This is a genomic window from Planococcus shenhongbingii (assembly GCF_030413635.1).
GTDB classification, from domain to species: domain Bacteria; phylum Bacillota; class Bacilli; order Bacillales_A; family Planococcaceae; genus Planococcus; species Planococcus shenhongbingii.
In genome coordinates this window covers 1,091,861-1,149,531 of record NZ_CP129235.1, presented here as the reverse complement: position 1 = coordinate 1,149,531, position 57,671 = coordinate 1,091,861, and the positions used below count along the sequence as shown (strand labels likewise).

The 57,671-nt window shown below is 45.0% G+C and carries 50 protein-coding genes, 19 tRNA genes and 3 rRNA genes (2 of these 72 running past the window's edge); 16 read left to right on the top strand and 56 right to left on the bottom strand.

Translation table 11 applies throughout. From position 1 onward, the window contains the following. The 4 genes from QWY16_RS05685 to QWY16_RS05670 form a co-directional block, all read right to left on the bottom strand. Window positions 1–490, bottom strand: partial view of a response regulator gene (locus QWY16_RS05685; protein WP_300991963.1) — the 5' portion only. Its footprint begins 146 nt before the window's first position; 490 of the gene's 636 nt are visible here — the first part of the coding sequence; the start codon lies at window positions 488–490; its stop codon lies beyond the left edge, outside the window. 19 nt (window positions 491–509) lie between these two features. After that, entirely contained in the window at window positions 510–1,625 is a 1,116-nt protein-coding gene (locus QWY16_RS05680; protein WP_300991962.1) for a GAF domain-containing sensor histidine kinase, read from the bottom strand. A 139-nt stretch (window positions 1,626–1,764) separates the two neighbouring features. Beyond that, the gene (locus QWY16_RS05675; protein WP_300991960.1) at window positions 1,765–3,465 is read right to left on the bottom strand and encodes a phospho-sugar mutase; all 1,701 of its coding nucleotides are present in this window, start codon (window positions 3,463–3,465) and stop codon (window positions 1,765–1,767) included. Between the two features lie 77 nt (window positions 3,466–3,542). Beyond that, window positions 3,543–5,087, bottom strand: a complete 1,545-nt coding sequence (locus tag QWY16_RS05670) for a carbon-nitrogen hydrolase family protein (protein WP_300991959.1) — start codon at window positions 5,085–5,087, stop codon at window positions 3,543–3,545. A 131-nt stretch (window positions 5,088–5,218) separates the two neighbouring features. On the opposite strand from QWY16_RS05670, the gene QWY16_RS05665 reads away from it, so the two are divergent. Genes QWY16_RS05665 through QWY16_RS05655 form a run of 3 tightly spaced genes read left to right on the top strand, consistent with a single transcriptional unit; the run spans window position 5,219 to window position 7,016 of the window. Continuing rightward, a complete protein-coding gene (locus tag QWY16_RS05665) occupies window positions 5,219–5,644 on the top strand; it encodes a disulfide formation protein C (RefSeq protein ID WP_300991958.1) in 426 nt (141 codons plus the stop codon). 1 nt (window position 5,645) lies between these two features. After that, a complete protein-coding gene (locus QWY16_RS05660) occupies window positions 5,646–6,116 on the top strand; it encodes a thioredoxin family protein (RefSeq protein ID WP_300991956.1) in 471 nt (156 codons plus the stop codon). A 54-nt stretch (window positions 6,117–6,170) separates the two neighbouring features. After that, a complete protein-coding gene (locus tag QWY16_RS05655; RefSeq protein WP_300991954.1) occupies window positions 6,171–7,016 on the top strand; it encodes an RluA family pseudouridine synthase in 846 nt (281 codons plus the stop codon). A 45-nt stretch (window positions 7,017–7,061) separates the two neighbouring features. On the opposite strand, the gene QWY16_RS05650 is transcribed toward QWY16_RS05655, so the two are convergent. Together QWY16_RS05650 and QWY16_RS05645 are read right to left on the bottom strand one after the other, a co-directional pair. Further along, window positions 7,062–7,562, bottom strand: coding sequence for a DinB family protein (locus QWY16_RS05650; RefSeq protein WP_300991953.1), 501 nt, complete (start codon window positions 7,560–7,562; stop codon window positions 7,062–7,064). 116 nt (window positions 7,563–7,678) lie between these two features. After that, entirely contained in the window at window positions 7,679–8,509 is an 831-nt protein-coding gene (locus QWY16_RS05645; protein ID WP_300991952.1) for an aldo/keto reductase, read from the bottom strand. Window positions 8,510–8,663: 154 nt separating this feature from the next. Between QWY16_RS05645 and QWY16_RS05640 the strand changes: the two genes are divergently transcribed. Then, window positions 8,664–9,965, top strand: coding sequence for an NCS2 family permease (locus tag QWY16_RS05640; protein WP_300991950.1), 1,302 nt, complete (start codon window positions 8,664–8,666; stop codon window positions 9,963–9,965). Between the two features lie 37 nt (window positions 9,966–10,002). Here the strand turns inward: QWY16_RS05640 and QWY16_RS05635 are convergent, their stop codons facing one another. The 3 genes from QWY16_RS05635 to queG form a co-directional block, all read right to left on the bottom strand. Next, window positions 10,003–10,305 carry a hypothetical protein gene (locus tag QWY16_RS05635; protein ID WP_300993310.1) on the bottom strand — a complete coding sequence of 101 codons (303 nt, stop codon included), beginning with the start codon at window positions 10,303–10,305 and terminating at the stop codon, window positions 10,003–10,005. 837 nt (window positions 10,306–11,142) lie between these two features. Further along, complete coding sequence (gene trmL, locus QWY16_RS05630; RefSeq protein ID WP_300991949.1) at window positions 11,143–11,616, bottom strand: tRNA (uridine(34)/cytosine(34)/5-carboxymethylaminomethyluridine(34)-2'-O)-methyltransferase TrmL; 474 nt, start codon at window positions 11,614–11,616, stop codon at window positions 11,143–11,145. Between the two features lie 9 nt (window positions 11,617–11,625). Then, entirely contained in the window at window positions 11,626–12,771 is a 1,146-nt protein-coding gene (queG, locus tag QWY16_RS05625) for a tRNA epoxyqueuosine(34) reductase QueG (protein ID WP_300991947.1), read from the bottom strand. A gap of 67 nt (window positions 12,772–12,838) precedes the next feature. Here queG and QWY16_RS05620 point away from each other — a divergent pair, with 67 nt between their 5' ends. Both QWY16_RS05620 and QWY16_RS05615 read left to right on the top strand, forming a co-directional pair. Beyond that, window positions 12,839–13,501, top strand: a complete 663-nt coding sequence (locus QWY16_RS05620) for a B3/B4 domain-containing protein (RefSeq protein ID WP_300991945.1) — start codon at window positions 12,839–12,841, stop codon at window positions 13,499–13,501. A 79-nt stretch (window positions 13,502–13,580) separates the two neighbouring features. Continuing rightward, complete coding sequence (locus tag QWY16_RS05615; RefSeq protein WP_300991944.1) at window positions 13,581–14,624, top strand: C45 family autoproteolytic acyltransferase/hydrolase; 1,044 nt, start codon at window positions 13,581–13,583, stop codon at window positions 14,622–14,624. Between the two features lie 148 nt (window positions 14,625–14,772). Here the strand turns inward: QWY16_RS05615 and QWY16_RS05610 are convergent, their stop codons facing one another. Then, window positions 14,773–15,831 (bottom strand): C45 family autoproteolytic acyltransferase/hydrolase, encoded by a 1,059-nt coding sequence (locus QWY16_RS05610; RefSeq protein WP_300991943.1) that lies wholly within the window; start codon window positions 15,829–15,831, stop codon window positions 14,773–14,775. Window positions 15,832–15,938: 107 nt separating this feature from the next. Between QWY16_RS05610 and QWY16_RS05605 the strand changes: the two genes are divergently transcribed. Further along, a complete protein-coding gene (locus QWY16_RS05605; protein ID WP_300991942.1) occupies window positions 15,939–16,898 on the top strand; it encodes an AAA family ATPase in 960 nt (319 codons plus the stop codon). A gap of 107 nt (window positions 16,899–17,005) precedes the next feature. Here the strand turns inward: QWY16_RS05605 and solA are convergent, their stop codons facing one another. The 3 genes from solA to QWY16_RS05590 all read right to left on the bottom strand — a co-directional run bounded on the left by solA (window position 17,006) and on the right by QWY16_RS05590 (window position 21,396). Beyond that, the gene (gene solA, locus QWY16_RS05600) at window positions 17,006–18,133 is read right to left on the bottom strand and encodes an N-methyl-L-tryptophan oxidase (protein ID WP_300991940.1); all 1,128 of its coding nucleotides are present in this window, start codon (window positions 18,131–18,133) and stop codon (window positions 17,006–17,008) included. Window positions 18,134–18,219: 86 nt separating this feature from the next. Then, window positions 18,220–18,600: a VOC family protein gene (locus QWY16_RS05595; RefSeq protein ID WP_300991939.1), complete on the bottom strand. Its 381-nt coding sequence runs from the start codon at window positions 18,598–18,600 to the stop codon at window positions 18,220–18,222. 132 nt (window positions 18,601–18,732) lie between these two features. Further along, complete coding sequence (locus tag QWY16_RS05590) at window positions 18,733–21,396, bottom strand: cation-transporting P-type ATPase (RefSeq protein WP_300991937.1); 2,664 nt, start codon at window positions 21,394–21,396, stop codon at window positions 18,733–18,735. 387 nt (window positions 21,397–21,783) lie between these two features. On the opposite strand from QWY16_RS05590, the gene QWY16_RS05585 reads away from it, so the two are divergent. After that, window positions 21,784–22,314, top strand: coding sequence for a hypothetical protein (locus QWY16_RS05585; RefSeq protein ID WP_300991936.1), 531 nt, complete (start codon window positions 21,784–21,786; stop codon window positions 22,312–22,314). Between the two features lie 618 nt (window positions 22,315–22,932). Here QWY16_RS05585 and QWY16_RS05580 read toward each other — a convergent pair. The 26 genes from QWY16_RS05580 to QWY16_RS05455 all read right to left on the bottom strand — a co-directional run bounded on the left by QWY16_RS05580 (window position 22,933) and on the right by QWY16_RS05455 (window position 34,654). After that, window positions 22,933–23,016 (bottom strand) — tRNA-Leu (locus tag QWY16_RS05580). A 114-nt stretch (window positions 23,017–23,130) separates the two neighbouring features. Further along, window positions 23,131–24,129, bottom strand: a complete 999-nt coding sequence (locus QWY16_RS05575) for an inorganic phosphate transporter (protein ID WP_300991935.1) — start codon at window positions 24,127–24,129, stop codon at window positions 23,131–23,133. A gap of 15 nt (window positions 24,130–24,144) precedes the next feature. Next, window positions 24,145–24,762: a DUF47 domain-containing protein gene (locus QWY16_RS05570; protein ID WP_300991933.1), complete on the bottom strand. Its 618-nt coding sequence runs from the start codon at window positions 24,760–24,762 to the stop codon at window positions 24,145–24,147. A 178-nt stretch (window positions 24,763–24,940) separates the two neighbouring features. Next, window positions 24,941–26,185 (bottom strand): metal-dependent hydrolase family protein, encoded by a 1,245-nt coding sequence (locus tag QWY16_RS05565; protein ID WP_300991931.1) that lies wholly within the window; start codon window positions 26,183–26,185, stop codon window positions 24,941–24,943. A 165-nt stretch (window positions 26,186–26,350) separates the two neighbouring features. Continuing rightward, window positions 26,351–26,434 (bottom strand) — tRNA-Leu (locus QWY16_RS05560). A gap of 9 nt (window positions 26,435–26,443) precedes the next feature. Next, window positions 26,444–26,517, bottom strand: a tRNA-Cys gene (locus QWY16_RS05555). A gap of 8 nt (window positions 26,518–26,525) precedes the next feature. Beyond that, window positions 26,526–26,600 (bottom strand) — tRNA-Gly (locus QWY16_RS05550). A 5-nt stretch (window positions 26,601–26,605) separates the two neighbouring features. Continuing rightward, a tRNA-Gln gene (locus tag QWY16_RS05545) sits at window positions 26,606–26,677 on the bottom strand. Window positions 26,678–26,686: 9 nt separating this feature from the next. Further along, window positions 26,687–26,762, bottom strand: a tRNA-His gene (locus QWY16_RS05540). Window positions 26,763–26,806: 44 nt separating this feature from the next. Next, a tRNA-His gene (locus tag QWY16_RS05535) sits at window positions 26,807–26,882 on the bottom strand. 19 nt (window positions 26,883–26,901) lie between these two features. After that, window positions 26,902–26,975, bottom strand: a tRNA-Trp gene (locus QWY16_RS05530). Between the two features lie 7 nt (window positions 26,976–26,982). Continuing rightward, window positions 26,983–27,066, bottom strand: a tRNA-Tyr gene (locus QWY16_RS05525). Between the two features lie 3 nt (window positions 27,067–27,069). Beyond that, window positions 27,070–27,145, bottom strand: a tRNA-Thr gene (locus QWY16_RS05520). Window positions 27,146–27,162: 17 nt separating this feature from the next. After that, window positions 27,163–27,238 (bottom strand) — tRNA-Phe (locus QWY16_RS05515). Window positions 27,239–27,255: 17 nt separating this feature from the next. Further along, a tRNA-Asp gene (locus QWY16_RS05510) sits at window positions 27,256–27,331 on the bottom strand. A gap of 4 nt (window positions 27,332–27,335) precedes the next feature. Next, window positions 27,336–27,412 (bottom strand) — tRNA-Met (locus QWY16_RS05505). A gap of 223 nt (window positions 27,413–27,635) precedes the next feature. Next, window positions 27,636–27,711: transfer RNA gene (locus tag QWY16_RS05500), tRNA-Val, on the bottom strand. Window positions 27,712–27,726: 15 nt separating this feature from the next. Continuing rightward, window positions 27,727–27,801, bottom strand: a tRNA-Glu gene (locus QWY16_RS05495). 21 nt (window positions 27,802–27,822) lie between these two features. Next, window positions 27,823–27,912: transfer RNA gene (locus QWY16_RS05490), tRNA-Ser, on the bottom strand. Between the two features lie 7 nt (window positions 27,913–27,919). After that, window positions 27,920–27,994 (bottom strand) — tRNA-Asn (locus QWY16_RS05485). Between the two features lie 13 nt (window positions 27,995–28,007). Continuing rightward, a 5S ribosomal RNA gene (gene rrf / locus QWY16_RS05480) occupies window positions 28,008–28,123 on the bottom strand. A gap of 120 nt (window positions 28,124–28,243) precedes the next feature. Further along, a 23S ribosomal RNA gene (locus QWY16_RS05475) occupies window positions 28,244–31,177 on the bottom strand. Window positions 31,178–31,303: 126 nt separating this feature from the next. Then, window positions 31,304–31,379: transfer RNA gene (locus QWY16_RS05470), tRNA-Ala, on the bottom strand. A gap of 9 nt (window positions 31,380–31,388) precedes the next feature. After that, a tRNA-Ile gene (locus QWY16_RS05465) sits at window positions 31,389–31,465 on the bottom strand. A gap of 103 nt (window positions 31,466–31,568) precedes the next feature. After that, window positions 31,569–33,121: ribosomal RNA gene (locus QWY16_RS05460) — 16S ribosomal RNA — on the bottom strand. Together the 16S, 23S and 5S rRNA genes with 18 tRNA genes alongside form the textbook arrangement of a ribosomal RNA operon. Before the next feature lie 666 nt (window positions 33,122–33,787). Next, window positions 33,788–34,654 carry a nucleotidyltransferase-like protein gene (locus QWY16_RS05455; RefSeq protein WP_300991929.1) on the bottom strand — a complete coding sequence of 289 codons (867 nt, stop codon included), beginning with the start codon at window positions 34,652–34,654 and terminating at the stop codon, window positions 33,788–33,790. A 219-nt stretch (window positions 34,655–34,873) separates the two neighbouring features. Between QWY16_RS05455 and QWY16_RS05450 the strand changes: the two genes are divergently transcribed. Then, window positions 34,874–35,227 carry a YgzB family protein gene (locus QWY16_RS05450; protein ID WP_300991927.1) on the top strand — a complete coding sequence of 118 codons (354 nt, stop codon included), beginning with the start codon at window positions 34,874–34,876 and terminating at the stop codon, window positions 35,225–35,227. Window positions 35,228–35,326: 99 nt separating this feature from the next. On the opposite strand, the gene perR is transcribed toward QWY16_RS05450, so the two are convergent. The 4 genes from perR to bcp form a co-directional block, all read right to left on the bottom strand. Beyond that, the gene (gene perR, locus QWY16_RS05445; protein ID WP_300991925.1) at window positions 35,327–35,770 is read right to left on the bottom strand and encodes a peroxide-responsive transcriptional repressor PerR; all 444 of its coding nucleotides are present in this window, start codon (window positions 35,768–35,770) and stop codon (window positions 35,327–35,329) included. A gap of 120 nt (window positions 35,771–35,890) precedes the next feature. Next, window positions 35,891–36,442: a cob(I)yrinic acid a,c-diamide adenosyltransferase gene (locus tag QWY16_RS05440; protein ID WP_300991924.1), complete on the bottom strand. Its 552-nt coding sequence runs from the start codon at window positions 36,440–36,442 to the stop codon at window positions 35,891–35,893. Between the two features lie 2 nt (window positions 36,443–36,444). Next, entirely contained in the window at window positions 36,445–37,386 is a 942-nt protein-coding gene (locus QWY16_RS05435) for a D-2-hydroxyacid dehydrogenase (RefSeq protein ID WP_300991923.1), read from the bottom strand. Window positions 37,387–37,401: 15 nt separating this feature from the next. After that, window positions 37,402–37,878, bottom strand: coding sequence for a thioredoxin-dependent thiol peroxidase (gene bcp, locus QWY16_RS05430; RefSeq protein WP_300993307.1), 477 nt, complete (start codon window positions 37,876–37,878; stop codon window positions 37,402–37,404). A 121-nt stretch (window positions 37,879–37,999) separates the two neighbouring features. On the opposite strand from bcp, the gene QWY16_RS05425 reads away from it, so the two are divergent. Together QWY16_RS05425 and QWY16_RS05420 are read left to right on the top strand one after the other, a co-directional pair. Then, window positions 38,000–39,286, top strand: coding sequence for a glutamate-1-semialdehyde 2,1-aminomutase (locus QWY16_RS05425; RefSeq protein ID WP_300991922.1), 1,287 nt, complete (start codon window positions 38,000–38,002; stop codon window positions 39,284–39,286). A gap of 41 nt (window positions 39,287–39,327) precedes the next feature. Further along, window positions 39,328–40,413 (top strand): FUSC family protein, encoded by a 1,086-nt coding sequence (locus QWY16_RS05420; RefSeq protein ID WP_300991921.1) that lies wholly within the window; start codon window positions 39,328–39,330, stop codon window positions 40,411–40,413. A gap of 44 nt (window positions 40,414–40,457) precedes the next feature. On the opposite strand, the gene nikC is transcribed toward QWY16_RS05420, so the two are convergent. The 9 genes from nikC to mutY all read right to left on the bottom strand — a co-directional run bounded on the left by nikC (window position 40,458) and on the right by mutY (window position 50,566). After that, the gene (gene nikC / locus QWY16_RS05415) at window positions 40,458–41,309 is read right to left on the bottom strand and encodes a nickel transporter permease (RefSeq protein WP_300993305.1); all 852 of its coding nucleotides are present in this window, start codon (window positions 41,307–41,309) and stop codon (window positions 40,458–40,460) included. Between the two features lie 53 nt (window positions 41,310–41,362). Beyond that, window positions 41,363–42,367, bottom strand: coding sequence for an ABC transporter permease (locus tag QWY16_RS05410; RefSeq protein ID WP_300993303.1), 1,005 nt, complete (start codon window positions 42,365–42,367; stop codon window positions 41,363–41,365). Window positions 42,368–42,508: 141 nt separating this feature from the next. Next, window positions 42,509–44,131: an ABC transporter substrate-binding protein gene (locus QWY16_RS05405; protein WP_300991920.1), complete on the bottom strand. Its 1,623-nt coding sequence runs from the start codon at window positions 44,129–44,131 to the stop codon at window positions 42,509–42,511. A gap of 29 nt (window positions 44,132–44,160) precedes the next feature. Continuing rightward, window positions 44,161–45,144 carry an ABC transporter ATP-binding protein gene (locus QWY16_RS05400; RefSeq protein WP_300991913.1) on the bottom strand — a complete coding sequence of 328 codons (984 nt, stop codon included), beginning with the start codon at window positions 45,142–45,144 and terminating at the stop codon, window positions 44,161–44,163. Next, complete coding sequence (locus QWY16_RS05395) at window positions 45,119–46,138, bottom strand: ABC transporter ATP-binding protein (protein ID WP_300991912.1); 1,020 nt, start codon at window positions 46,136–46,138, stop codon at window positions 45,119–45,121. The genes QWY16_RS05400 and QWY16_RS05395 overlap by 26 nt, the downstream gene beginning before the upstream one ends. Before the next feature lie 147 nt (window positions 46,139–46,285). Further along, window positions 46,286–48,031 carry an ABC transporter ATP-binding protein gene (locus QWY16_RS05390; protein WP_300991911.1) on the bottom strand — a complete coding sequence of 582 codons (1,746 nt, stop codon included), beginning with the start codon at window positions 48,029–48,031 and terminating at the stop codon, window positions 46,286–46,288. A 58-nt stretch (window positions 48,032–48,089) separates the two neighbouring features. Further along, window positions 48,090–48,635: a nucleoside tri-diphosphate phosphatase gene (gene ntdP / locus QWY16_RS05385; protein ID WP_300991909.1), complete on the bottom strand. Its 546-nt coding sequence runs from the start codon at window positions 48,633–48,635 to the stop codon at window positions 48,090–48,092. 102 nt (window positions 48,636–48,737) lie between these two features. After that, window positions 48,738–49,484: an enoyl-[acyl-carrier-protein] reductase FabL gene (gene fabL, locus QWY16_RS05380; protein ID WP_300991907.1), complete on the bottom strand. Its 747-nt coding sequence runs from the start codon at window positions 49,482–49,484 to the stop codon at window positions 48,738–48,740. A gap of 2 nt (window positions 49,485–49,486) precedes the next feature. Next, window positions 49,487–50,566, bottom strand: coding sequence for an A/G-specific adenine glycosylase (gene mutY, locus QWY16_RS05375; protein ID WP_300991905.1), 1,080 nt, complete (start codon window positions 50,564–50,566; stop codon window positions 49,487–49,489). A 105-nt stretch (window positions 50,567–50,671) separates the two neighbouring features. On the opposite strand from mutY, the gene QWY16_RS05370 reads away from it, so the two are divergent. After that, the gene (locus QWY16_RS05370; RefSeq protein WP_300991904.1) at window positions 50,672–51,652 is read left to right on the top strand and encodes a metal-dependent hydrolase; all 981 of its coding nucleotides are present in this window, start codon (window positions 50,672–50,674) and stop codon (window positions 51,650–51,652) included. Between the two features lie 91 nt (window positions 51,653–51,743). Here QWY16_RS05370 and QWY16_RS05365 read toward each other — a convergent pair whose 3' ends face one another. From QWY16_RS05365 to recX, 3 genes are read right to left on the bottom strand one after another with little or no spacing between them, the layout of a single operon-like run. Beyond that, a complete protein-coding gene (locus QWY16_RS05365) occupies window positions 51,744–52,004 on the bottom strand; it encodes a YfhJ family protein (protein WP_300991903.1) in 261 nt (86 codons plus the stop codon). A gap of 4 nt (window positions 52,005–52,008) precedes the next feature. After that, window positions 52,009–52,341, bottom strand: coding sequence for a YfhH family protein (locus QWY16_RS05360; RefSeq protein WP_300991902.1), 333 nt, complete (start codon window positions 52,339–52,341; stop codon window positions 52,009–52,011). Beyond that, window positions 52,334–53,140: a recombination regulator RecX gene (recX, locus tag QWY16_RS05355; protein ID WP_300991901.1), complete on the bottom strand. Its 807-nt coding sequence runs from the start codon at window positions 53,138–53,140 to the stop codon at window positions 52,334–52,336. Before recX ends, QWY16_RS05360 begins: the two co-directional genes overlap by 8 nt. Before the next feature lie 92 nt (window positions 53,141–53,232). Here recX and QWY16_RS05350 point away from each other — a divergent pair, with 92 nt between their 5' ends. Both QWY16_RS05350 and rlmD read left to right on the top strand, forming a co-directional pair. Further along, entirely contained in the window at window positions 53,233–54,132 is a 900-nt protein-coding gene (locus QWY16_RS05350; protein ID WP_300991899.1) for a TIGR01777 family oxidoreductase, read from the top strand. Between the two features lie 41 nt (window positions 54,133–54,173). Further along, window positions 54,174–55,538: a 23S rRNA (uracil(1939)-C(5))-methyltransferase RlmD gene (gene rlmD / locus QWY16_RS05345; protein WP_300991897.1), complete on the top strand. Its 1,365-nt coding sequence runs from the start codon at window positions 54,174–54,176 to the stop codon at window positions 55,536–55,538. 99 nt (window positions 55,539–55,637) lie between these two features. Here the strand turns inward: rlmD and QWY16_RS05340 are convergent, their stop codons facing one another. After that, a complete protein-coding gene (locus QWY16_RS05340; RefSeq protein WP_300991895.1) occupies window positions 55,638–56,825 on the bottom strand; it encodes an MFS transporter in 1,188 nt (395 codons plus the stop codon). An 80-nt stretch (window positions 56,826–56,905) separates the two neighbouring features. Between QWY16_RS05340 and QWY16_RS05335 the strand changes: the two genes are divergently transcribed. Together QWY16_RS05335 and QWY16_RS05330 are read left to right on the top strand one after the other, a co-directional pair. Next, on the top strand, window positions 56,906–57,286 hold the full coding sequence (locus QWY16_RS05335) for an OsmC family protein (RefSeq protein ID WP_300991893.1): 381 nt from the start codon (window positions 56,906–56,908) through the stop codon (window positions 57,284–57,286). 331 nt (window positions 57,287–57,617) lie between these two features. After that, window positions 57,618–57,671, top strand: partial view of an SE1561 family protein gene (locus QWY16_RS05330; RefSeq protein ID WP_300991891.1) — the beginning only. Its footprint extends 141 nt past the window's final position; 54 of the gene's 195 nt are visible here — the first part of the coding sequence; it begins with the start codon at window positions 57,618–57,620; the stop codon falls past the right edge of the window.

The following is a 57,671-nucleotide window of genomic DNA, read 5'->3' as shown; positions in this document are numbered from 1 at the left end:
TGCTTTTGCCTTTTGTCAATTCCGCCAACACATCTTTTTCCCGCGGCGTCAATAAATTGACGGTATGCGGCGCAGCTTCGGCTGGCCCTTTCATCAGCTCTGAAGTCGCTTTCGGGTGCAGGATATTTTCTCCCCGCATCAAACTGCGCAGCGATGCCACCAGTTCATCCGGTTCAATATCTTTTAGCTGATAACCTGCAGCTCCTGCTTCGATGGCTGGCACTACATGATCTCGGTCAGAAAAGCTTGTCAGCATCAATACAATAATATGGGGATAACGTTCTTTAATTTCCCGGGTGGCTTCGATGCCGTCCATTTCCGGCATTACCAGATCCATCAGCACAATATCCGGCTGCAATTGCCCAGCCATGGCCACTGCTTCTTTTCCATTTACCGCTTCACCGACAACTTCGATGTCTTTTTGCGTCTTCAGAAAAAATAACAATCCGCGCCTAACTACATGGTGATCATCAGCAATCAGTACTTTCACCTTGCTACTCACTCCTTATTTAATACGGAATCCGAACGAGAATTTCTGTCCCTTTTCCTATTTTGCTTGACCAGTCGACTGTGCCGCCTTCAGCACTTGCACGGTCACGCATGCTTTGAATGCCGATTGATGGGATATACAGCCGCTCGTCAATCAAAAATCCACGGCCTTCATCTTTTATGACCAGCAAAACATCTGAAGAAGTTATAGACATATACAGTTGAACGTTGTTAACGCCTGCATGTTTCCTGATATTATTCAATGCTTCCTGCGAAATCCGGAATAGCGTCTCCTCTGTCCGGGAAGGCAGCTGGATGACCCCCGTCACTTTCAGCTCCATAGACAACCCAAGCATTTCAGCATACCCTTTAATCGCTTCAAGCAATCCGCTTTCCAGGCCTTTCGGACGCAATTGCCAAATAAGAGCCCGCATTTCATTCAACGCTTCCTGTGTCAAATGTTGGATGTCTCGGAAAGTGTCCTGAATTTCCGGGTCTTCAGACATTTCAATGCCGCCTCTGGCCGTCAGCGTGACAGAAAACAGCAGCTGGTTTACCGAATCATGCAGATCACGCGCCAACCGATTGCGTTCTTTTACAAGAGCCAACTCTTGCTCTTGTCTCGTTAAACCGATTCGCTTTATCGCTGAACCAATTTGGAAAGCCACTGACTCCAGAAGTGCCAATTCATCTTTTGAAAAGCCGATTCTTTCAGAAGCAGCGATATTGAGAAGCCCAAACTTTTCAGTTCCCGACTGCAGCGGCACCGTCGCATGGTGGGTGATGCCCCCGGAATCTCCCGAATTCGACACGATGGAATTTTCTATGCGTTGGCAAGCAATAATATTTGAAGCTTTTTCAAGCTCCCCGTCGCGAAAACGTTTGACGCACCAGCAGCCGCCTTTTTGCAGATGCCGGCAGCCGTTGTCTTTTAAAGCCGGAGGCAAATTTGCCTCCGCCACTAATCGATGCTTGCCTTGTCCATCGATGAAGAAAATCCACGCAGTCTCAAAATTGGAACCGTTCAACAGCTTCCAAACAGCCCCTTCAAGCATGCGGTCCATGTCGGTTTCCTCATTCAACAGTTCTGCAATTTCCTTTAATAATGTCACATTGGAATGATCATCCAACAACATTTTCCTCACCCCATCACCGTTAGTTCTACCATACACGTTTTCCGATGGCCTTTGCCTCGTACTTTTGAATGAAAAAGCTCCCTTCATGAGGGAGCTTTCCTGTTATCCTGCTTTACTCCTTACTGAGTGAAGCATCTCATTACCTGCTATTCACTTCATCAAGAAACGATTCTTTAATGAGCTCCAATTTTTCGTCGCTTTCCTGCTCCGTATCGGCAAAGACACCGAAATAATATTTCACTTTCGGTTCGGTGCCGCTCGGACGCAGGCAAACCCAGGAACCGTCTTTCAAGAAATACTTGATGACGTTCGCTTGCGGCAGTTCGATTTTTTCATCCGTGTTCAAATCCACGAAAATGCGGTTTTGTGTTTCATAATCTTCTATAGAAACTACTGGAATTCCAGCAATGGCCTGAAGCGGTTTTTCACGCATGCCTGCCAGCAAGTTCTGGATCTCCCGCGCGCCTTCTACGCCTTTTTTCGTTACCGAAACAAGCGATTCACGGTACCAGCCAAAACGGCCATATAACTCGATCAGCACATCATGCAGGCTTTGGCCTTGTGTTTTGTAATAAGCAGCAGCTTCTACAAGCAATAAGACGGCCTGTACGGCATCTTTGTCACGGGCAAAATCACGGATCAGGTAGCCATAACTTTCCTCATAGCCGAATAAAAATTCAAATTCTTTCGTGCTGTCATTTTCTTTCAGCTTTTCTCCGATAAATTTAAAACCAGTCAATACATCGACACAGTCGACGCCATAGGAATCGGCAATGACGCGGCCAAACTCCGAAGTGACAATGGTTTTAAAGATGCGGCCGTTTTCCGGCAACGTAGCTTTTTTCTGTTTTTGCCGCAGTACGTATTCAATCAGAATGGCTCCTGTTTGATTGCCCGACAGCAATTCGTAATGGCTGCCGCTCCAGACTGCGATTCCAACACGGTCCCCGTCCGGATCCACTGCTATCAATAAATCCGCTCCGTTATCTTTGCCGTAAACTTGCGCCATCTCAAAAGCCGATGCTTCTTCAGGGTTCGGTGATTTAACAGTCGGAAATTCACCGTCCGGTTCCATCTGTTCTTTTACATAGGTGATACCGTCATAGCCTGCAGCTTCAAGCAGCCGTTTAACAGTGGCTCCTGACGCTCCGTGAAGCGGAGTGAAAACCGCCGAAATGGGTGAAGCGGAATGTTCCTGGACCGTTAAAGCATTTGTGATATAAGCTTGGTCAAGTTTCTCGTCAATGGTCACAAGAAGGTCTTGCTGATAGGTGTCATTGACAATATTCAGTTCATCTTCCACTTTGCTGACGTATTCAATGACCCGGTCCGCGTCTTCCAAGTTCAGCTGTGCACCGTCTTCGCCATAAACTTTATAGCCATTGTATTCAGGCGGATTGTGGCTTGCTGTGATGACAATGCCCATGAAGGCGTTCAGATACCGGACACTGAATGACAACTGGGGCGTTGTCCGCGGTCCGCTGTATAAATACGTATGGATGCCATTTGCCGCAAATGTGCGGGCTGCTTCCTGCGCAAATTCCGGAGACATCCGGCGGCTGTCATAGGCAATGACCATCCCGCGCGCCATAGCCTGTTCGCCATTTTCTTTAATGTAATTCGCTATTCCTTGAGATGCTTTCCGGACTGTGTAGACATTCATGCGGTTCGTGCCCGGACCAATTTCGCCTCGCATGCCTCCTGTACCAAACACCAAATCTTGATAAAACGCGTCTTCTGCCAATTTTTCATCATCTTTTAGCAGCGTCAAACTCTCTTTTGTCTGTTCATCGAGCTTGTCATGTTCCAACCATCGTTTGATACGTTCCTGCCATGTCATATGCATCCCTCCATACCATATAGTTTACCAAAAATTCCAAAGAAAAACCGCTTCCTTTTTTGGAAGCGGCTTGGCGATCAATCTTTTTTATAATTTATGCTGTAAACGTCATGCCGGCGGTCTTTCAGCTGCTTGACGGTACCATTTTGGCGCTGGCGGCGAAGGATTTCAAGATCGACATCCCCGATCAGCACCATTTCAAGGTTTGCATTGGTTTCTCCAACAATGCCGTCGCGGGCAAATTCAAAATCAGACGGCGCAAAGATGCCGGACTGAGCGTATTGGATATCCATATTTTCCGTTTGCGGCAAGTTGCCGACCGTTCCGGAAATAACAGTATAAATCTGATTTTCCACAGCCCGGGCTTGTGCACAATAACGAACGCGCAAATAGCCTTGGCGGTCTTCTGTACAGAAAGGAGAAAAGATGATATTCGCACCCATATCTGTCGCAATACGCGCAAGTTCCGGGAACTCGATATCATAGCAAATCTGAATAGCGATTTTACCGCAATCCGTATCAAATACACGCACGGAGTCTCCAGCAGAAATTCCCCACCATTTCCGCTCATTCGGTGTGATGTGGATTTTGTATTGTTTATCAATGGAACCATCCCGGCGGAATAAATACGCGATATTGTAAATTTCATCGTTTTCTTCTTTTACAAAATGCGATCCGCCGATGATGTTGATGTTGTAGCGCACCGCAAGGTCCGTAAACAATTCAATATACTGCGGCGTGTATTCCGTCAATTTGCGGACTGCCTGACTAGGTGATGGCTCATTCAGGAATGACATCAATTGCGTTGTAAAAATCTCTGGGAATACCACGAAATCGGAATGTGCATCTGATGCTACATCCACGAAGTATTCTACTTGATTGGCAAGGTCGTCAAATGATTCAATGGCACGCATCAAGTACTGGACCACACAAATTCGCACTGGCAAGCTTGTTTTAAAATGCCGCTTGGAAATTGGTTTATAATCGACGTTGTTCCATTCCATTAATGTCGCGTACTTCCCGGATGCCAAATCATCCTGCAAATAATTCGGATTGATGCGCATCAATTGGAAACCGTTCATCAATTGGAATGTTAAAACTGGATCATAGATTTTATGGCGTGATACTGCATCCACGTATTCCCGCGGTGACATTTCATCCGCATGCTTATGGTAATTCGGAATGCGCCCTCCAAGAATGATGGATTTTAAATTCAATTCACGAGCCAGTTCTTTTCTCGCTTCATAGAGCCGCTGCCCTACTTGCATCCGGCGAAAATCCGGATGCACCATTACTTCAATTCCATACATATTGTAACCATCAGGGTTATGGTTCGTAATATAACCACCGTCAGTCACATCGTCCCATGTATGGCGATCGTCGTATTCATCAAAGTTGATCAATAAGCTTGAACAGGAACCAATGACTTTGCCATCCAATTCTGCTACAAGCTGACCTTGAGGGAAAATGCCTAAATGGCTTCGTAATTGTTCTTCTTTCCATGGGTCCATCCCAGGAAAACACAGACGCTGCATTTCCAGGATGGCATTAATATCAGAATAAGTCATTTCCCGAATGACCATGCTTTTTTCGAAATCGGATAAATCGAATTGTTCTGGCACTGCAGACACTCCTTCACAAAAGTTTCAAACTTTATTATATAGGATAAATGCGGAAGTTAATATTAATTTACTTGTTTGCATATAACAATTATACTTTTAAGGAAGTAAATTTTGAAATGAGGTACCAGCCAATGTCGAAGCGCCAAGAGAATATTTTGCTTTCAATGTGGGGAGTGGCACTTGTTGCTACAATGGGTTCACTGTATTTTTCTGAGATCCGGGGATATGAGCCATGCGAGTTGTGCTGGATTCAGCGGATATTCATGTACCCGCTCGTAATTATTATCGGCGTCGCCTATGTTCAGAAAAATGTTAGAATTGCACTTACCACACTTATATTTTCAGTGATTGGCGGATGCATCTCACTCTACCATTACGGAATCCAAAAACTGGACTTTCTGTCCGACTCTGCTCCGGCATGCGGACGCGTGCCCTGCACAGGCCAGTACATCAATTATTTCGGATTCATCACCATTCCATTTTTAGCCCTGATCGCTTTCATATTGATTGCCGGGATGAGCCTTTACTTATGGAAGTCTTTGAAGGAGGAAAAGTAAAATGAAGAAAATGTTAATCATCGGTGCGGTTGTGGTTCTGATTTTCGGGTTAATCATCTTTTTGACTAACCAATCGAACAATCAAAAACTGGCCGACAATCCATATGATAAAGAAGATTTAAACCAAGCGACAATCGATCAGTTGGATGATGAGAATTACCAGAACATCATTCTGCCTGATGCCTTGGATGAGCAGATTGCAAGCGGCGAGCCGACTACGGTTTACTTCTTCAGCCCGACTTGCTCGCATTGCCAGGCTACTACGCCAGTGTTAATGCCAATCGCTGAAGATATGGGCGTAGACGTCCAGCAGTACAATCTGTTAGAGTATGAGCAAGGCTGGCAGCAATATTTCATCGAAGCAACGCCAACACTCGTACATTATGAAGACGGCAAAGAAGTTGCTCGCTGGGTTGGATCTCAGCCGAAAGAAAACATTGAAGAATTCTTTAACCAAGTAGTTTTAAAATAATAGGCATAAGGGTCATGTGCTGTGCGCATGGCCCTTTTATATGGAGGAATAAACATGACATGGAGTTATGAAGTGCAAGACGACGGCATGACCGTTGAAGAGTTATTAAGAAAAGATTGGGGCCTCGGCAAAAAAGTCGTCCACGAAATGCGGATGGCGAAAAGCGTTAAGAATGATAAATTCCAGGAAATCATTTGGAAAGAACCGCTGCCAAAAGGAACTATGCTGCATTTTGACTTGCCGCCGGCGGATTCCCCTTACGAACCGAATCACGATATAGAACTACCGATTTTATTTGAAGATGACCATTTTATCATTGCCAGAAAACCAAAAGGCATGGCGACGCATCCGAACGAAATCGGGCAGACCGATACATTCATCAATGCCATCCTCGGCCATATCATTCGAGGCGGCGGAACTTACGGCGAGCACGTGCACCGGCTCGATCAAGGAACATCCGGCTTGCTGATGGTTGCCAAGCATCCGGTCGCTAAAAACGTCCTCGACCGCATGCTGGAACAAAAACAGCTGGTCCGGGATTATGAGGCAGTCGTGAAAGGCAAAGTCCATAATAAATCGGGCACAATCGACTTTCCGCTGGGCCGTGACCGCCACCACCCGACGCGCCGGCGTGTTTCCCCTACCGGCCAAAGTGCGGTGACTCATTATAAACTCTTAAAGCAGATGGAAGGCAAATCTTTGCTCCATCTGACTTTGGAAACCGGGCGCACGCACCAAATCCGTGCCCATTTGTCCCATATTGGACATCCAATCATCGGTGATGAGCTGTATGAAGGGCCATCAACGCAAGATGGTTCATATCACCTCCATGCGTTCCGCATGTCGTTCATCCATCCGTTCACCAATGAAAAAATCGTCGTTGAAGATACGGCACGCTGACAAGATAAAATGCTCCGGGAAATTTCCCGGTGCATTTTTATTTCGTTAATACCAGTCTTCTGCAATTGCCCACGATTCCTGCATTTTGCGGATGTAAATGATTTGTCCGATATGATAAGCGTTATGGGTACAAAGATTGGATAGAGCTTCCCACCAGACCGCTTCTTCCGGGAAACCCGGGATACTGCTATGGAGTTTTTCCTCACTTGTCTGCTTGATTGCTTGCTGCCACTTTCCCAAGCTTTGATCAAGGTCCGCTGCCAGTTCTCTCCAACTTTCTTCTGAGGAATCGATCAATCCTTTAAATGTGGAAGCATTGGTTTCTGGATAATCATCAGTCATCTCTCCACCGAACCGCTGAAACCAACGCTCGTTATAAAAAAGCAGATGGCTCGCGATTTGAGCGATGGTATGAGAATTTTCGTTTGGCTTCCAGCTTGCTTGTTCTTTTGTCAACCCTTCTATTGCTTTGCTTAAAGGTTTGAACCAACTGTCCGTATTGCGGCATACCGCAAGTTGGTCTAAAATAAATTCTTTTTTGCTCATAAGTGGCCTCTTTTCATTTTAATATGCAAAATATTCAGATTTATCATATCATAGTTCTACTCCGCCTTCTATCCAATATAAAAAGCCGCCAAAATTCTTGGCGGCAGTAGGTTGCATTATACAGTAATTTGATCAGGGTGCGTACCTGTACGCCAATCCTGGTTCAAGCCATCAATCATCTTCATCTCTTCCTCGGATAACATAAAGCCATAGACATCCGCATTCTCCTTGATGCGTGATGGAGTTACAGACTTCGGAATGACGATCAAATCACTTTGCAGATGCCAGCGGATCACGACTTGGGCAATCGTCTTGCCATGGGCTTCTCCAATTTTCGCCAACACTGGTTCGTCCAGTAAACGGCCACGTGCCAGCGGTGACCAGGAAGTTACAGCGATGTCATTGTCTGCACAGAATTGGCGCAGCGGCTCCTGTGTGAGCTGCGGATGCAATTCTATTTGGTTGACCATTGGTTTCATATTCGCTTTGGCCAAAATCTTCTCTAAATGGTGCTGCTGGTGATTGGATACTCCGATCGACCGCACCAATTTTTCATCATACAAACGCTGAATGGCACGGTAGGTTTCTTCGTATGTCTCTGGAATTGCCCAATGGGTCAAATACAAATCGAGATAATCAAAACCAAGCCGCTTAAGAGATGCTTCAAAAGCACGCAGCGTATTGTCATAACCTTGATCGGTGTTCCAGACTTTTGAAGTGATGAACAAGTCTTCGCGTTTAACGCGGGATGAACGGACAGCTTCCCCGACTTCTTCTTCGTTTTGATAAATCGCTGCAGTATCAATTGCCGGATAACCTGCTTCTATTGCCGCCAGCATGGCTTCCACTGCGGCTTCTTTGTCGGTCATTTTGTAAACACCAAGGCCGAAGCGCGGCATTTCTACTCCATTATGTAATGTTTTTGTCGATTTTATTGTTAAATCCATTTTCATCATCCTTTCATTTCCTATTGTACAAATATTCCTGCCATATTTCGACTTTGGGGATTATTTTTGATTAAACCTCTTGCTTTCTCACCTAAAAGCGAATAATATATTAAATGTTGTTTAAAACGTTCGTGTTTTGAAAGGGGCTTATTATATGTTTCATTTAAAAGAAAACGGCACTACTGTTAAAACCGAAGTTCTTGCCGGCATGACGACTTTTTTGACGATGGCCTATATCGTAATCGTTAATCCAGTTATTTTAAGTTCTGCAGGCGTTCCTTTTGACCAGGTTTTCCTGGCGACCATTATTGCTGCCGCAATCGGCACATTATGGATGGCATTATTCGCTAATTACCCAATTGCTATCGCTCCAGGAATGGGCTTGAATGCATATTTCACTTCATTGGTGCTTGCCTCTGATGGTGCCATTGATTACGTCACTGCTTTTTCAGCCGTGTTCGTTGCTGGTCTCATCTTTGTTGTATTATCAATGACTCGTTTGCGGAAAATATTGATTCAGGCAATTCCTGAAAACTTGAAGCATGCCATCACCGCTGGCATTGGGCTGTTCATCGCTTTTATCGGCATGCGGCTTAGTGGCTTCATTGTAGCCAATGAAGCGAACTTGGTAGGTTTGGGGGATTTGACCTCACCTCCGGTTGCGTTGACTTTGGTCGGATTGCTGATCACATTAATTTTTATGTCGCTAAACATCCATGGCGGGATTTTCTTCGGTATGATTGTAACGGGAATCATTGCTTTCTTTACGGGGCAGTTGAAATTCGAAGGTGCGCTGGTTCAGCTTCCTTCGCTTCCGGAAGGCATTATCGTCTGGAATCCGGTTGAAGCCTTCCAGATGGTCATCGAATTCGGTTTATACGGAGTCGTCTTCTCTTTCTTATTGGTCACTCTTTTTGATACAACCGGCACAATGATTGGCGTTGCTAAACAAGCAGGGCTGATGAAAAACAATGATATGCCACGCATGCGTCAAGCTTTACTGGCCGATTCTGTTGCAGCAACAGCCGGTGCGATGGTCGGAACGAGTCCGACAACCGCTTATGTAGAATCCTCTGCAGGTGTCGCCGCTGGCGGCCGGACAGGTTTGACTTCTTTGACTGTCGCCGTATTGTTTATCCTGGCCGCCTTTTTCGGGCCGCTGGTCTCTGCATTGTCAGGTGTTGCAGCGATTACCGCTCCTGCTTTGATCATTGTCGGCAGTTTGATGATCGGTGCGGTAAAACATATTGAATGGGAAGAATTCGATGAAGCCTTCCCGGCTTTCTTGATTGTCCTTGCGATGCCGCTTACTTCAAGTATCGCTACGGGTATCGCCCTTGGTTTCATCTCATATCCGCTGATGAAAATCTTCAAAGGAAAAGGAAAAACCGTTCACCCGATTTTATATGTATTTGCCGTGTTATTCACAATCCAAATCATCATTGCACCTCATTAAACAGAAAAAACCGCCATCAAGGCGGTTTTTTTATTTATTAGATTCTAGCTCTCGTTCCGGAAACGGCAGCTGAAATGATTAACACAAGTGCGGTCAGCAAGTGCATTGCCCAGCCGATCAGCGGAATCCATGCCAGTAAGCTAGTGATAATTCCGAGAATCGAACCGCTTTTCGGTGAGTATTCACGGAAACAGAAGAACAAGGTGATTGCGTGAAGAACAAACATTACACCAAGCGCTGCATAGCCTGTCGAAATGACAAGACTTCCGCCTATAAACGGAATCGCCAACGCCGCTTCTGCTAAACCGGTAATCCATAACAAAGCGATTGAAATTTTCATTTTCATCCTTTTCACCTCTTTTAAAAACTTATTTATCTTATATACGGCTAAAATCCGCTATGGTTTCGTTTTTTTAATAAAAACCTTAGAAAATTACGGACCATTGGACAGAAATTCTCCACATTTCAATTAGCAGTTATATTTCATTTTTCCCTCCATTACGCTATACTAAACACAGATGCAAATTTCAAGGAGGTCGTTACGTTTGAACTTGATCCTTATTCTGGGTATTTGTGTAGCGTTCTTGTCAGCTATCCTTACTGCTGGCTACGATGACAAACCAGGTACTTTCGAAAAGAAATAATGTAAAAGCAAAAGGACAGCCCAGCGGCTGTCCTTTTTTCATGCTGTCGAGAAACTCTTATTCTCTTTTTTCATTTCGCTCCAGGACGGACGCTTTTCGCGGGGGGCGGCCTGAGCCTCCTCGCTCGCTGGCGCTCCCTGCGGGGTCTCAGGACTCGCCCTATTCCCGCAGAAGTCGCCGCCTTCCGCTGCATTCAGCTCGCTTTCATCCCTTTTAGAGATGCTCGAAAAGAGTAACAGTTCAAGAAAACCTTCTCCTGTTTGTTCCTGCTCTCCAGATATGGAGCCAACCAGCGGAGACGCCTGCGGGATAGCGAGACCGCCGAGACCCTGCAACGCCCTTTCATGTCTCGAAGCTAGCGAAGCGATGCAGAGACAGGAGCGTAAGCGACGAAGCGGCTTGGCGCTCGCCCGCGGCAAGCGCAGCTGGTTGGCGAAATATCGGTTAAGGGAGGATCACTGATACAAATTTCAACTTTCTCAACAAGCTGACAAAAGGACAGCCCAGCGGCTGTCCTTTTGTCATGCTTCTTTTTAAGTTAATGCTGGAAAGTCCTGCTGGCGCAGTGCCTCGTACATTAGAATCGCTGCGGTATTGGACAAATTCAGCGAGCGGATATGTTCGTTCATAGGAATGCGCAGGCAATGATCCAGATTTTGTTCAATCAATTCTTTCGGCAGCCCTTTGGTTTCCTGGCCGAACACAAAGAAATGGTCCTTTTCACGATTTGAAAAATCGAACGTCGAATATGTTTTCTTCCCAAACTTCGTAATATAATAAAATTCTCCGCCGGGATAGTGATCGAATAGTTCTTGCAAAGAATCATGATACATGAGATCAACATGCTCCCAGTAATCCAATCCTGCCCGTTTCAGCATTTTGTCATCTGTTGAAAAACCGAGCGGACGGACCAAATGGAGCTTTACCCCTGTTCCTGCACATGAACGTGCAATATTTCCTGTATTTGCTGGAATCAGCGGTTGATATAAAACAATGTGTATAGCCAAATCTTTCACTTATCCTTTCATTTCTTCGGCGAAAAAAGCCAACCCTTTTTGAATTTCTGCTAATGCTTCTTCATCTTTCTCTGCGTGCTGCGCCTGCTTTAGCGCCTCCAGCCCTTCGGCCGTACCAATCTTGCCCAGTGCCCAAGCTGCTGTCCCGCGAATTACTGGCCGGTCATCTCCAGTTAGAAGTCCGATCAGCGCTGGTACAGCACTTTTTTCTTTAAAATGGGCCAGCGCCAGAATGGCATTGCGCTGAATCGGCTTTTTGCCTCTCCAGGAACCGGAGACATAGCCGAACTTCGCTTTGAATTCCCGGTTTGAAATGGTCAACAGCGGTTCCAACAGAGGTTTCGCAATTTCAGGATCCGGTTCGAATTCTTGATGGATCTGATTGGCTTTGCGCTTGTTTTTCGGACAGACCGTCTGGCATGTATCACAGCCATACAAACGATTGCCAATAACGCTGCGGAACTCATCCGGCAAAAAGCCTTTTGTCTGCGTTAAAAAAGAAATGCAGCGCTGGGCATTCAGCTGGCCGCCTTCAACAATGGCACCTGTCGGACAAACATCAATGCACAATCGGCAGTCGCCGCATTGGTCTTCTATCGGTTCATCAAAACGGAATGGAATATTGGTGATCATTTCACCCAAGTAAACATAAGAACCGAATTCCGGCGTAATAATGGACGTATTTTTGGCACTCCAGCCGATTCCCGCACGTTCCGCTACCGCACGGTCTGACAGCTCACCGGTGTCCACCATGGAACGCATGCGGGCTTCCGGGTAATGAGCGGCGATGAAAGCCTCCAGCAGCGTCAGACGCTCACGCAATGCCGCATGATAGTCTTTCCCCCATGACGACCGTGAAAAAATGCCTCGCCGAGCTCCTTTTACGCCTTGCGGTGCATCCTTCATCTTCGATGGGTAGGCAATCGCAATCGCAATAATACTAACGGCCTCATCCAGCAAAAGAGCGGGCCGTATCCGCTTTTCGATATCCGGTTCTTCGAATCCCGACTGGTAGTTTAACTGCTGCTGGCGAATCAGCCGGTGTCTTAAATTATAAAAAGGTTCCGCCGATGCAAAACCGATTTTATCAATTCCGATTTCCGAGGCATACGCAACAAGCTCTTTTTGAAATTGATCAAGATTCATGTTGTAACCTCTCATTCTTAATATATGATACGATATCCCTAATACATCATCTGAAAGGAAGATTGCAATGGAACTGTCAATCAATCCTAAAATTATTGAAATCTTACCTGACTTTAAAATAGGATTCATTCATTATAACAATATCACCGTTTCCGATTCACCTCAAATGTTAAAAGGCCGGCTTCAGCTTTTCCAGGAACAATTATATTTCGATCTCGAAGAAAAAGAGCTGACCGATTTTCCAGGCCTTCTGGAATGGCAGTTGATCTGGAAAGCTTTAGGCGCGGATCCAAGCCGTTACCGTCCTTCTGCAGAAGCGCTGTACCGCCGCATCAAAAAACAAAATTACTTGAAACCGATCCATTCTGCTGTTGATATGAACAGTTTCTTGTCGCTGCAATACGAAATTCCGCTGGGCTTATATGATGCCGACAATATTGAAGGCAATGTCGAAATTGCGCTTGGCACCTCCAGTGATCAATTTGAAGGGTTGAATAACCGAGTGAATACCTTAACGAATATTCTTGTTTCGAAAGACAAACAAGGTGCTTTTGGCAGCCCATATGTCGACTCCAAGCGGACGGCAGTGACGGAAGCTACTCGAAACGCATTACATATCTTTTATTTGCGGCCATCGATGGAGAAGGATGTGGCGCTGCAGCTGTTGACCGCTGCTTCTAATATGTTTATAGGGATTAATAGCGGAGAAGCCGAGATTCAAGTGGTTTGAAGTCCTAAGCATATTCTTTTCTATTTGAGGCAAGATGCAGTAGAATCTTGTTAATCTGAGAGAAAAAGAGGGTCTTCAAGTGAAACGAGTGCATAGTGATATTATCCAATTCCGGGGAAGCCATTATGATTTCGGATTTATGCAAGGGGAAGGGCTGAAAGATTCAATTCTTTTGCCGAACCGCCGCAAACAAAGAAATTCAACAAGCAAAAGCTTATTGATAAATGAACAGCAAACGAAGCAGTTGCTATTGGCTTTTGCACCCAGAGTTTGGGAAGAAATCAACGGATTGGCCGATAGCCTCAAATGGAATATGCATGATGCAATCCGGGAATTCGGCGGTTATTATTTGGAATATGTGCGCAGCGGCTGTTCCATTTTCACCGGTTCCGATTTTATGATCCGCAATTACGACAGTGCGCCGCAAGGCTATGAAGGCCGTTTTGCTCTATATCAGCCGACAGATGGCGGCTATGCAACAATCGGCCCGACGATGCAAATCACTGGGCGGACTGATGGGCTGAACGAAAAAGGCTTGTCGATGGGCTATAACTTCATCAACCGCAGAAACTCAGAAGACGGCTTTATCTGCAACATGATTGGTCGGCTGATTTTAGAGAATTGTGCTTCAATTGATGAAGCAATTGCTTTGCTGAATGAAATTCCCCACCGCCGTTCATTCAGCTATGTACTTCTTGACCGCAAAGGAAAATCAGTTGTTGTGGAAGCTTCACCACGCTCAGTGATGGTCCGTGAATCAGCGGTTTCCACCAATCATTTCGAATTGCTGACGGAAGAAAACCGCTATCAGACAGATGATTCCCGCCGACGCGAAGAGACCATGCTCGCATATCAGAATATGGCGGATGCCTACAGCGCTTTCCGCTTGCTCAATGATTCCGATCAAGGCGTCTTTTCCAAAAAATACTCTACTGCTTCAGGCACTTTGCATACCGCATCTTATTTCCCGCACAGCCTGGAAGTCGGATTTGCGATTGGTCCCGACCGGCTCCCTCTGATGTTTGATTTTGAACGCTGGCTTCAAGGTGAGCGGCTATTCGCCAAAAAAGTAAATGGAAAAATCGATACACACCTGCCATTTGTCCATATGGCTGAAATGTAAAAGGGGTTGTCCAATAAGTCTATTATTAGACTTATTGGACAACCCCTTGCTTCTAATAAAGCGTAGGTTAATACTATTGCTCCTGCATCGCTGCGCTAGCTTCGTCGCAAAGGAGTTGTCCCAAATTACTTTTGGGACAACTCCTTTTTCACTTATAAGCGTAGTTCTTTTCCATATGAGCAAAACCAATGTCCGTATCGATTTCTCCATAAATTTTATCAGCCGCCAGATTTTCCCCTTGAAGCCATTCCCCAAAGTCAAAAACAGCTGGTTCTTGATTGCCTCCGATTGAAAACCACATCTGCTTGTCCTTCGGCAAATAAACAGATGTATGGATTGTGCCGGCCCAGCTTTTATAATCGGATGAAAACACGCCTTTCTCCGGATCATTAAAGAGACGGTAAGTTTTATAGGCATCTGTCGTCTCTTCAGGCTGTGCCTCGATTGCTTCAAGCCGCTGATAAGAATCTTTTAAGTAATTGCGGTTTTCATGGGTCTGGATTTTAAAATGATTGGTGCAGACATTTGTTTTCCTTACTTCAACCGCTCTCGGACTGGCTTCAATGACGAACGTCTCGCCGCTGATATCCGTGACAACATAACTGAAGGAGCCGCGATGAGGAATTTCTTTCACTAACTCCACTGTTTCCTGCACCGTCGCGCATGTTTCCAAAATGATGCGGCCAATCATATAACAGACAAAACCATCGCCCGGCTTTTTGCGATGGGTAAAATTATAGCCCATTGCGAGGCCTTTTTCATTCATGCCATCCATGCGCCCTGTAATCCGCGATGTCGGTCCAATAATGGCATAACCGCCGTCGGTCGGCTGAAACAGGCTGAAACGTCCTTCGTAGGTTTGCGGATGGAAATCATAGTTGCGCACCATGAAGCCGTCCCCTGTAACAATCGAACAGCCTGAAGGCATCGCATCAATCCGATAGCCTCCAAAATCGCGCACAATCTCTTCCATCGGCAATTCCAGGCTGTCACGCAAACCCTTCAACTCTTGCCAAATCCCTGGAGCAAAACGTTCGAAAGCGTTTTTCGTTTCTTCTACATCGATTTGAAACCTCGGCCGTTTCACTTTCCACTGTTTTCTCCGGTTTTCAAGCGTGATCGAATCTTTTAAAAGCTGCCCCTGCTTCCACCCAAAATCATAATGAGTTCCTCTAAATTGTAGGATATCGCTATGTATCTGTTTCATGAATGCCCTCCTCTGTATGCACTATTGTAGAGTATTTATGATATTCAGTTATTATAACAATTAAGTACAGCGTGATGACAGAAATACGGTTTGAGAGGAGTGGGCACATGCCTCGCTTAAAAATGCTGATTGGCCTTCCGGGCAGCGGAAAGTCGACTTATGCAAGAAGAATGGTTAAAACTGAACCTGGCTGGGTGCATTTGTCATCAGATCAAATCGCCCATGGAAAATTTGAAATTGGGCAGCCCATCCATCATCGCGAAGTTTTTGAAGAAATGTATCAGCAGACTGTTTTTTCCCTTAAAGCTGGCCATGATGTTATTTACGATGCCACCAACTTAGCTTCTTCAAAAAGGAAGAATTTCCTGAACCGGATCCAAAAACTTGAAGCCCGAACAGAAGCGGTCATGTTCTGGACGCCTTACGAAATCCTGAAACAACGAAATCAGAAGCGAACTGACCGGGAGCGGGTGCCTGAAGCGATTCTCGAACGCTATATCCGTTCTTTTGAATTTCCAAGAAAAGATGAGAAGTTCAATAAAGTCAGCATCCTATCCGATTTCAAGACCTCCTTGGCGCTACAAAATATCCAGCCAATCCGGCACCTCATGCAGAAAGAAGCCGCTTCTTTTGAAGAAATCCTGGCATTGTATGCAACGTTCAAAGAAACCAAAGCCCTTAGCAACCAAGAAGAAATGAGCAAAATTATTAACTGCATGTATACACTGTTTAAACAAATCCACCTTGAAGCCTTGGACCCTAAAGAACGGGAACTTTTGTCGTGGGCGGCACTGCTCCATGACATCGGTAAACCTTACGTGCGAAAACATTTGCCTCTTGAAAAAGATAATTTTTATGGTCACGAACATGTTTCGATGTATCTTGCCTATCCAATCCTTTCTTCCCTTCAATACGCAGAGCCGTTTATCTTCGACGTGCTCCTGCTGATTGATGAACATAGATTGGCGTTGACGATGAAAAGCGGAAAAATAAGACGGAGAATCGGTGAAGAGAATTATGCACGGCTGCAGTTTCTATTGGAAAAGTTGGAAAATGCAATAGAGTAAAACTGGAGCACCATGTACCGGTTTATACTCTATTGGCTTAAATCCTGTTTTCAAAGTGAATGAATCCGTTTCTAAAAAACGGCTTGAATTTCATTAGTTCCATATGTTTAAAACCTGTTAATAGTGAACGGGCTAATATCCAGTGCAGATTGACGATTTCCAGTTGCCAATTCACTTAGAATTTCTCCAACTGCACTGCTGAATTTAAATCCATGGCCGGAGAAACCACAGGCAAGAATGACATGTTCATAATCAGGGTGCTTATCAATAATAAAATCCTCATCCGGTGTATTTGTATAAGTACATGGCTGACCCGAAACATGTTGCCCGACCTTTGACATATATCGATTAGCAAAACGGCTGACATCTTGTTGATCTTGTGGATGAGCTCCAAATTCCTCTGGCGGTTTGCGCATATCCCGCGGACGCCCTCCATCATGCCGCCCGATTTTAACGCCTGCTCCGTTGATGCTCGGAAAACCGTAATACATTTCTGTAGGCAGTTCAAAAGTGAAAGCTGGAAAACGATTAGCAGGATAAATGCTTTCGTCTGTTTCAAACCATGAAAATGTATTTCTTAGCTCCTGCAGCGGCAATTCTAAACCGATCAAGGGCAGCAGCTTTCTGGCTGCAGCACCTGGTGTGAGAATTAGCGAATCTGCTGTAAAACTCTCATCTGCTGTCGCCACCTGCACATGTTCATCAAAAATGGAAATTGAAGTGACAGCGGCATGAGCTTTTAAGACAGCCCCATGTTTTATTGCCTCTTTTTTGAATGCTCTTATGCAGTTTTCACTCATCAAGACACCGGAATCCAATTCATAGCAGCCAATATAGCCTTCTGGCACCTGAAAGCCTTCCCATCTTTGATTGATCTCCTCCGCTGATAATTGCTCAACGTTCAGCGAATATTTTTCTGCACTCTTGATGACATTTTGAATGAACCTGGAATCTGGTTGAGCAATATTTATGACTCCCGTATTTATAAATAGTTCTTCATCTGACAGTTCTTGAAGCTCATTCCATAATGCCTGGGCTCTTAAAGCCATCGCCACATAGCTTTCGCCTTCCCCATAAGCATGCCGAATGATGCGGGTTTCTCCATGATGCGACCCTTCTGTGTGCGGCGGGTCATAAGAGTCCAGCAAAAGGATCCGCTTCCCTTTTTTCGCCAAGTAATATCCGGCTGCCATACCCATTGAGCCAGCTCCTACTATGATTACGTCATAATCCATCTAATGACCTCCTGCAATTAATTTCTTCTATCAATACTATATATGCAAAAAAAGAGATTTTCTTTTGACAAAGTCCCTTCGGCTCCTTAATGATAATTTGAAATTTCGATAAGATTTCCATCAGGATCTCTTATGTAGACGGAGGTGATTGAAGCTGTTGCTCCCGTCCTTTTAACCGGCCCTTCTTCGATTTCGACTTGGCAATTTCTCAAATACAAAATAACTTCAGGGATAGATGTATCGGTTATCAAACAAAGATCAGCACTGCCAGGCATAGGAGTTTTAGCTTTCGGCTCAAATTCCTTTCCTGCTTCATGAAGATTGATTTTCTGATTTCCAAACTTTAACGCCTTTCTATTATCTCCAAATGCATTGATTTCCATCCCCAAAATACGATGATAAAACTCACAAGTGTCTTCAATGCTTGCTACTGTTAAAACCAAATGATCAAGCCGATTGATTTTCATTTTCCACATCCTCTTTTAAGTGTTCTTCACCAGGTATTATTGCTTCAACCTCTACTGCTTGCTTTCCTGTTAAAGCTGATAAAACAATAGGATAAAACTCTTTCAACTTATGTGGTTCAGATCTTTCAGTTCTTATGAGGATGGCTTAAAAAATTTGCGGACCACCCATTTTTCCAGTTCTACAGTTACAAACACACTGGTGCCGATAAGCAGAGGCCAAGTCCAATATTCCAGTGCAAGTGGTGCGGTACCCAATAATACATTCATAAAGGGAACGTACGTGACCGCCAGCTGGACAGCTATTAAAATGCCGGATACCAAAAAGGCGGCTTTATTCGAAAAGAAATCCCGGTTTAACGCAAAGCCCTTTTCACTTCTGCAATTGAATAAATAAAGCAATTGAGAAATCACCAGCGCTTGCAGCGCCATTGTATGAAGGATGGCTGCGCCATAGTTTTCCTCCCTCACTTCAGACAACATAAACAATATCCCGCCGCAGATTACAACAGAAACAAAAGCGATGCGAAAAAGGTAATAAGGGCTCAGCAGCTTCGTATCCGGCTTTCTGGGCGGCCTTTCCATTGCACCGGCCTCCAGCTTTTCAAAAGCGATTGCCATGGAAATCGTGACAGCTGAAATCATATTGACCCATAGAATCTGCACGGGAGTCAATGGCATCACTGTTCCGAACAAGATGCTGACAAAAATCAAAAAACCTTCCGCCACATTAGTCGGCAAGATAAACAAAATCGTTTTCTTCAAGTTGTCGTAAACACGCCTGCCTTCTTTAACCGCTTTGACAATCGTATTAAAATTATCATCCACCAAAACCATCTCCGCTGCCTCTTTTGATACTTCCGTCCCTTTAATGCCCATCGCCACACCAATATCCGCCCGTTTCAAAGCGGGGGCATCATTTACTCCATCTCCAGTCATCGCGCAAATATGTCCCTCCGCTTGAAGTGCCCTTACCAATTGGAATTTGTTGTCCGGGCTTGTCCGGGCAAAAATATCATATTTTAAAGCAGCCTCTGCCAATTCCTCATCGTCCATGCTGTCCAAGTCTTTGCCTTCCAATACCAGACCATTGCTTCCAATGCCCATTTTAGCGCCAATTGCCAACGCCGTATCCTTATGGTCGCCTGTAATCATTTTGACTTGGATTCCCGCTTTTTTGCATTGCTGGATAGAGTCGATCACTTCTTCACGCGGCGGATCGATAATTCCCGCCAGGCCGATTATTTCAAAGCCGCTTTCCATGTCGCTATGGTCTATGCTCCTGGCCGAAAAATCAACCGATTTTACAGCTGCTGCTATTAGCCGTTCTCCTTTTTTCGCATGTTCCTGTATTTTCTTTTGCCACATCGCCAATTGATCAGACTTTGTTTCTAATTCTGCCATGTCAAAGATTGGTTCGGGAGCCCCTTTCACGAAAATGAATTTTTCCCCTTCGATTTCCACAAGCGACGCCATATATTTATACGACGAATCAAAAGGAATCTTAGAGAGGCTTTTCAATTTATCGACCCTTTCATCCGCTTTTTCTGCCAATGTGACAAAACAGCCCTCTGTCGCATCTCCACTGATGACCCACTGACCTTGTTCGTCGCGTCTCAAGTCTGCTTCGTTGACTGTTTTAACACAATCCAGGAATCGCTTGAGTTCCGGAAACTCTGAAGGCCTGGCTTCTTGCTGATTCACTAAAATGGAGCCTTCTGGAGAATAGCCTGTGCCTGTTACTTCGAAGTCTTCATCTTTCAGTAAAATTGATGTGACGGTCATTTCATTTTTAGTCAGCGTCCCGGTTTTATCTGAACAAATAACAGACACTGCACCAAGTGTTTCAACAGAAGGCAAACTGCGGACGATGGCATTTTCTCCTGCCATTCTTTGCACACCAATTGCCAGGATGATGGACAAGACAGCAGGAAGCCCTTCAGGAATCGCCGCTACTGTTAAACCGATAATAGACAATAGCAGCTCTGCCGTTCCATAATCATGGAAGACGTAGCCAATAAGAAACATCACAACCGCACTTATCAAGATAATAGCAGAAATGACTTTTCCAAATTCTGAAATCTGTCTGAGCAATGGAGTTTGCAACTGGTCCACGGCAGAAATAGAAGCGTTGATTTTTCCCAATTCCGTATTACTGCCAATTTCAACTACTATTCCAAGGCCAGATCCTGAAGAAATAGAGGTGCCTGCATATACCATGTTCTGCCGGTCGGCCAGAACTGCCTCTTTTGGCAAAGCCGCCCTGCTTTTCTCTATCGCTTCCGATTCACCCGTTAAAGACGATTCTTCTACATTCAGATTAACTGCTTCGAAAATACGAATATCTGCAGGAATTTTATCTCCAGCACTTAAGACAACGATATCTCCTGACACCAGATCCGAAGAACGGATAGCCGCTCTCGTCCCGTTCCGGACCACCGTCGCTTTTAAGGACAGCATTTCCCGTATGCCCTCCAATGCTTTTTCTGCTTTGCTTTCCTGGATAAACCCGATTGCCGCGTTGATCACAATTACCAGCAAAATGACTAATGTATCAATATAATGCCCCAATAGAATGGTAATGATCGCGGCTCCCATCAATACGTAAATCAGTACATCTTTAAAATGTTTGATAAAACGCAAAATGGCTGATTCCTTTTCGGGTTCCGGCAGCACATTCAATCCCCATTGTCTGCTTCTATTTGCCGCTTCTTCTTCTGTCAAACCTCTGTTTACATCTGTCTGCAGCACTTCCATAACTTCCTGTACAGTGAGTTGATGCCAGTTTGTTGTTGGCATGAAGCCGCCCCTCTCAGCCTATTTATTTCAACTAATCCAACCGGTTGATACTTAACTTTTCACATCCCCTTTTGGCTCTTCTTTTCCTATGGTTAATACTTCAACTTATTCCGCCTGCATTCCTCTCAAAAGGGGTGAAGTAACAGAACAAATTCTTATTCTTCATGTTTCGGCCTTTGCTTCTTTCTTTTATTGGCAGCCTGCATTCTCTTTCAGCAAAAGAAATTAGTTAAACAAAGACCCATTAGAAGTATTATATATCAATTAAATTATTCAGATTATTTTATACAATTGTATTGCATTTTACAGCATCAGGTATATAATGTAGGTGAAAATAACATTAAATATTTAATACATATATCAAATATTCATCAAGGAGGAAGTACAATGAAAAGGCTTCTCGTTGCCCTCATGGTCACTTTTCTCAGCCTGTCTGCCATGTCTACAGTCAGTGCCCATCCACACCACGATGACGATGACGACGATTACAAGTACAGTGTTCGGAAGGAGTTAGCCATCAGCAAAAAGGCACTTAAGAAGTATCGGGACATTGAAGTCGCACTCGATGAAGGATTCACCGGATTAGTACCTGGAGCTTGCGTGCCGAAAATGGGGATTCACTTGGTTAAACCGAGCCGGGCAGATGATGCGAAACTTGACATTAGAAAACCTGAAATTTTGGTTTATGAGCCACTGAAAGATGGAAGCTATAAGTTAGTCGCAGCTGAATGGTATGTGCCGGATGAAAAAACTGATAAAACGCCAAAATTATTCAACCAGAAATTCCAGGGACCAATGAAAAACCACGATGGTTCTAAAGGTAAGCATTATGACTTGCATGCATGGCTCTTTAAAAAGAATCCGGACGGAATGTTTACACCGGAGAACAAGCTTGTAAGCTGTAAATTCGCTAAATGACTGGGCAAAAATGAATAACAAAAAAGCCAGTGCAGAAGTGATTCTTCTGAACTGGCTTTTGTATTTGAATAACTGTTTTTAATTAAATTTTTTGCTGTCAATTGCGATGATGATATTCACAGATTTCATTCTACCTTATTCGCGCGGTTTTCCCAGCTCTTTTTGCAAAAATCGGATCTCCTTCTGCATAGTAGCATACCCTTTTATTTCGAGAGTCTCGGCTTACTTTGGCGAAACGCTTCGCTTTGCTGCATTTGCCATGGTTTCAAATTCAAAAAAGCGGCAACTGCCCAAGAATAAGAGGCACTGAACATCCCTAAATAAGTAACCAGGGACAAGCACGGGACTACCGAAAAGATTTTCTTTGCCCGCTGCGCATAGGGGATGTTAAACACGTATAGATAGGTAAAGTCCTTCAATCCTGCAATTAACCCTTATTGCAGATTGTCATAGGCCAATACGTTCATCATCGGCAAAGCCGCTGCTCTCCCGCACTAACTGCTTTTAACCAAGGAAATAATAGCTGATGTCTTTATGAAAGTCAAAAAAAGCCAATGCTCTGAAGATCTCAGAACATTGGCTTTCTTAAGTCACCGCTTGGCATGGCGATGATAATGATACCGGCGGTCGGGGTCGAACCGACACTCCGGTGAAGGAACGGGATTTTGAGTCCCGCGCGTCTGCCAATTCCGCCACGCCGGCATGTCAAAAAGGACATTAATAAATATAACATAAATTAGTTGAAACGCCAATAGTTTTTCGCGATAGTATTAATAAAAAAAGAACTTTGAATTTCAAAGTTCTTTTTTCATTACCTTATAGGAAAATATTAAGAATAAAGTAAAAACCTCCAGCCAACAGCGCAGAAATTGGCATGGTGATGATCCATGTAAACAACATCGTTTGCGCTGTTCCCCACTTTACGCCTTTCAGCCGGTGAGCAGCCCCTACACCCATAATGGATGAAGAAATGACGTGCGTAGTACTGACTGGCAAATGAATGAATGTAGCCCCGAAGATTACCGCAGCCCCTGTAATGTCAGCTGCTACACCATTGACAGGACGGATTTTCATGATCTTTCCGCCAACTGTTTTGATGATTCTCCAACCGCCTACAGAAGTTCCCAAAGCCATCGCAAGCGCACATACAAACTGCACCCAGAATTGAATGTCATCTGAAGACTGATAACCATTTACAATCAAAGCCATTGTAATGATCCCCATTGCTTTTTGGGCATCGTTTGTACCGTGTGAAAATGATTGCAATGCCGCAGTCGCAATTTGAACAAGGCGGAAATTCCGATTTGTTTTGGTAAGGTTGTGATTTCTAAACACTACTTTAAAGATGCTGTAGACAATATAACCCGCAACAAAAGCCAGAATCGGCGAAAAGATCAATGCTTGAAGAATCTTTAAAAATCCTCCATAATTCAAAGCTGCAAAGCCTGCTGCGGCGATAGCTGCACCAGCAATAGAACCGATTAAGGCATGGGAGGAACTGCTTGGAATCCCGTAATACCAGGTAATCAAGTTCCATGCGATGGCAGCTAGCAAAGCTGCAAGAATCACAACTGATCCGTTAGTTAAAGTGAACGGATCCACAATATCTTTCGTAATTGTTTTAGCAACACCTGTAAATGCCATAGCTCCTACAAAGTTCATGATAGCAGCCAATAAAATGGCATGGCGCGGTTTCAATGCTTTCGTAGACACCGAAGTAGCGATTGAGTTGGCTGTATCATGAAATCCGTTTATGAAGTCAAAAATTACAGCAAAAACGACAATTAATACCGTTAAAAGCAGAACCATATCCATGAGTCATCTTGCTCCTTAAGCGTTTTTCATTATGATTGATTCGAATGTATTTGCTACCTTTTGGCAATGGTCTGCAATTTCTTCTAATTCTTCATAAATTTCTTTGTATTGCATAATGCGGATTGGATCTTTTTCCGTCTGGAATAAATGTTTGATAGCGTGGCGTCTAGTCACGTCACATTGTGATTCGTAATCTTTAATTTTTATTGCATGCTCTCTCATTGCAGGCAATTTCTTAGAAGACAATAAGTCTACGGCAGTTTCGATTTCAATCGTGCTTAAACGGATTGCTTCAACAAATTCCAGCATGAATTCGTCGGCATTGACTATAGAATACATTTCAAACATAGAAGCCGTGTGATCTAACCCGTCTAAAACATCATCCATTGTCATGGCCAGCGCTAAGATATCTTCCCGTTCAATCGGTGTAATGAAAGCTTGGTTTAGATCTTGAATGACTGTATGAACGTAGTTGTCACCTTTGGTCTCATAATCTTTCATTGTATTAGAGAAAATTTTCAAATCGCTGGTTTCTCTTAGCTTGAAATCTGCAAAATAGGCAGCACTTTCTTTTAAATTCAATGCGATTTCACTTAACAAAACTGCAAACTTATCTTTCTTTTTGAAAGCCATTTTCTTACCTCCGCTATATTCATAAAGTAAACTCTGAGCTTTTATATAATATACTACTTTACATTAAATTCATACTATATTAATATAAATTTACATTGCTGTAACATTACGAAATTATTCGAAAACTATCTTACTCGCCTTTTTCGACTCCGTCCATATTTCTGCCTAATTAAGGTATTTAAAAAATCAAATTCTTTTCTATAATTCCATCTTTGATCACGGCTACTATATTGTCTGTATTTTCAAGAGAGCGAATATCTTCTATAGGATTGTTTTTTGTGATAATTATATCCGCCAATTTCCCGGCCTCAACAGTTCCAATTTGTTCATCCCATCCCAAACACTCTGCAGCCACTTTGGTGGTTGCTACAATGGCCTCCATCGGAGACATGCCGATCTCACACATTAAGCCCAGTTCACGCAAGTTTGTGCCATGGGCCATTACCCCAGCATCAGTCCCCATTGCGATTTTGACTCCTGCTTGATAAGCTTTTGCTATGCTTTCTTTATGGACCTCCACTATTTCAGCTGCTTTTTTTACTGCATAATCCGGCATGCTTTCATTCATTTTACTTGCTTCTACAACTGATACCGGGGCCAGTAAAGTCGGCACCAGATAAGTCCCTTTTTCGAGCATCAACTGTATCGCTTCATCATCCAAAAAGATGCCATGTTCAATCGAATGAATGCCTGCACGCACGGCATTTTTTATACCTTCAGCTCCTTGGGCGTGTGCCATTACTTTTATGCCACCCCGGAATGTCGCTTCTTCTACAATAATCGACAACTCTTCTTGGGAATACTGGGTGAATTCCGGATGATCTGTCGGACTCATCACTCCTCCTGTCGCATGTACTTTAATTACTTCAGCACCCGCTCTGAGCATTTCCCTAACTCTTTGCCTCACCTGTTCGGGGCCGTCACAAATCCCTTCTGGCATTCCCGGATAGCTTTTAGCGGTAATGTCCAGCCCCGATCTCATCCAGGAGTCTCCATGTCCACCTGTAATTGTTAGAGGATTAATGCTCAGCTGCATCCGAGGACCCGCAACCAACCTGTTTTCTACTGCTTGTTTAATGCCAAAATCCGCAAATCCTGCATCACGGACAGTAGTCACTCCAGCATTAAGAGTGTTTTTCATATAGCCGATTGCTTCATAAAATTTTAAGGCGAACGGTGTCTTTAAAGTTTCGCGTATATCTTTTATCTGCATAGCGATATGCACATGTGTATCAATCAATCCTGGAAGAATATAACCGCCTTGTGCATCAATTTCCTCTATACCTTCTTCAGGAATTTTCATTTCTGAAAGCTTTCCTATAACTTCTATACGGTTGCCGTTTAAAAGTATCGCTGCTTCATGAAATACCTGATTCCCCGTTCCATCAATTAAATGCCCGTTCTTAATCAACTTATAAGTCATAGCATCTCCTCCATCCCTATGAATTGTCTGAATATTAATAACAATATCATTTATAATAAAAGATGCAAAGTTCTTTGCTAAAGAAAGAAAGCACAAAAAAGCCCCCAGTTTTGAAGTTAATCAAAACTGGGGGCTTATAAAGGACAGGCAGGTCCTTTTAAAAGATACCGGCGGTCGGGGTCGAACCGACACTCCCGTGAAGGAACGGGATTTTGAGTCCCGCGCGTCTGCCAATTCCGCCACGCCGGCAAATTATTATGGAGGCGGCAACCGGACTCGAACCGGTGATAAGGGTGTTGCAGACCCATGCCTTACCACTTGGCTATGCCGCCAAAAATGTTGGAGCGGAAGACGGGGGTCGAACCCGCGACCTCCACCTTGGCAAGGTGGCGTTCTACCACTGAACTACTTCCGCAAAAGCTGGGGTACCTGGATTCGAACCAGGGCATGACGGGATCAAAACCCGTTGCCTTACCGCTTGGCTATACCCCAATAACTGGATGGGGCGGACGAGGGGAATTGAACCCCCGAATGCCGGAATCACAATCCGGTGCGTTAACCACTTCGCCACGACCGCCATATTATCATTAGTATATAAATCATTCATTAAAATAAAAAACATGGGGCGGACGAGGGGAATTGAACCCCCGAGTGCCGGAATCACAATCCGGTGCGTTAACCACTTCGCCACGACCGCCATCATATAATTTAAAAATTGGCAGGGGCAGTAGGAATCGAACCCACATCGGAGGTTTTGGAGACCTCTGTTCTACCGTTAAACTATGCCCCTATAAAACTGGTGGTGGGGGGCAGATTCGAACTGCCGAACCCGAAGGAGCGGATTTACAGTCCGCCGCGTTTAGCCACTTCGCTACCCCACCTAGTGGTGCCGGAGAAAGGACTTGAACCCTCAACCTACTGATTACAAGTCAGTTGCTCTACCAGTTGAGCTACTCCGGCATGGAGATATAAAAAAATGGTGGGTCAGGACGGAATCGAACCGCCGACACTTAGAGCTTCAATCTAATGCTCTACCAACTGAGCTACTGACCCATTTTGTTATGTAAAAATGGCGGTCCCGACCGGGATCGAACCGGCGATCTCCTGCGTGACAGGCAGGCATGTTAACCGCTACACCACGGGACCATTTTGGTTGCGGGGGCAGGATTTGAACCTGCGACCTCCGGGTTATGAGCCCGACGAGCTACCGAACTGCTCTACCCCGCGACAATAATATAGGTGATACTTTGTTTCTCTTACGCGCGTTTCGTAATGGACACCTGCATCGCCTTCGGCTGCTTCGGTGTTAATCGCTGTCTTCGTTCAGCGATTTGCTCTACCCGCGACAATAATATAGGTGATGATTTTCTTTCCGTCTACTTCTTCAATGGCCATTATATTATATAGAAGAAAATTTTTAACGCCTTGTTGAAGTTATGTATTTAGGAAATGGTGGAGGATGACGGGATCGAACCGCCGACCCTCTGCTTGTAAGGCAGATGCTCTCCCAGCTGAGCTAATCCTCCAGGTAATTAAAGTGTTGGTGACCCCTACGGGATTCGAACCCGTGTTACCGCCGTGAAAGGGCGGTGTCTTAACCGCTTGACCAAGGGGCCTTGATTATTGAAGTTATCTACTGGCGGAGAGCAAGGGATTCGAACCCTTGAGACGGTTGCCCGCCTACATGATTTCCAATCATGCTCCTTCGGCCACTCGGACAGCTCTCCAAAAGAATGGCTCCGAAGGTAGGATTCGAACCTACGACCATCGCATTAACAGTGCGGTGCTCTACCACTGAGCTACTTCGGAATAATATTGATCAGCCTGGCAACGTCCTACTCTCGCAGGGGGAAACCCCCAACTACCATTGGCGCAAAAGAGCTTAACTGCCGTGTTCGGGATGGGAACGGGTGTGGCCTCTTTGCCATCATCACCAGACTAATTTTGTTTTGAAAGACAAGTTTTATTATACCAATAATATAAAGTATATCAAGCTTTTTTTGAAAAAACTTTTTACTTGCGCCTTCAAAACCGGATATGCGACATTGAACAAACAGTTTGGTTAAGTCCTCGATCGATTAGTATTCGTCAGCTGCACGCGTCGCCGCGCTTCCACCCCGAACCTATCTACCTCATCGTCTTTGAGGGATCTTACTTGCTTGCGCAATGGGAAATCTCATCTTGAGGGGGGCTTCGTGCTTAGATGCTTTCAGCACTTATCCCGGCCACACATAGCTACCCAGCGATGCCCCTGGCGGAACAACTGGTACACCAGCGGTGTGTCCATCCCGGTCCTCTCGTACTAAGGACAGCTCCTCTCAAATTTCCTGCGCCCGCGACGGATAGGGACCGAACTGTCTCACGACGTTCTGAACCCAGCTCGCGTACCGCTTTAATGGGCGAACAGCCCAACCCTTGGGACCGACTACAGCCCCAGGATGCGATGAGCCGACATCGAGGTGCCAAACCTCCCCGTCGATGTGGACTCTTGGGGGAGATAAGCCTGTTATCCCCGGGGTAGCTTTTATCCGTTGAGCGATGGCCCTTCCATGCGGAACCACCGGATCACTAAGCCCGTCTTTCGACCCTGCTCGACCTGTCCGTCTCGCAGTCAAGCTCCCTTGTGCCTTTACACTCTGCGAATGATTTCCAACCATTCTGAGGGAACCTTTGGGCGCCTCCGTTACTCTTTAGGAGGCGACCGCCCCAGTCAAACTGCCCGCCTGACACTGTCTCCCACCCCGATCAGGGGTGCGGGTTAGAATTTCAATACAACCAGGGTAGTATCCCACCGACGCCTCCCCCGAAGCTGGCGCTCCGGGCTCAAAGGCTCCTACCTATCCTGTACAAGTTGCACCAAAAGTCAATATCAGGCTACAGTAAAGCTCCACGGGGTCTTTCCGTCCTGTCGCGGGTAACCTGCATCTTCACAGGTACTATAATTTCACCGAGTCTCTCGTTGAGACAGTGCCCAGATCGTTACGCCTTTCGTGCGGGTCGGAACTTACCCGACAAGGAATTTCGCTACCTTAGGACCGTTATAGTTACGGCCGCCGTTTACTGGGGCTTCAGTTCGCACCTTCGCTTGCGCTAAGCACTCCCCTTAACCTTCCAGCACCGGGCAGGCGTCAGCCCCTATACGTCACCTTACGGTTTGGCAGAGACCTGTGTTTTTGCTAAACAGTCGCCTGGGCCTATTCACTGCGGCTCTCTCGGGCTGTAACACCCTACCAGAGCACCCCTTCTCCCGAAGTTACGGGGTCATTTTGCCGAGTTCCTTAACGAGAGTTCACTCGCTCACCTTAGAATTCTCTTCTCGCCTACCTGTGTCGGTTTGCGGTACGGGCACCTCCCGCCTCGCTAGAGGCTTTTCTTGGCAGTGTGAAATCAGGGACTCCAGGGCATACGCCCCTTGCCGTCACCGCTCAACGTTATGGAAATGGGATTTGCCTCATTTCCCGCCTCACGGCTTGGACGCGCTCAACCAACGGCGCGCTCGCCTTATCCTTCTGCGTCCCCCCATTGCTCAAACGGCGGGGAGGTGGTACAGGAATATCAACCTGTTGTCCATCGTCTACGCCTATCGGCCTCGACTTAGGTCCCGACTGACCCTGAGCGGACGAGCCTTCCTCAGGAAACCTTGGGCATTCGGTGGACGGGATTCTCACCCGTCTTTCGTTACTCATACCGGCATTCTCACTTCTAAGCGCTCCACGAATCCTTCCGGTTCCGCTTCAACGCCCTTAGAACGCTCTCCTACCACGGACATCGTTGATGTCCATCCACAGCTTCGGTAATCCGTTTAGCCCCGGTACATTTTCGGCGCAGTGTCACTCGACCAGTGAGCTATTACGCACTCTTTAAATGATGGCTGCTTCTAAGCCAACATCCTGGTTGTCTAAGCAACGCCACATCCTTTTCCACTTAACGGATATTTGGGGACCTTAGCTGGTGGTCTGGGCTGTTTCCCTCTTGACTACGGATCTTATCACTCGCAGTCTGACTCCCAAGCATAAATCACTGGCATTCGGAGTTTGTCTGAATTCGGTAACCCGGGATGGGCCCCTAGTCCAAACAGTGCTCTACCTCCAGGATTCTCAATCTTGAGGCTAGCCCTAAAGCTATTTCGGAGAGAACCAGCTATCTCCAGGTTCGATTGGAATTTCTCCGCTACCCACACCTCATCCCCGCACTTTTCAACGTGCGTGGGTTCGGGCCTCCAGTAAGTGTTACCTTACCTTCACCCTGGACATGGGTAGATCACCTGGTTTCGGGTCTACAACTGCATACTCATTCGCCCTGTTCAGACTCGCTTTCGCTGCGGCTCCGACTTCTCATCTTAACCTTGCATGCAATCGTAACTCGCCGGTTCATTCTACAAAAGGCACGCCATCACCCATGAACGGGCTTTGACTAGTTGTAGGCACACGGTTTCAGGATCTGTTTCACTCCCCTTCCGGGGTGCTTTTCACCTTTCCCTCACGGTACTGGTTCACTATCGGTCACTAGGGAGTATTTAGCCTTGGGAGATGGTCCTCCCGGATTCCGACGGAATTTCACGTGTTCCGCCGTACTCAGGATCCACTCAGGAGGGCACGCCTTTTCGGCTACGGGGCTGTTACCCAGTGTCGCGGACCGTTCCAGGTCGCTTCGCCTAACGCGTGCTTTTGTAACTCCGTATTGAGTGTCCTACAACCCCAAGAGGCAAGCCTCTTGGTTTGGGCTGTTCCCGTTTCGCTCGCCGCTACTCAGGGAATCGCATTTGCTTTCTGTTCCTCCAGGTACTTAGATGTTTCAGTTCCCTGGGTCTGCCTTCTCATGTGCTATGAATTCACACATGGATCCTGCCCCATTACGGGCAGGGGGTTCCCCCATTCGGAAATCTCCGGATCAATGCTCACTTACAGCTCCCCGGAGCATATCGGTGTTAGTGCCGTCCTTCTTCGGCTCCTAGTGCCAAGGCATCCACCGTGCGCCCTTTCTAACTTAACCAAGTTGGTTACATAGAAAGTCGACCGATCGCTCGGTCTCATCACTTGTGTTGCGTTGTTTCGTTTGTTTCAATGTCGTCATATCCAGTTTTCAAAGAACAAGGTCATTCCAACGGTATGGAATGATTGGTGGAGCCTAGCGGGATCGAACCGCTGACCTCCTGCGTGCAAGGCAGGCGCTCTCCCAGCTGAGCTAAGGCCCCAAGAAGGTATGGTGGGCCTAAATGGACTCGAACCATCGACCTCACGCTTATCAGGCGTGCGCTCTAACCAGCTGAGCTATAGGCCCTCTTGGGAATTCAATTGAGATAAAGAAGGGTTCAACGAACCTTCAAAACCGAACGCAAAACGTCAACCGGAACCGTGAGGTTCCGTTCCGAAGTAATCCTTAGAAAGGAGGTGATCCAGCCGCACCTTCCGATACGGCTACCTTGTTACGACTTCACCCCAATCATCTGTCCCACCTTCGGCGGCTGGCTCCCACAAGGGGTTACCTCACCGACTTCGGGTGTTACAAACTCTCGTGGTGTGACGGGCGGTGTGTACAAGGCCCGGGAACGTATTCACCGTGGCATGCTGATCCACGATTACTAGCGATTCCGGCTTCATGCAGGCGAGTTGCAGCCTGCAATCCGAACTGAGAACGGTTTTCTGGGATTGGCTCCCCCTCGCGGGTTGGCGACCCTTTGTACCGTCCATTGTAGCACGTGTGTAGCCCAGGTCATAAGGGGCATGATGATTTGACGTCATCCCCACCTTCCTCCGGTTTGTCACCGGCAGTCACCTTAGAGTGCCCAACTGAATGCTGGCAACTAAGATCAAGGGTTGCGCTCGTTGCGGGACTTAACCCAACATCTCACGACACGAGCTGACGACAACCATGCACCACCTGTCACCGCTGTCCCCGAAGGGAAAGCCTTGTCTCCAAGGCGGGCAGCGGGATGTCAAGACCTGGTAAGGTTCTTCGCGTTGCTTCGAATTAAACCACATGCTCCACCGCTTGTGCGGGCCCCCGTCAATTCCTTTGAGTTTCAGCCTTGCGGCCGTACTCCCCAGGCGGAGTGCTTAATGCGTTAGCTGCAGCACTAAGGGGCGGAAACCCCCTAACACTTAGCACTCATCGTTTACGGCGTGGACTACCAGGGTATCTAATCCTGTTTGCTCCCCACGCTTTCGCGCCTCAGCGTCAGTTACAGACCAGAAAGTCGCCTTCGCCACTGGTGTTCCTCCACATCTCTACGCATTTCACCGCTACACATGGAATTCCACTTTCCTCTTCTGCACTCAAGTCCCCCAGTTTCCAATGACCCTCCACGGTTGAGCCGTGGGCTTTCACATCGGACTTAAAGGACCGCCTGCGCGCGCTTTACGCCCAATAATTCCGGACAACGCTTGCCACCTACGTATTACCGCGGCTGCTGGCACGTAGTTAGCCGTGGCTTTCTGGTAAGGTACCGTCAAGGTGCCGGCAGTTACTCCGGCACGGTTTCTTCCCTTACAACAGAGTTTTACGATCCGAAAACCTTCATCACTCACGCGGCGTTGCTCCGTCAGACTTGCGTCCATTGCGGAAGATTCCCTACTGCTGCCTCCCGTAGGAGTCTGGGCCGTGTCTCAGTCCCAGTGTGGCCGATCACCCTCTCAGGTCGGCTACGCATCGTGGCCTTGGGAGGCCGTTACCCCCCCAACTAGCTAATGCGCCGCGGGCCCATCCAGCAGCGACAGCGTGAGCCGTCTTTCCGTCGGCTCCCAGGCGGGAGCCGAACCTATCCGGTATTAGCCCCGGTTTCCCGGAGTTATCCCGAACTGCAGGGCAGGTTGCCCACGTGTTACTCACCCGTCCGCCGCTGAAAACTTGGAGCAAGCTCCAAATTTTCCGCTCGACTTGCATGTATTAGGCACGCCGCCAGCGTTCGTCCTGAGCCAGGATCAAACTCTCCATTATAGAAGAAATTGATTGCTCAATGTTCTGCTGGCGGGATTGCCGCACGAATGCGCACAATCTCGCTTGATCTGCTTGCGCTGATCAGTAAGTTTTGCTCAAGCCGCCGAAGCGGCTCTCGCAGAATGTGGGGGCCGCGTTCGGAACGCGGTCCCCCCTATTTGTTGACGTTTTGCTGTTCAGTTTTCAAGGTTCAGGTTTTCGAGCGTCCTGTAAAAGCGACTTCTCTAATTTAACATCGTTGCTGAGAAGAGTCAAGCTTTTTTTATTATTGTAGAAAAACTTAATTTCTCTTGGCGACGTGTATAATCATAATACAGTTCACAAGCAACTGTCAACAACAAAAACAAAAAAGTTTAATTCTTTTTTCGCTGCCAATTCAATGCCGTTCTTTACTATAGAACGAACGCCTGACAAAGCCCTTCTACTCTTGCACGGCTTTGCAGTGTGAAACAATATATCTTACCTTGTACAGCCGTTCAGATTTAATAGTGAAAAGTGCATCAGCCTAAAGATCATTTTCAACTAGACTTAAGTACGTATTCAACAAATACTGAACTTTTGAATTTACGATAATATTATTTAAATTCTTATAAGCTCCAATTTCCCTGCAAAAAAAGAACCGATTCTTTACAAAAGAAATCAATTCTTCCGAGGAAACATTTTATTTTAGTTTTTCACATAATAGTATCGGTGAAAAATCCCTTGACTTTTCGTTTTCACCCCTTCTACCGAAATCAAGTCTTTCTCTACCAGGAATTCAATAAAGACTTCCAGGTTAGATGAATAGTTCCTCAACTCTTCCTCCTCATGCAATTCCTGGATCGTCCAGCGTTCTTTCTGTTCCATTACTTCTCTTATGTGCTGGGCTCCATCTTTGGTGCGGGAATGGATAAAGAATTCACTGGCTAGAAACAATAGCTCCAGTCTTTTCTCAAGTGCTTCATCACTCAGAACCAATTCTTCATAAAGTTTATAAATAGCCGGCTCCATCTGTTTCACTTGCGTCCACACAGTCACTTCAGGCGGAAGACCATTCTCCAGAACAGCAAGCCTCGCCAAATGGTGAAGTGATTCTACTATATGATGATAAGCATCCAGATAGTTTTTCTCTTCAAAGAATACTTTGCCTTCTAAATAACGGCGAATCAGTTTCGAAAACTCCATGCCCATTTTTATCTTACGGCCATAAAACGGATAGTCTTTCAATTCCATTTTAAGTTTTTCCATAAATTCGTTTCTATCATAAATAATTCGCCCATGAAATAGCCAGTCGACAATTTTTCGATTTGTTCCAAGCAAGAGCCATTTATGCAATTGTCTCTCTGTCACAATATGCATAGCAGCTTTCTTATTCAGATAAGTGTAATGTTTCGTAAAAACCGGCGTTTCGTTTTCTTTTGTGATGATTAACAAAATCGAATCGAATGTATCGGTGATAGGGCTCATCTTTTCTCTTTTCTCCACTAGCACTACACCCAGTGTACTTTCTTGGCTGGCACGTTCTTGATAGATGGGTCTTAAAATTTGTTCCATTGAATCCACTCCTTGCAATTCTATCGCTTATATTCCAATTTAGTGAGACTCGCTTATTGTCCCTCGGAAATAAGCAGCACTCTTCTCCATATGAATGCAGACGTTTCCGTTTTTCTTTATTTCGACAAATTTAATAAGGATTCCTGCATCCGTTAATCATTATCACTTTTTCACTTTGTTTATGATATAGTATGATGGATGCAAGGAGGAAAGAATTTAATGAAACCTTATAAAAACAAAATCAATCGTATCCGGACTTTTGCCTTAGCGCTGATTTTCATCGGTATCGTTATTATGTATGTCGGCATTTATTTTAGAAACCAACCAGTTGTCATGGTGATTTTCATGCTGCTTGGGGTTGTCGCAATTGTCGGCAGTACAGGCGTATATGCTTGGATCGGTTTGTTGTCGATGAAAACAGTTCCGGTTGAATGTCCGAATTGTGGAAGACATACAAAAATGTTGGGCCGCGTAGATATCTGCATGCATTGCAATGAACCTTTGACTATGGACCCTGCTCTCGAAGGAAAAGAGTTTAACCAAGATTACAACAAAAAAAATTCGAAGATATAAATACCTTGTCCGCTTGAACTGATTAGTTCAAGCGAATTTTTTATTTGCTGTAATATAATTTTGCCCAAATAAAAACGAGCATGAAATTCATGCTCGTTTTTATTGTGCTTTTGCAGTTTTACCAAGGCAGTCCTGGCAAGTCCCATAAATTTCAAGACGATGGTAGTCCACTTGAAATCCAGTAACGTGAGAAGCTAAATGCTCTACTTCATCGAGTCCTGGATAATGGAAGTCGACAATTTTTCCGCAATCATTACAAATTATATGATAATGGTCGTGTGTCACAAAATCAAAACGGCTGGAAGAATCACCATAAGTCAATTCCTTCACCAATCCCGCTTTTCTAAACACACGTAAATTATTGTAAACTGTTGCTACACTCATATTAGGAAAAGCTTTCTCAAGCGCGCGATAAATGTCATCCGCTGTCGGGTGCGTCGTTGAATGAATCATATACTCCAGAATCGCATGACGCTGGGGAGTGATTCGAACACCTGTTGACTTCAAAGCATCAAGCGCGTCTTTTAACTGTATTTCAGACATCGCTGTGCACCTCACTTCATCAATAATTCTTACATTGTAATCGTTATAAATAGTGTACTCAAAAATGAGGGGCGATGTCAAGAAATCACTATATTGCTTACATTTCCAACTGCTTCATACTTATTTTTGGTGCAAATCTTTTTCGCTTCTTCCTAATCGCAAGTTGACTAAACGAGCCGCAACGAACAGGAAATCGGACAAACGGTTTAAATAAGCTAGAACATTTGGGGATACATCATTGCCAATAGAGATGGATGCTCGTTCTGCTCTTCTGACAACTGTGCGCGCTACATGTAAAGCTGCACCAGCCGGATGCCCCCCAGGCAAGATAAAGTTTTTCAATGCCGGTACTTCTGCATCAAACTGATCGATCCACTGCTCTAATTTTGCAATATCCTCTGCAGTCAGCTTCCATTTCACTTCTTTCCCTTTCGGAGTGGCCAGTTCAGCCCCTACATGGAACAAAGTTGTCTGGATTTCATGAAAAACCGTTTCCAGTTCTTCTTTTTCTTCGAAAAATTCATTATGCAAATGGCCAACCGCTAGTCCAATCATCGAATTTGCTTCATCACAAGTACCATATGCTTCAACTAAGACATCATTTTTCGCTACACGCGTCCCGTATACGAGTGAAGTCGTACCCTTGTCGCCGGTTTTCGTATAAATCTTCACAGTCAATACCCCTTTTCCATATTGACGAGATTTGTTGGATAAGCATCTTCAGCAAGCCACAATTTCAAATTCGGAATAAATACATCAAGCGCCCGTTCTACATATTTCTCTGAATGGCTGGACACATGCGGCGATACCACCACATTTTCCATTGTCCAAAAAGGATGGTCTGAAGGCAGCGGCTCTTGTTCAAAAACATCCAATACCGCGTATGCAATTTCTCCAGTTTCCAGCGCATCAATCAGCACTTGATCCTCCACTAAATCCCCTCGGCCGAAATTCATAAAGATCGCTGTGTTTTTCATGGCTTGAAAATGCTCTTTTTTCAACAAGTATTTTGTTTCGTTCGTGCTCGGTAAAACGGAAATCACGGTATCCACCGTCGGCAATACCTTGAGGATGCTATCGAATGACACCATCCCTTCCATATAGTCAGCATGTTTTCCCGAACGGTTGCAACCGATAGTACGGACGCCAAGCGCTTGCAGCACTCGCCCGATTTCCATTCCGATGGCTCCGGGACCGATGATTAACGCTGTAGATTCATGAAGTTCCGTCGAACCTGTCTTCCGGCTCCATTCTTTTTTTCGCTGATTGTCATAAATAGATGGAAGCGACCGTTTCAATGATAATAAATGGGCCAGAACCGATTCAGTCATCGGTGTTTTATGGATCCCTTTTACATTGGAGACGACGATTTCCCGTTCCGCAATAGCGGCATGCGGCATTTTTTCCACTCCTGCACTCGCGACCATAATCCATTTCAACTGCCCGGCTTGCTGGATATCTTCTGCTGAAAGATCCTCGCCGAACGTCACCAGAATATCTGCAGATGGCAGCCGTGCTTTGTCTTTATACTCAAAATAGAATTGCACTTCTGGAAACTCATTTATCAGCTGTTGCCGCTGATGCTCTTTTGGAATGAACGTGAACAGGACTTCCATGTATTTTCTCCCCTTTTAACGATTGGTAAGCGTCTTTAATGTTTCGAGAACTTCTTTAATATGGTTCTCCACTTTTACTTTTCTCCATTCTTTGACGATTGTCCCAGTTGGATCAATCAAAAAAGTGGAACGTTCAATTCCCATGAACTCTTTGCCGTACATTTTCTTCTGAACCCACACATTATAGGCTTCTGACAATTGATGATTTTCGTCCACTAATAAGGAAAATGGCAAACCATGCTTTTCAATGAATTTGACATGCTGTTTCTCAGAATCTGCACTGACACCCAGAATCACAGCGTTCAACTCTGAAAAGTCGTCTTTTGCATCTCGGAAATCACAAGCTTGAGTTGTACATCCTGGTGTCATGTCTTTTGGATAAAAATAAAGCACTACATACTTTTTCCCTGCAAAGTCTTCTAATGCCACCGTTTCTCCTGCTTCATTTTTTAATTTGAAATCCGGTGCTTTTAAACCTTCTAATGTAGTCATCATTATCACTCCTTTTCTTCCTTCTATCGTACCTAACCTGGTGAGGAGTTTCAATTTCTTTGGCGTTCGGCAATGATATTGTCTACAATAGATAAGAGATTACACTAGGAGGCAATAAAAAATGAATCATTCCACATCCGAAAAACTTCATGATGAAGCGCTGCAGCATATCGTTGGCGGCGTGAATAGTCCATCGAGATCGTATAAAGCGGTCGGAGGCGGTTCGCCGATAGCGATGGAACGCGCCAAAGGAGCTTATTTTTGGGATGTCGACGGCAATAAATACATCGACTATTTAGCGGCATACGGCCCAATCATAACTGGCCATGCCCATCCTCATATAACAAAAGCCATTACGCATGCAGCGGAAACGGGCCTATTGTACGGAACTCCGACAAGACATGAAATCACATTTGCAAAAATGCTGAAAGAAGCCATGCCAAATATGGATAAAGTCCGTTTCGTCAACAGCGGCACTGAAGCGGTCATGACCACGATCCGTGTTTCCCGCGCTTATACCGGGCGCACGAAAATCATGAAATTCGCAGGCTGTTATCACGGTCACTCCGATTTAGTGCTTGTGGCTGCCGGTTCCGGCCCTGCAACACTTGGAACTCCGGATTCTGCTGGAGTGCCAAAAAGCATCGCTGAAGAAGTGATCACTATTCCTTTCAATGACCCAACCGCTTTTTCAGAAGCCATGGACAAATGGGGCACTGAAATCGCTTGTATTTTAGTAGAACCGATTGTCGGCAACTTTGGAATCGTGGAGCCGAACAAAGGATTCCTTGAAGAAGTACATCGCATCGCCAAAGAAAAAGGCGCTTTAATTGTCTATGACGAAGTCATCACCGCTTTCCGTTTCCATTATGGCGGAGCCCAAGATTTGTTGGGGCTAACTCCTGATTTGACAGCTCTCGGAAAAATCATTGGCGGCGGCTTGCCAATCGGTGCTTACGGCGGGAAAAAAGAGATTATGGAAACCGTTGCACCGCTCGGTCCTGCATATCAAGCTGGAACGATGGCTGGGAATCCGGCATCTATCCAAGCAGGTATCGCCTGCCTTGAAGTTCTTCGCGAAGAAGGCGTCTATGAAAAAATGGATGAGCTTGGCCGTCAGTTAGAAGAAGGAATTCTTGCTGCTGCCAAAGAATTTGGTGTGACCATTACAATTAACCGTTTAAAAGGGGCCTTAACGATTTACTTTACAGACCAAAAGGTGGAAAATTATGAACAAGCGGAAGCAACCGATGGAGAAATTTTCGCACGCTTTTTCAAACTGATGCTTGAACAAGGCGTCAATCTTGCACCTTCTAAGTATGAGGCATGGTTCTTAACGACTGAACATACTGAAGAAGACGTAGCGAAATCGATTCAAGCAGTCCGTGAAGCCTTCAAACAGCTTTAATAGCCAAAACAGCGGAATGAAAGGGAGGAGGCCACGCGTTTATGCAATTAGGTGCACGAATATTTAAAACCGGAGTAGCTATTTCGCTGGCACTCTTTTTAGCTGATTGGTTAGATTTACCAATTCCGATCATGGCTGGAATAGCAGCTATCTTTGCAATCCAACCTTCCATTTATCAGTCTTATTTAACAGTGCTAGATCAAATCTACGGTAATATAATCGGGGCAGTTATCGCTATTATTTTCGTGCTGACGCTAGGTGCGAACTATCTGACTGTCGGCCTTGCGGCAGTGTTAGCCATAATCATTATGCTGAAATTGAACCTCAATAACCCAGTGTCGCTGACTCTTGTTACCATTATTGTTATTATGGAATCACAGGAAGAGGCATTTCTAGAGTTTGCCGGGTTGCGTTTTTTGACAATCCTCCTCGGCATATTGTCCGCTTTTATTGTTAATATCATTTTTTTACCACCAAAGTATGAGGCGCGCTTATTCACTTCTATTCACGAAGTCACAGAAGAAGCCATACGTTGGATCCGCGTTTCGATAAGGCATGTATCAGACCACACTTCCGTTAAAAACGATATTGACCGTTTATCTGAAAAACTTGAAAAAGTGGATCAATGGTATTCCTTTTATAAAGATGAACGAAGTTATAGTAAAAAACAGCAATACGCCAAAGGCCGAAAATTGGTGCTTTACCGGCAAATGATCACTACTAACAGAAAAAGCCTGGATCTATTAAAAAGGCTGCACCGTTATGAGAATGAATTAATGGAACTCCCGGAGCATTTCCATATGATGCTGCAGGATCATCTTGAAAGCCTGACCAGCTATCACGATCAGCTTTATATGAAGTATGTCGGAAAACTGCGTCCGGAACACAGCGAAACTTCCGAAGAAGACGTCATTTTAAAGCGCAATGAAGTTCTGTCCATTTTTGTCAAAGAAATTGCGATTGCCCAGGAAGAAGCAGGAGATGATTTATCCATTTATCGTTTAATGCACATTTTATCCGCTATCCTTGATTACGAAGAACAGTTGGAACATTTAGATTTGCTTATCATGTCTTACTATAATTATCATTCGGAAGAAGTTGGCTCCGATTTGGAAAATATCATATAAAAAACGCGCCAAGGCAAATGCCGGGCGCGTTTTTCTATGTTTTTCTACGATTTCATGCGCGGGTCAAGTGCATCACGCAAGCCATCCCCCATCAAGTTAAAGCCCAGAACCGTCAACATAATGGCGATCCCTGGAAAAATCATTGTCCACGGTGCATTGGTCAAATACGACCTTGAATCCGCCAGCATTTTCCCCCATTCGGGTGATGGCGCCTGCGCACCCAATCCTAGAAAACCAAGAGCTGCCGCTTCGATAATCGCAGTGGCAATTGCCAAGGTTCCTTGAACGATAACCGGAGCCATCGAATTCGGCAAAATATGCGAAAACAAAATCCGGTTATCCTTCATGCCAATTGCCTTGGCCGACATAATATATTCATCTTCTTTGATGCTCAGCACTTTCGAGCGGATCAAACGGCCAAAATTCGGTACGTTGATAATGGCAATGGCGATCAATGCATTGCGAAGTGATGGCCCAAGAACCGATACCACTGCAATCGCCAATAAAATACTAGGGAAAGCCAGCATGATATCAAAAATCCGGGATATGATGGTATCGACCCAGCGGCCATAATAACCTGCCAGTATCCCTAAAATGCTGCCAACCACTACCGAACCGATAACCGCCAAAAAACCTACCCAAAGGGAAATTCTTGCCCCGTAAACAATTCTCGATAAGATATCACGACCAAAATCATCCGTCCCCATCCAATGCCCACTTGAGGGAGGCAAAAGCCGTTGGGATAAATTCTGTTCATTGATTCCCTGCGGTGTAAACAAAGGACCGAAAATCGCCAATAAGATAAAGAACAACACGATCCACATGCCCACAACAGCCACTTTGCTTTTCCGGAATCCGCGCCATGCTTCTTTCCATGGACCTGCGACTTTTTCCATCTGCACTTCGTTCTTATTTGCCGTTACATTAGCCAATGTGCTCCTCCCCCTTTCTAATCATATTTGATGCGAGGATCAATCAGGCCGTAAAGCAAATCGACAAACAGATTGATCATAACGAAGATAAAGGCAACAATTAAAATGCCTGACTGGATAACCGGATAATCACGGAACCCAATCGCTTCATAAATATAGCGCCCGATTCCAGGCCATCCAAAAATGGTCTCAGTTAAGATAGCTCCGCCTAACAGCAAGCCCATCTGAAGGCCGATAATTGTCAAAACTGGAATGATGGCATTTTTTAAAGCGTGTTTATAAACTACCCAAAACATCTTCAAACCTTTCGCGCGTGCAGTACGCACATAATCCGAACGCATCACTTCCAACATGCTCGAACGGGTCATTCTGGCAATAATCGCCATCGGGATTGTCGCTAAGGCCGTCCCGGGTAAAATCAGATGTTTTAAGACCGTCGATAATTGATCAAACTGCCCTGTTATTAAAGTATCAATGACATAAAAATTGGTGATAACGTCTACCGGATCTCGTACATTTTCCCGGCCCGTGGTCGGCAATATTCCCAGTTCAATCGAGAAAATCCACTGATTCATCAACCCTAGCCAAAAGATTGGCATCGATACCCCAATCAATGCAATAATCATGGCCAAATAATCAAACCAGGAATTCTGGAACCAAGCCGAAATGATGCCGGCATTAATGCCGATAATAACCGCGATGATAATAGCAAACACCGATAATTCAATCGTAGCCGCCAAGTACGGCCAAACTTCGTCAACTACAGGTGTCCGAGTACGGAGAGATTCTCCCAAATCACCGGTTAGTAACCCTTTCAGGTAATCAAAATATTGGATATACCAAGGATTATCCAATCCTAAAGTTGTCCGCAGCGCCTTTATTGCTTCTTCGGATGCTTGCTGGCCAAGAATAACTTGAGCAGGATCACCTGGTATCGCCCGGATAATCAGAAAAACAATAAACGTCATACCGAGCAAAACCGGTATCAATTGCAGAATTCGCCGTCCGATATAGTGAAGCATTTTCTCCACCTCTCCATCCCTTGCATATGTATACATTCAGCTTGTTCAAGTTAACTAATTTAGCTGATATTAACAGAAAACGTTAACTTCGGTTTAAGAAAAAAAGAGGAGAAATCACAATGACCTCTCCTCTGATTCTACCTACTTCAAATCTACAGATGCCAATTTGTCAGAACCGGTTGGATGCGCTTTAAAGTCCACTACATTCTTGCCGCCAGCTAAAAGCGGAGTTGAGTGAGCAAGTGGCACCCACGGCGCATCTTCATGGATAATCACTTGCGCTTGTTTGTATAATTCATTGCGCTTGTCTTCATCCACTTCTGTTTGAGCTTCAATCAGGATATCGTGCAATTCCTGATTTTTGTAATACGTGTAGTTGTTGGAACCGATATTGTCTTGGTCAAGCAAGACGTATAAGAAGTTATCGGCATCGCCGTTATCTCCTGTCCAACCAAGCAAGAATGCATCCGCTTCTCCGTTTGCAGCTTTTTCAAGATAAGTTGCCCACTCAAAAGAAACGATTTTCGCAGTTACACCAACATCTGCCAAGTTTTTCTGGATGGCTTCTGCCACTTTTTGGCCGTCCGGCATATATGGACGCGGAACCGGCATTGCATAAAGTTCCATTTCAAAACCGTCTGGCAGGCCAGCTTCTGCTAGTAATTGTTTGGCTTTTTCCGGATTATAGTCGTAATCTTCGATGTCTTCGTTATAACCGCTGATTACTGGAGGCATCGGGTTTTTAGCGACTTCACCGCGGCCTTCGAAGAATGCATCAACAAGCGCTTGCTTATCAATTGCATGGTTCATCGCCTGACGAACTTTCGGATCATCAAATGGTTCACGTGTAGTTGTTAAACCAAGATAGCCAACGTTCATTGAAGGGCGTTCAAATAATTGTAAGTCTGCATTGCCTTCAACAGTTGCACCGTCAGAAGGTGTAATGCCATCTGCCAAATCGATTTCGCCTGACAATAATGCATTCAAGCGGGCAGAGTTATCAGGAATTGACCGGAATACGACTTGATCCAATTTCGGTTCTCCTTCAACCCAGTAATCCGGGTTTTTCTCGATCGTGATTGAGTCATTGCGTTTCCATTCTACAAATTTAAATGGACCTGTTCCAACCGGTGCGTCACCAAATTTATCGCCAGCTGCTTCAATTGCTGCAGGCGAAGCAATTCCGAATGAGCTCATTGCCAAGTTTTTCAGGAATGGTGCCTGCGGGCGTTTCAATTTAAATTCTACTTCGTAATCGCCAGTTGCAGTCACTGATTCAATGACATGGCCTTCTTCGTCACCGAAACCGCCAAACATCGAGCCGTAGTATGGGAATTTATCAGCATCTCCGCCTGCCCAGCGCTCAAAGTTGGCTACAACCGCTTCCGCATTAAAATCAGTGCCGTCGTGGAATTTCACGCCTTCTTCTAAAGTGAAAGTATACGTCAATCCATCTTCAGCCGCTGTCCATTCAGTAGCCAGGCCTGGGTGGATTTCTGTATCCTGTTCACCGAAATTCACCAACGTATCAAATATGTTCTTTGTGACTTTGTATGATTCTCCGTCTGTAACAGCGATCGGATCAAGCGAAACTGAATCTCCGCCGCGGCCAAAAATCAATACTTTCGGATCGCCTGATTTTTCTGTATCCCCACTATCCCCTTCGGTGTTCTCTGAAGCATTATCGGAACTACAGCCATACAATGCTGTCGCAAGCAATAAAAGCATCAGAAACGCCAGTGAAACGAGCTTTTTCTTTCTCAAATTGACCCCTCCATTTTTGTTATTTATTATCATTGCGGCCTGGACTCTTCGTAAAGGTGGCAGGCTACAGAATGACCTTTTTCAACTTCTGCAAAAATCGGTACAACTTTTTCGCAAATATCCATCTTAAATGGACAGCGCGTGTGAAAACGGCATCCACTTGGCGGATTCGCAGGACTTGGCACATCCCCTTTGATCACTACTTCTTCACGTATAAAATCCGGATCGGGCACCGGTACCGCTGACAGCAAAGCCTGGGTATACGGATGAAGCGGCTTTTCATATAACGCTTCACTATCGGCAAGTTCCGCCATCTGCCCCAGATACATCACTCCCACCCGGTCACTGATATGGCGGACGACGCCAAGGTCATGAGCGATAAATATATAAGTCAGTTTCAGTTCTTTTTGCAGATCCTGCATCAAATTCAAAACTTGGGCTTGAATCGATACATCGAGAGCTGAAACCGGTTCATCCGCAATAATGAGTTTAGGATTGGTCATCAATGCCCGGGCAATGCCGATGCGCTGGCGTTGCCCACCGCTGAATTGGTGCGGGTAACGTTTGGCGTGGTAACTGCTTAACCCAACAATCTCCAAAAATTCATGGACTTTTTTCTTCCGTTCTTTCGGATCGCCGAGGTTATGTACGTTTAATGGCTCCATCAGGATTTTTTCGATGGTATGGCGTGGGTTCAAAGAAGCATATGGATCTTGAAAAACCATCTGGATATCGCGGCGTGCTTTGCGCATGTCGCTCGCCGAAAGATTCGTCAATTCCTGTCCGTCGAAAAACACTTTGCCTTCTGTCGGCTCCAATAAACGCATGAGCATACGGCCGGTTGTGGATTTTCCACAGCCGGATTCTCCTACGATTCCAAGAGTTTCTCCTTCAGCGACCGTGAACGACACATCGTCTACAGCTTTTACGTAGTTTTTTACTTGGCCTAAAATTCCTGATTTAATAGGAAAATACTTTTTCAGCCCTTCAACTTTTAACAACGGTTCTGTCATGGGCCTGAACCTCCTTCGGATCAAATAGGAAGCAGCGGGTTTGGTGGTCTTCTTCCGTCTGATAAAGCGCGGGATTTTCCACTATACAGCGGTCAAAGGCAAATTCGCATCGCGCAGCGAATTTACAGCCTGTGCGGATTGTTCCAGGCTTCGGTACATTTCCAGGAATGGAATATAACCGTTCTTTTTTAAACCGCATATCAGGAACAGATTCGAGCAGTCCTCTCGTATAAGGATGCTGAGGGTCTTTAAAGATTTTATGCACCGGACCTTCTTCTACTACTTTTCCTGCGTACATGACAATAACGCGTTCGCACGTTTCTGCTACGACGCCTAAATCATGGGTTATTAGCAATACGGCTGTATTCAGCCTCTCGTTCAGGTTTTTGATCAGCTTCAAAATCTGGGCTTGTATGGTTACATCCAAGGCCGTGGTAGGTTCATCCGCTATCAATACTTTCGGATCGCATAAAAGTGCCATCGCAATCATTACCCGTTGGCGCATTCCGCCTGATAATTGATGCGGATATTCTTTCATCAATCCTTCTGCACGAGGCAACCCTACAAGTTTCATCATCTCAACAGCACGTTCTTGTATTTGTTTCTTGTTCCAATCGCGTTTATGTATTTTAACTGCTTCACGCAATTGATCACCGATAGTGAATAGAGGATTCAGAGAAGTCATTGGCTCCTGGAAAATCATTGCTATATCGTTGCCTCGAATGGCACGCATTTCTTTCTCGGAAAACTTGGTCAAATCTTTATTTTGAAATAAAATTTCTCCACCTGTAATTTTCCCCGGCGGGCTTGGAACGAGTCCCATAACCGATAAAGAAGTAACGCTTTTTCCACATCCAGATTCGCCGACAATTCCTAAAACTTCTCCTTCGCGAATGTAAAAATCAATATCGTCTACTGCCGGAATTTCGCCGTCATCAGTGAAAAAAGATGTTTTCAAGCCTTTAACATCCAGTATCATTTTTCGCTCTTCCATCTCGGCACCCCTTTTGATTCTGAAAATTCTATGTGTTTTAATTATACGTAAGATTAGTATTATTGCAATAGTTTATTTGGAAATTGATAGTATTTCCACGCTTCATTAAAAAAAGACCCTCGCAGATTCCGAGGGTCTTTAGGGCTATCAATTAAAATGTTGGACTTGGAATAAATTATAGTAAATTCCTTGCTGCTTCATCAGTTCATCATGGGTGCCCTTTTCTGCTAAATGGCCATGGTCGATTACAATAATCTGGTCCGCATGGGTAATAGTCGATAGTCTATGGGCTACGATTAACGTCGTGCGGTCATGTGCCAACCGCTCCAACGAATCTTGAATCAGCGATTCGCTTTCTAAGTCGAGCGCTGAAGTGGCTTCATCTAAAATCAAGATCGGCGGATTTTTCAAGAACACACGGGCTATCGCAATCCGCTGTTTTTGGCCGCCAGATAATTTCACGCCGCGCTCTCCCACTTTCGTATCGTATCCTTCTGGAAGCATTTCGATAAAATCATGGGCATTGGCTGCTTTTGCCGCAGCAAACACTTCTGCATCGCTCGCTCCTGGTTTCCCCATCAGGATATTCGATTTCACAGAGTCACTGAACAAAATGGAGTCCTGCAGCACCAAACCAATTTGGTCACGCAGCGTATGGATGGATACATCTCTCAAGTTGTGGTCATCCATATAGATGGCGCCGCTAGTGACATCATAAAATCTTGGAATTAACGAAACAATGGTCGATTTGCCTCCACCGCTCATTCCAACGAAAGCAACGGTCTGTCCCGGTTTTACGGTGAAATTCAAATCGGACAATACTTCTGTTCCTTCTTCATTATAGTGAAAAGAAACATCCCTGAATTCCAATTTGCCATCCACCACTTTCAAATCTTTAGCTCCGTCTTTATTTGTTACGTCATAGTCTTCATCGATCAATTCGAATACACGGTCCATCGACGCGAAAGACTGCGTCAATGTCGTAGATGAATTGACCAGTCTCCGAAGCGGATTGTAAAGGCGTTCAATATAGGCGATAAATGCTACCATTGTTCCAAGCGTCAGGTTTCCCTGGATCACTTGATACCCTGCATAAGCAATAACAAGCAATGGTGCAATATCCGTAATGGTATTGACTACCGCAAATGCTTTGGCATTCCATTTTGTATGATCGATGGCTTTGTCCAGAAACTCATCATTTGTAGCATCAAATATTTTTTGTTCGTGTTTCTCAAGCGCAAAACTTTTAATGATGCTCATGCCTTGGACACGTTCATGCAAATAGCTTTGGACATTTGCCAAAGCCTGCGAACGGTTGCGTGTCAAATCGCGCAGGCGGCCGAAGAAAAACTTGACGCTGAATGCGTAAAAAGGAAACGCCAGCAGCGCAACAATCGTCAGCGGCACATCCATTGTCAACATAATGCCGATGGCAATCAAAATAGTCGCCAGATCGAGCCATAAATTCATCAGTCCGATCATGATGAAATTCTTCGTTTGCTCCACATCATTGATGACGCGGGAAATGATTTCCCCTGCGCGCGTATTGGCATAATAACGGAGACTCAGCTTCTGCAAATGCGCGTAAAGGCTTTGGCGGATGTCATATAAGATTTTATTGCTGACATATTGCGCATAATACTGGCGGTAATATTCAATAGGCGGGCGGAAGATGAAAAACAGAATCGCTGTTCCGCCCAGCCATAAATACAGCTGCCTCAGTTTTTCATCGCTCGATAACCCATCGGCTCCGATAATATCATCTATGACAATCTTTATAAGCAACGGAATGAAAAGCGGAATGGCAAACTTGAAAATACCAATAACGATCGTTAAGGCAATTTGCCAGTAATAAGGCTTTACAAACTTCATATAGCGCTTCGTCGTACTCAAAAAATTCACTCCATTCTATTCCATACGAAAAACCTGTTGGCAAGCAACAGGTTTTCTTTTATTCCGTGAGCCGGTATTGTCTATGAAATTCATACCGGCTGGTCCAAACTTCTATGAAGTCCGGAGCAAAAGGACCTCTTCGCTGTTTAATCCATCCAATCAGCTTATCCACATTCCGATGCAAAATCTGATCGATCACTTCCGGATATCCCATTTGCCGTTTATGCTCTTCATATTCGTCTTCGTCCAACAAGGTATACGACATATCTGGAAACACTTTAACATCTAAATCATAATCGATGTACTTTAATGATCCATTGTTATAAACAAAAGGAGAGCTCACATTGCAATAATAATAAACTCCATCGTCACGAAGCATGCAAATAATATTGAACCAATGTTCTGCATGGAAATAACAGATGGACGGCTCTCTCGTGAGCCATGTCCTGCCATCCGATTCCGTCACCATGGTTCGCTCATTTGCACCGATTACTATGTTATTTGTTCCCTTCAGTACCGTTGTTTCCTGCCAGACACGGTGGATTCGGCCGTTGTGTTTGTAACTGTGGATTTGTATTGTTTCTCCCTCCACGGGTATCGCCATATCCATCCCACCTTTTCGTCTAAGCCGTATATATTTTAAGTGTCCTCATGATTATATCAATCAATTCTGAAAACATACAGCGAAAAGGCAAGGGAGAATGGTTTACAAGATGACTGAACGGCCTCCATCAACAATAATTGTTTGGCCGCGAATCATATCCGCATTATCTGAAATAAGGAAAAGAGCGGTTTTCACCATATCATCTATTTCCACCATACGGCCGGCTGGCGTGTTCACACGAGCATCGTTAAGCAATTCTTCGCGGTTCGGGAAATGCTTTAATGCTTCTGTGTCGAGAGCCCCGCCAGAAACCGTATTAACGGATATCCCTTGTGGCGCCAATTCAACCGCCAAATATCTAGTAAGTGATTCCACTGCCGCTTTGGAAACTCCGATTGTCGTATAATTCTCCAAATAACGAATCGAGCCCAATGAACTGATGCCGACAATTTTCCCGCCTTTATCCATTAGTTTTGCTGCTTCCTGAGCACCAAACAGCATCGCTTTCGCATTGATGTTCATTGTCCAGTCCCAATGCGATTCTTCAAGCTCCATAATCGGACGAAGCACTCCGGAAGCCGCATTTGAAACAAACACATCCAGCCGGCCGAATTCTTCTTTGATTGTTTCAAACATGCCGCGCAGTTTGTCCACATCTCCGACATTTGCGCGGACAAGCAGCGCTTTCTGTCCTCTAGCTTCAATTTCTTTAACGGTATCCAAAGCAGCCGTTTTGCTTCTTGCATAGTTTACGACAATGTCATACCCTTGTTCGGCAAGCGCAATCGCCAATGCTTTTCCTAATCCTCTGCTGCTGCCTGTGACCAATGCTACTTTTTGTTCTGCCATAGTCAAACATCTCCTCTTTGTTTTAAGACTGCTTTCATTTTTTGGACTGGACCTGAAATCGGAAGCAATTCCAGTTCTTCAGCCGTTACCCATTTCATGTGAGATGGTACGTTCAGATTTTGGCCTTTTGCAATATAGCCATCCACGTTCCATGTTAAATGAGAAAACACATGTTTGAAAGAAGTAATTTTTTCAGCGTTGCTGACGACACCTTGAAAGTTTTCCGAAAGCTGCTCTTCTATTTCAAGAGGGAGCACTTCTTCAGTCAACTCTATCATTGGAAATTGCCACATATTGGCAAGCAATCCGGTTGACGGCCTTTTTTCCATTAACACAGATTTCCCGTAAAGGATTGCCAGCATAGCGTACTGCACTGCTTTGTTTTTTTTCGCTTTTGTCTTCGTTGGCAATTCATGCTGCTTTCCTTCATGAAACGCTGCACAATGTTCCCTTACAGGGCATAACAGGCATTTCGGGGAAGTCGGTGTACAAATCAAAGCCCCCAACTCCATCAGCCCTTGGTTAAATGACGAAGGATCTTCATGGCTAATGAGTTCTGTCACTGCCTCTTCAAAAATCTTCCGGGTTTTCGGCTTGGCGATGTCTTCTTCAATCAATAAAATCCGGGACAGCACCCGCATGACGTTTCCGTCGACTGCATGTTCCGGGATTCCGTATGCAATGCTGAGTACAGCGCCCGCAGTGTAAGGGCCGACGCCTTTCAATGATGAAATTTCTTTTCGGCTTGCCGGCACAATGCCATCGTACTTTTCAGCCACTTCTTTTACGCCTGCCTGCAAATTGCGGGCACGGGAATAATAACCCAATCCTTCCCATTGCTTGAGCAGAATTTCCTCATCTGCTTCTGCCAAATCCCGCAAAGTCGGAAACTTTTCAACAAAGCGCTTATAATAAGGAATGACGGTATCTACTCTTGTTTGCTGCAGCATAATTTCCGATATCCAAATCTGGTAGGGATCTGATGTACGGCGCCAGGGCAAATCACGTTTTTCCTCCGCGAACCAGCTAATTAAATCTTTTTGAAATTGCAATTTATCGAGTGCTATTTTGAATGCCTCCATTCCAGTAGATTACACCACCGGATTCCGGGGTATATATATGTTATAAACTTTTCAGCCGGATTTATATTTTTCCTGACATAATAAATGAAGAAAGGGGATGTGGCCATGGATACAGGTACACATATTGTCATGGGCATAGCTCTTGGCGGCCTGGCAATGGCAGATCCAGTTGTGGCAAGTCACCCTGCTACAATGACCGCTGTTTTTGCCGGAGTCATTATCGGCTCCCAGGCACCTGATATCGATACCGTACTAAAATTGAGAAACAACGCCGTTTATATTCGCCATCACCGGGGCGCTACCCACTCCATTCCGGCGGTCATTTTATGGCCATTGCTCATAACTGCTGCTTTGCGGCTTATCCTGCCGGAAGCAAATTCACTCCATCTATGGCTATGGACATTCCTGGCTGTATTTTTGCACGTTTTTGTGGACATATTTAACTCCTATGGCACACAAGCTCTCCGGCCATTTTCCAACCGTTGGGTTGCGCTTGGAGTTATTAATACTTTTGATCCCATTATTTTTGGTGCCCATTTGATCGCTCTTATGTTCTGGGCATTCGGTTCTGATCCTGTCTGGACAATGCTCATTTTATATGGGCTGCTGTTTTTCTATTACATTTCACGGTTTGCCGTTCAATCTGCAGTCAAACATGCAGTGCGCAACACGATACCCGGTACAACCAATATTATCGTCGCACCTACAATGCGATTTTTCCAGTGGCGGATTGCCGCTGATACAGAGCGTCACCACTATGTAGGAAGAGCTTATGGACGTTCTATCAACATTTATGATAAGTTCCTAAAAAAACCATTACCGGAATCGAATCTGATTCAAGCCGCCTTAAAAGACAAAAACCTGGCAGCCTTCGTTTCCTTTTCCCCTCTCTATAGATGGGAGATCAACGAATACGAGGATTTATATGAAGTTCGCTTGATTGACTTGCGCTATCGAAGCAATGATTACTACCCATTCGTAGCAGTGGCCCATTTAAATGAGCAATGCAAAGTCGTCAATTCCTATACCGGCTGGATCTTCAGCGAAGACAAACTAAGGAAAAAACTCGACTTCAGCCATAACTAATGAAAGGTGGAAACGGCCGTTCAGGTTCGACAACCACATTAACTCTTTAACAATCAAAGAGAAAAACGCACACAACTAGAGTGTGCGTTTTTTAATTGTTCTGCTCATTCAATAAATGGGCGTACTTCGGGTTTCTCCCAGCAAATTCATGTATTTTGTCGCCGTAACTCGTAATCCATTGGCGGATCACTTTTTCTACTACTGCGCTTCCTTGGTAATCGTATCCTGCTTTTGCATAGGAAGATTCGAAATCGGATACCAGCAATTCGATCCATGTACGGGCTTTTTCTTCTGTTAAATTGGGATTCTTTTCACGCAGTTCCAGAATCAACTGATCAATCATCTCATTCATTCGCCTACTTCCCTTCTTTCAGCGGGCGCAGCATGGAAATCGGCAACGCTTCAGTGTGCTTTTCTCCTCCAAGGCGATAGCCCCATGCAAACCGGCCTTTTAAATAATCTATTTGGAAAAAGACATTCGGATCACCTTCGATGCGGTAAACTTCACCTTTTTTGAAATCTTCCGGATTGATCATATAAGCGGCTGCCATTACGGCTTTTCGTTCAAGCACTGCAAATTCATTGACCATGCCCAACTGCTCCGCTTTTCTCGCTTTTTCTTTCAGCCGCGCAATCTCATTTCGCAACTCATGTTCATCCATTTCACTGTAACGCTTTTCTTCAGTCATCTTCCTGCTCCTTCTTCTCCAAGTATTCATTGATTACTTCGCTCGGGAATCCTTTTTGATACAAGCCCTGTTTGACTTTCGATTTCAAGTCATAGCCTGTCAGTTTACTGCTGTGTTTTCTCCATAGTTTATCGCCTTGTTCCTTAACGCTATCTGTCCACTGGTCTTCATCCTTTTCAAAGTCCAGGTCTTCCATGGCTAGTTTAATCAAGCTGTAGGAATAACCTTTCCTCATCAGTGAATCATTGATTTTCTGCTTGATCTGGCTCGGAGTTTTCATCTTTTCTTTAGCCGCAATTTTTATCGCCAACTCTTTGGCAATTTCCAATTGTTCTTCTTCTGAATAGGAATTTAAAACGTCTTCCTGCATTTGTTTATCAATCCCTTTTTTTTGCATTTCCTGCTGAATTGCACGCGGCCCCTTTTTCCCTGAGTTCACCTGGGTTCGGAGGAGCGCTTCTGAAAATGCCTGGTCATCCAAAAATTTATGGGTGTAGAGCTTTTTGATTGCTTCATCGATCACGGCGTTGCCAAATTCTTTTTCTTTCAATTTGGTGCGCACTTCGTCTTCACTGCGCATGCGGAAGCCAAGATAATTCAGCGCTTTATTGTAAGCCTTCCGGACTTCATCTTCAAAGTTCATTTCTTCGATGGTCCATTGGTCTAACTCTTTCCCTTTTGTGAGCTGGTACCGGATCAGCACCGCTTCATCCACACTAAAAGCAAATTTCTCCTCAAGGTAGATATTGTACCTTTCCGGATTTCTTTTCCCTCTGGTGATTTTCGAAATAATCGGCATTTACGGCACCTCTCTTCCTTCCCTATTATACCCTTTCAAATGCTTAAATGCATGGATTGCGGGTATTATTAGAAGAAATGGAGGCGATATGGATGAAGATAGCAATTACAGGCGGAACAGGTTTTGTCGGCAAGGAATTGACCCGATTATTCCATAACAAAGGACATATGGTTTACATTTTGACAAGAAGCCCAAAACGCTCTACTGCGAACACCAAATACGTGCAATGGCTGAAAGAAGGAGCGGCCCCGGAGAAGCAGTTGGAAGGCATTGATGCCATCATTAATTTGGCCGGCACATCGATCAATGACGGCCGGTGGAGCAAAGAGCAAAAAAGAGAAATTTATAATAGCCGGATGGAAGCCACGGAAGAAGTGCTCCGGATTATCGCCAAATTGAACAAAAAGCCTAGAGTATTGATCAACGCCAGCGCCATTGGAATTTATATGCCCTCGACCCAGGTTACATACACGGAAGCTTCGGCAGATTTCGCTAAAGATTTTCTAGCCCAGACCGTTAGAGATTGGGAAAAGCTGGCGGATCATGCAAAATCCCATGGAGTACGAGTGGCATATGGCAGATTCGGCATCATCCTGGGGGAAAAAGATGGTGCTCTGCCATTGATGGCACTTCCCTATAAACTTTTCGTGGGTGGTACGATAGCTTCAGGAACACAGTGGGTATCATGGGTCCATGTGAAAGATGTAGCGCGAGCCATCCAATTTGCTCTGGAAAATGAGGAAATTGAAGGGCCGTTCAACGTCACAGCTCCCGACCCAAAACAAATGAAGGATTTTGGCAAACAGATTGCCAAAACGCTTCACCGTCCACACTGGTTCCCTGTTCCGGCGTTCGCTTTAAAAGCTGCGCTTGGAGACAAAAGCCAGCTGGTTCTTACAGGACAGCGTGTAGTGCCGACGGTGCTTGAGCGCCACGGCTTTAAATTCGATTATCCCGATTTGCAGTCAGCACTGGCTGATATCTATAAATAAGCATATAATGGAGGGATGATTACCTAAAGGACGTGAAAACAATGAACGATAAACCCATTATCGAGGAAGGCCAAAAGTTTCCTTTGACGATAAAACGGCTCGGCATTAACGGTGAAGGCATCGGCTTTTTTAAACGCAACGTCGTATTTGTACCCGGTGCATTGCCTGGTGAAGAAATTACTGCACAAGTAACGAATGTCAAACGGAACTTCGCTGAGGCCCGCATTTTGAAAATGCGAACGCCTTCTCCTCACCGCCAGACACCTCCGTGTCCGATTTACGAGGCATGCGGCGGATGCCAGCTGCAACATATGACTTACAGCCAGCAATTAGTCGAGAAACGCGATCTTGTCGTCCAAGCACTCGACCGCTACTTAAAAGGCGTGAATGTCAAAATCGAAAACACCATTGGAATGGAAGACCCATGGTATTACCGCAACAAAAGCCAATTCCAAACACGATTAAAAGGCACTCAAGTCATTGCCGGCTTATTCGCCGAAGGCTCGCATCAACTGCTCGACATCGAGCAATGCATTGTCCAGCATCCAAACACTACGCGCATCACGAATGAAGTGAAACGGGTTTTGGAAGATTTAAAAATGCCGATTTATGATGGCAAAACAATGAAAGGCATTGTCCGGACCATCGTCGTCCGCACAGGTGTAGAAACTGGTGAAATCCAGCTTGTCTTAATTACGACCAGAGCCAGAATGCCGCAAAAGGAAATGCTGATCGACTTATTGAAAGAGCTGGACCCCAACATTGTTTCTATTGTTCAAAATATCAACAAAGAAAAAACTTCATTGATTTTTGGTGAGGAAACAATTACTCTTTGGGGCAAAGATACCATCCACGAAAAACTTGGTGAACTGTCATTCGATTTGTCAGCCCGGGCATTCTTCCAATTGAATCCAAAGCAAACTGTTAAGCTCTATGACGAAATTAAGCGGGCAGCCGATTTGACCGGAAACGAATCTGTAGTCGATGCTTATTGCGGAGTCGGAACGATCGGCTTATGGCTTGCTGACCGCGCAAAAGAAATCCGAGGCATGGATTTGATTCACGAAAGTGTCGTGGATGCAAAAGCGAATGCCAAAAAACATGGCTATGATGCGAAATACGTAACTGGAAGCGCTGAAAAATGGCTGGAGACCTGGCGCAATGAAGGTTATGTGCCGGATGTATTGACTGTTGACCCTCCGCGCACCGGCCTAGGGGAATCCCTAATTAAAACCATTTTGAAAGTAAAACCAAAGCGCTTTATTTATACGTCCTGCAATCCTTCTACATTGGCAAAAGATTTACAGCAATTAACGAAAGTCTACAAAATCGAATATATTCAGCCGATTGACATGTTCCCGCAGACAGCACAAGTAGAGTCTGTAACAAAATTAATATTGAAATAGGAAAAGGACAAGAAAACCAATTGGTTTTCTTGTCCTTTTCTTTGCGCTTCTTATACGGGCAATGGATGATGAAGAAAAGCATGCTCTTTGAAGATGCTTTTATTCGAATTCGGCAACTTGTTCTTTTCCTCGTTCTCCCCGCAGCAAAATAATGAAAAAAAGTACGAGCAGCATAGCTGCAATCAATAGCAAAAAGCTTAAGCCGCCAGAATACTCGACAAAAAGACCCCCTAAAAACGGTCCTGACAAACTGCCGATGCTAAAAGCGATGCCGCACAATAAATTCCCTGTCGGCAATAAATCTTTTGGCATCAAATCCGCCATATAGGAGATTCCTAAAGAAAACGTTGACCCTACAAACATTCCTGCCAAAGCAAAGAATGCCACGGTCAGCCATCCGTTCGATTCGAAAAAGCTGGCGGTCCCAAAAACGGCGGCGCCTCCTACTAACGCAACGAGCAGCACATTTCTTCGGCCTATCCGGTCACTTAGAGCTCCAAGCGGTAATTGTGTAGCGATGGCCCCCAATGAAAAAGCGGCCAGCATAATTGAAACCATTCGGACATCAATTTCTTGGCGCAGCGCATATACCGGATAAATTGCGTTTAGAGAAGCCTCCAAAAAGCCGTATCCAAGCGGCGGCAGAAACGCGACCCAGGCAATCACAAGCGCAGTTTTGAAACGCCCAAGAGTTCCCTTTTCTGACATGCCTCCCGCAGTCATTTGCGGGTAATCGTTTTTCAGCAAAAAGACCAGCGACCAGGCAATTAAGCATAAAATTCCAGATACGATAAACGGCAGCGCTTCAAAAATTTCAACGAGCGGCACAAAAAGCGGTCCGGCACCGAAGCCAACGCTAAATGACATGCCATAGATTGCAATATTCCGCCCCAGCCGATGTTGCGGAGAAAAACTGGTGATCCAAGTCTGAGTTGAAAAATGCAGCGCCTGGTCACCAATGCCAATCAATACCCGCAGCACGAACCAAAACAGCACACTTTTCCAAAGCGGAAACAATAACAGAGAGGCAATCACCAATCCGCCACCAAATAAAATTAGCGGTTTATAGCCAAACCTGCGCAATTGCGGTTCCATAAAAGGGGCAACCACCAACGTTCCTATGTATAAACCGGTAGCACTTAAACCATTTAAAGCTGATGATACGCCGTCTTGTTCAAAAATAATGGCAATTAGCGGCAACAGCATCCCTTGTGAAAAACCGGATATTGAGACGATTGCAACCAAAATCCAAAAACGGGCACGCTCGCTTTTTAAGAAAATCTTCATCTGTACCTCCTGCGCAAGCTCGTTCTTTTTTACTTTCAATGGAATTCAGATACAATTTTAACATAAGGAGGCGTCAAGCGATGAAATTTTTGATGAATGAAAACGGCTTTACAGGAGATTTGCCATATGGGAAATTATTAGTGTCAAGCAATGAAGAATACGGCTTCCGTCCCTATCAGCTGCTCGTGTCTTCTTTAGCCGTGTGCAGCGGTGGAGTGATGCTAAAAGTTTTGGAGAGAATGCGGATGCCTGCAGAAGATATTCAAATCGATGTGAAAGAAGTAATACGCATTGAAGAAGAAGCGAACCTGGTTTCCAAAGTATATTTGCATTTCATTTTAAAAGGCAAAATTGATCCTGCTAAAATGCCGCGTGTGATGGAATTGACCCGCAAGAATTGTTCCATGGTCCGTTCGGTGGAACATTCAATCGAAATTATTGAAACTTATGAAGTCCTTTAAAACACAAATAAGGCTCAGTCCGTATCTAATTTCAGATTCCGGCTGAGCCTCTAGGTTTTAGCAATATCCGTTTGAATTTTCATAATTCGATTTCTTCGGCTTAAAACGCCGGTGAAATATTCGAACAACCTCCTTTTTATTCCTACAGTGATTGGTTTTGGCTCTTCACTAATGCCTCCCCTCTCTATTGATTAACGTTAGCTTAACATAAGATTTTCATTAAGTAAATATTTAAAACATTCTAAATGTTGAAATCGCTCTTTTTACCTAGATTTTATTGTATTCTTCTCTGTTTTCAGCTACCATTAACATGCGAAAAGAGGTGTTTCGAATGGGCAAATCCATTACGAATAAAGAGCAGCAAGTAAAATACATGAAACAACGC

Coding starts and splice junctions, on each gene's coding strand:
- QWY16_RS05595 (WP_300991939.1), bottom strand. CDS start 18,600: ATGAAAATCAATCGGCTTGATCATTTGGTTTTAACAGTAGCAAGCATT.
- QWY16_RS05370 (WP_300991904.1), top strand. CDS start 50,672: ATGGATACAGGTACACATATTGTCATGGGCATAGCTCTTGGCGGCCTG.
- QWY16_RS05640 (WP_300991950.1), top strand. CDS start 8,664: ATGTTTCATTTAAAAGAAAACGGCACTACTGTTAAAACCGAAGTTCTT.
- QWY16_RS05585 (WP_300991936.1), top strand. CDS start 21,784: ATGAAAAGGCTTCTCGTTGCCCTCATGGTCACTTTTCTCAGCCTGTCT.
- QWY16_RS05650 (WP_300991953.1), bottom strand. CDS start 7,562: ATGAGCAAAAAAGAATTTATTTTAGACCAACTTGCGGTATGCCGCAAT.
- QWY16_RS05655 (WP_300991954.1), top strand. CDS start 6,171: ATGACATGGAGTTATGAAGTGCAAGACGACGGCATGACCGTTGAAGAG.
- QWY16_RS05660 (WP_300991956.1), top strand. CDS start 5,646: ATGAAGAAAATGTTAATCATCGGTGCGGTTGTGGTTCTGATTTTCGGG.
- perR (WP_300991925.1), bottom strand. CDS start 35,770: ATGTCTGAAATACAGTTAAAAGACGCGCTTGATGCTTTGAAGTCAACA.
- recX (WP_300991901.1), bottom strand. CDS start 53,140: ATGCCGATTATTTCGAAAATCACCAGAGGGAAAAGAAATCCGGAAAGG.
- QWY16_RS05350 (WP_300991899.1), top strand. CDS start 53,233: ATGAAGATAGCAATTACAGGCGGAACAGGTTTTGTCGGCAAGGAATTG.
- QWY16_RS05340 (WP_300991895.1), bottom strand. CDS start 56,825: ATGAAGATTTTCTTAAAAAGCGAGCGTGCCCGTTTTTGGATTTTGGTT.
- bcp (WP_300993307.1), bottom strand. CDS start 37,878: ATGACTACATTAGAAGGTTTAAAAGCACCGGATTTCAAATTAAAAAAT.
- QWY16_RS05665 (WP_300991958.1), top strand. CDS start 5,219: ATGTCGAAGCGCCAAGAGAATATTTTGCTTTCAATGTGGGGAGTGGCA.
- QWY16_RS05675 (WP_300991960.1), bottom strand. CDS start 3,465: ATGACATGGCAGGAACGTATCAAACGATGGTTGGAACATGACAAGCTC.
- QWY16_RS05425 (WP_300991922.1), top strand. CDS start 38,000: ATGAATCATTCCACATCCGAAAAACTTCATGATGAAGCGCTGCAGCAT.
- QWY16_RS05565 (WP_300991931.1), bottom strand. CDS start 26,185: ATGACTTATAAGTTGATTAAGAACGGGCATTTAATTGATGGAACGGGG.
- QWY16_RS05605 (WP_300991942.1), top strand. CDS start 15,939: ATGCCTCGCTTAAAAATGCTGATTGGCCTTCCGGGCAGCGGAAAGTCG.
- nikC (WP_300993305.1), bottom strand. CDS start 41,309: ATGGAAAAAGTCGCAGGTCCATGGAAAGAAGCATGGCGCGGATTCCGG.
- mutY (WP_300991905.1), bottom strand. CDS start 50,566: ATGGAGGCATTCAAAATAGCACTCGATAAATTGCAATTTCAAAAAGAT.
- QWY16_RS05620 (WP_300991945.1), top strand. CDS start 12,839: ATGGAACTGTCAATCAATCCTAAAATTATTGAAATCTTACCTGACTTT.
- queG (WP_300991947.1), bottom strand. CDS start 12,771: ATGAATCTTGATCAATTTCAAAAAGAGCTTGTTGCGTATGCCTCGGAA.
- solA (WP_300991940.1), bottom strand. CDS start 18,133: ATGGATTATGACGTAATCATAGTAGGAGCTGGCTCAATGGGTATGGCA.
- QWY16_RS05365 (WP_300991903.1), bottom strand. CDS start 52,004: ATGAATGAGATGATTGATCAGTTGATTCTGGAACTGCGTGAAAAGAAT.
- rlmD (WP_300991897.1), top strand. CDS start 54,174: ATGAACGATAAACCCATTATCGAGGAAGGCCAAAAGTTTCCTTTGACG.
- ntdP (WP_300991909.1), bottom strand. CDS start 48,635: ATGGCGATACCCGTGGAGGGAGAAACAATACAAATCCACAGTTACAAA.
- fabL (WP_300991907.1), bottom strand. CDS start 49,484: ATGGCAGAACAAAAAGTAGCATTGGTCACAGGCAGCAGCAGAGGATTA.
- QWY16_RS05435 (WP_300991923.1), bottom strand. CDS start 37,386: ATGGAAGTCCTGTTCACGTTCATTCCAAAAGAGCATCAGCGGCAACAG.
- QWY16_RS05420 (WP_300991921.1), top strand. CDS start 39,328: ATGCAATTAGGTGCACGAATATTTAAAACCGGAGTAGCTATTTCGCTG.
- QWY16_RS05360 (WP_300991902.1), bottom strand. CDS start 52,341: ATGACTGAAGAAAAGCGTTACAGTGAAATGGATGAACATGAGTTGCGA.
- QWY16_RS05570 (WP_300991933.1), bottom strand. CDS start 24,762: ATGGCTTTCAAAAAGAAAGATAAGTTTGCAGTTTTGTTAAGTGAAATC.
- QWY16_RS05335 (WP_300991893.1), top strand. CDS start 56,906: ATGAAATTTTTGATGAATGAAAACGGCTTTACAGGAGATTTGCCATAT.
- QWY16_RS05455 (WP_300991929.1), bottom strand. CDS start 34,654: ATGGAACAAATTTTAAGACCCATCTATCAAGAACGTGCCAGCCAAGAA.
- QWY16_RS05410 (WP_300993303.1), bottom strand. CDS start 42,367: ATGCTTCACTATATCGGACGGCGAATTCTGCAATTGATACCGGTTTTG.
- QWY16_RS05590 (WP_300991937.1), bottom strand. CDS start 21,396: ATGCCAACAACAAACTGGCATCAACTCACTGTACAGGAAGTTATGGAA.
- QWY16_RS05450 (WP_300991927.1), top strand. CDS start 34,874: ATGAAACCTTATAAAAACAAAATCAATCGTATCCGGACTTTTGCCTTA.
- QWY16_RS05645 (WP_300991952.1), bottom strand. CDS start 8,509: ATGGATTTAACAATAAAATCGACAAAAACATTACATAATGGAGTAGAA.
- QWY16_RS05400 (WP_300991913.1), bottom strand. CDS start 45,144: ATGACAGAACCGTTGTTAAAAGTTGAAGGGCTGAAAAAGTATTTTCCT.
- QWY16_RS05395 (WP_300991912.1), bottom strand. CDS start 46,138: ATGGAAGAGCGAAAAATGATACTGGATGTTAAAGGCTTGAAAACATCT.
- QWY16_RS05610 (WP_300991943.1), bottom strand. CDS start 15,831: ATGAAACAGATACATAGCGATATCCTACAATTTAGAGGAACTCATTAT.
- QWY16_RS05680 (WP_300991962.1), bottom strand. CDS start 1,625: ATGTTGTTGGATGATCATTCCAATGTGACATTATTAAAGGAAATTGCA.
- QWY16_RS05575 (WP_300991935.1), bottom strand. CDS start 24,129: ATGGATATGGTTCTGCTTTTAACGGTATTAATTGTCGTTTTTGCTGTA.
- QWY16_RS05635 (WP_300993310.1), bottom strand. CDS start 10,305: ATGAAAATTTCAATCGCTTTGTTATGGATTACCGGTTTAGCAGAAGCG.